Origin of the sequence: Gimesia sp. (assembly GCF_048260065.1) — a bacterium.
Classification (GTDB): Bacteria; Planctomycetota; Planctomycetia; order Planctomycetales; family Planctomycetaceae; genus Gimesia.
Map to the genome: position 1 here is coordinate 115344 of NZ_JBLXHC010000017.1, position 42957 is coordinate 158300.

The following is a 42957-nucleotide window of genomic DNA, read 5'->3' on the forward strand; positions in this document are numbered from 1 at the left end:
ACGCAGTTATCAGCCCCCGGACCTTAAGAAGTATCAGGCTGACAAAGCAGATCTGGAAAAACTGACTCGCAGCCAGTCCCTGTATGTTCCCTGTTATTCACACATCTATTATCACGGCGGATCGCCGCTTTTGCTCGAAACGACTTTGAGCATTCGTAACATCAATCGTGATCAACCGGTCTTCATTACATCGATCGAATATTTTGATACCGACGGAAAACTGGTGAAATCCTACCTCGAGCAGCCCATCAGGCTTACTCCCTTCCAGACCATCGAATTCCTGGTGGAAGAGAAGGATAGTACCGGTGGATCCGGGGCTAACTTCCTGGTTAACTGGACTGCAGATGAGGGGGTGAATCAACCACTGATTGAAACAGTGATGATTGGTGCTTCCGGACCGCGTGCGATTGCCTTCACTAGAAATGCAACTGCGATTTCACCAGTTGATAATTGATTATTTCACCTGAATCTGTTTCCATTGAAGCTGAATTGACCGCGTTGATTCTGTTTCAGAGAGACATGGGTCATGTTGAAAAAACGAACTCATCGTATTAAATGAGAAAGACTGAGAGAAACATCATGTTACGACTGATTTTGCTCCTGTTCATTGCAGTACCGTTAAACCTGGTGAACAGGGAAGCTCGTGCCAAGTCACCAAATGTCATTGTGATTATGGCGGATGACCTGGGGTATGGTGATGTTACCTGTTATGGTGCTACTGCGCTTTCGACGCCTCACATCGATCGACTGGCGCAAGAGGGGCTGCGGTTTACCAGCGGCTATTGCTCTGCTTCGACCTGCACTCCGACACGCTATTCTTTTTTGACGGGCACTTATGCTTTTCGTGGGAAACGTACCGGGATCGCGCCTCCCAATGCACCTGCGATTATTCAACCGGGAACCGAAACGATAGCGTCCATCCTCAAACGTGCGGGTTATGCCACCGCTGTGATTGGTAAATGGCATCTGGGGCTGGGAGACGAATCGGGACCGGACTGGAATGGTCAGTTGAAACCGGGGCCTCTGGAAATCGGTTTTGATACCTGCTTTCTACTGCCAACGACGAATGATCGGGTGCCTCAGGTTTATGTCAAAGATCATCGAGTGCTCAACCTGGATCCTGCTGACCCCTTATGGGTCGGGAACAAAAAACCGAACCCCGATCATCCTACCGGACTGACACATCGAGAGACACTGAAGATGGACTGGTCGCATGGGCATAACTCGACCATTCACAACGGCATCAGTCGCATTGGTTTTTATACTGGCGGCCACGCTGCCCGGTTTCGGGACGAAGATCTGGCTGACAAGTGGGTCGAGAAATCAGTCGAATTTATCGAACAGAACAAAGACCATCCGTTCTTTCTGTTTTTTGCCTCGCACGACATTCACGTGCCACGTATGCCTCATGAACGATTTCAGGGAAAGACCAGTCTTGGATTCCGCGGCGATTCCATCATCCAGCTTGACTGGTGTGTAGGGGAATTAATGAAAACACTGGATCGATTGAAACTGGCGGAAAACACGCTGATTGTCTTCTGTTCCGACAATGGTCCGGTTCTCGACGATGGATACAAAGACGGAGCGATCGAAAAGATCGGCTCTCATCGTGCCGCGGGAACTTTTTCAGGAGGCAAATACAGTGTCTATGAAGGAGGAACCCGGACTCCGTTCATTACGCGCTGGAAAAACCGCATCAAGCCAGGCGTGAGTCAGGAACTGGTCTGTACGATTGATTTGCCGGCGAGTCTGGCTGCGTTAACAGACCAGGAACTGCCGGCAGGGAGTTGTCGGGACAGTTTCAATCTTCTGGGGGCTCTCCTGGGAAAGACGGACTCCCGGGGGCGCGCTGAACTCGTGCAGCAGAATAATGGTAATAACGGAACCTATGCGATCCGCGCTGGAAACTGGAAGTTGCACCGATATGACAAGAAGACCGCGAGAAATGTGGTGGTGGAACAGGAACTGGAGAACACGATCGTGCCTCGGTTCCAACTGTTCGATCTGGAAAAGGATCCTGCAGAAAAGACAGATGTTGCCGCTAAATTTCCAGAAGTGACTGAGCGACTGCAACGTCGTCTGGACGAGATCATAAAACAGGGGGGGAGTCGTCCTGGAATCCAGCCTGTGGATCAGAAGCACTGATAAAAATCATTGATCTTGAAGTAAGTCTGATTGCTTAAGGATTAGAATACATGAATTTCGTAAAACCAACGATCCGATTTTATGTACTTCTTATGACCTTCCTGGTTCCTGTTCTGGCATTGCCCTCAGCGGCAATCAGCGAGACGAAGTCTGCCCAACAGAAAGTTTCCGAACCCATTTTTTTGTAGGATGGAACTCCCCCTCAGTTTCAGAAAGAAGCTCCTGCGGAGACGACTAATGAAAGAGGGGCGATTTCGAATGTGACCAAACCTGCGATCAGTCTATTTCTACCGCCGGAAGGGACTGGTACGGGAATGGCCCTCATCGTTTGCGCAGGAGGGGGGTATGGATCGCTGGACTGGAAAACGCATGTGATCTATGCCGCGGATGTCTTTAATCCCATGGGGGTCGCTGTGATCGGGCTCAAGTATCGCACCCGGCCTCCTTTTCGCGGTTCGAATGAGCAGATTCAGGCGTTGACGCTGCTGGATGCCAAACGTGCCGTTCGGCTGGTGAGGCATCGCGCGAAACAATGGGGTCTGGATCCACATCAAATCGGGATCGCCGGCTATTCGGCGGGAGGAAATCTGGCAATGAACCTGGCTGCGAATTTTGACAGTGGTGATCCCAAATCAGCCGACCCGGTTGAACGTGAAAGCAGTCGCCCCGATTTTGCAATTGGCCTGGCGACCTGGCATTGGCGTCAGAAGAAATCGCCGTTTACCTTTCGCAAAGACAGCCCACCTGTATTTCTGGTACATGCAACGAACGACGGGATCAAAGGGGGCGCACCGATTGAACTTCCCAAAGAAATCACTGCTGATCTGCAGAAACTGGGAGTGCCGGTGAAAATGGCAATATTTGAGCAAGGGGCACATGGAGTGGGCAATCTGATACCGCAACGCGTCAAACGGGGATTTCCTCCCGCGAAATGGCCTGAATTATTCTTAGACTGGTATCAGAGTCTGAACTGAACCCGCATCGTTATGGGATGGCTTCAGGTATCATCTATTTCTCGGTAGCAGGAAGCTTATTTGAACAGAGGTTGCTTCATCTGAGAATTCAGTTCGTTCCAGCGCGTTTGCAGTTCGATTCGCTTTTCCGTCTGCTCTGTAGCGAGATCTTTCGTTTCACTCTGATCATTGGCGAGATTGTACAGCTCCCAGACTGGTTTCTCGCGCGTACCCCGCATCTGGACGATCTTCCAGTCACCACTGCGCAGTGCCGCTCGGCGTCCCTGACGCCAGAAAAACTCCGTTTCTGGTAACTCTGTGTACTGTTTCAACAGAAAGGGGATTAAATTGCGGCCATCCAGTTTTGGAGCGCGAGGTGCGCCAGCAAGTGCTGCGAAAGTAGGGAACAGATCCAGACTGCTGACTGGGACATCGATGATCTGTTTTGGCGCGAGTGTGCCTGTCCAGCGCATTAGAAAGGGGACGCGTAAGCCCCCTTCGTACATGCTTCCCTTTTCACCGCGCAGCGGGAGATTACTGGATGTCAGCTCGCGAGTGGGACCACCATTATCACTGAAGAAGACGATGAGTGTTTTCTCATCCAGCCCGGACTCATGTATCTGGTTGAGAATCTTGCCTACGCTTTGATCCATGGAAGAGAGCATCGATGCAAATATGCGTCGATGGATGTCTTCGATTTCAGAGAACTGCTGCATGTCTTCCTTTTTCCCCTGCAGCGGGCTATGGACGGCATTGTAGGCCAGATACAGGAAAAAAGGTTTATCTTGGTGACGGTTGATAAAACTGATGGCTTCACGAGTGAAAGCGTCGGTCAGATATTCTGTTTCATCCACAGGCTGTCCGCCTCGAATGATAGGGTTATTGGCGTCATAGTCTGGTTCGTCGTATCCCATGTGGGTCGAATAAATCAGGTTCTCACTGAGCCAGCGTCCTTTCTCAGCTCCGGGAAGCGCTTTACGGCGCAGCATGGTTGTCACTCCCGGATAAGGAGGAGGGACAAAGTAATGACCTTCATGCATAAACCCAAAAAATTCGTCAAAGCCATGTCGGTACGGATGATAGTCGGCTGTACCTCCGAGATGCCATTTCCCGATCAGTCCCGTAGTATAGCCCTGATCGTGAAGTCGTTCTGCGATGGTCTGTTCTTCTGGGGGGAGACCCGTTCCCGGATCTTCATTGCGGGCACCGATGGGGTTGAACTCATAGCCAAATCGAGTGGGGATTCTTCCTGTTAAAAATCCCGCGCGTGACGGGCTGCAGTTCGGAGCAGTTACATAGGCCTGTGTGAAACGAATTCCGTTACTGGCGAGGGAATCGATATGAGGAGTCGGAATCTGTGGGTTTCCCTGGCAGCCCAGTTCGCCATAACCGAGGTCATCAGCCAGCAACACGATGATATTGGGCTGTTCGGCTGCCGGCACTAAGTTGTTCAATGAAAATATCAGTCCGAGGGAGAGGGCGAGCAGGGAGAGTGTTTTCATCGTTGTTCCAGCGCTGATTGAACAATATATATGAGTAGGTATGTTGTGAAAGAGAAGCAGAGCTTCCGATGTTCGATTGTAATATGGCAAAAGAATATTTCCCATCAAATTTAATTGATTCGACAGGAACCAATTCTGGTGAAGAGGGGCGTTCCTGTCTGGGACTGGAGTGGTGTGGCAGGAGAGCCTATACTGGATTGAATTCAGCACAACTCTGTGATCACAATTAGAAACGAACGAAGTCTATACTGGAACTGAAATATGCCGTTACTGGGAGCGCATCAGTCAATCGCTGGTGGATACTATAAAGCCGTTGATATTGCAGCCGAGTTTGAGATGGACTGTGTCCAGATCTTTACCAAGAATAACAATCAATGGCGTGCCAAGCCGCTGACTGACAAGGACGTCAAGCTGTTTCGCGAACACCTGGAATCCACGGGAGTCGGGCGCCCTTGTTCTCATATGAGCTATCTGATCAATCTGGCCAGTCCGAAAGAGGAGCTGTGGAATAAATCGATCGATGCCGTTGTGGTAGAACTGCAGCGTGCCGAAGCGCTGGGACTGGAAGGTGCAGTGATGCATCCAGGCAGTTTCGTGACTTCCAGTGAGGAAGAGGGCCTCGATCGAATCGTGGCGGCCATTGATCGGATTCATCAGGAGACGGAAGGATTTCAAACGCAAATCTGGCTGGAGACCACTGCCGGCCAGGGATCCAATCTGGGGTTTCGCTTTGAACAACTGGCTTACATGCTGAATCAGGTTCAGGAAGGGGAGCGACTGGGAATTTGTGTAGATACCTGTCATATCTTTGCTGCCGGATATCCGTTGATCAAGAAATCGGAATACAAGGCGACCATGTCCGAACTGGACGAGGTTATAGGCTTTGATCGTATCCGGGCCTTCCATTTGAATGACAGTAAGTGTGAGTTTGGAAGTCGCAAGGACCGTCACGAGAATATTGGTCGGGGCTGTCTGGGACTGGAGCCGTTCCGTCATCTGTTAAATGATCCCGTGTTTCAGGACCGTCCGATGTATCTGGAAACCCCTAAAGAGGAAGAGGATGGGGTGCCTCTGGATCAGATCAACATGCAGACGCTGCGTTCACTCTGTAAGCGCTGATTGATTTCTGAAAAGACTGATAAAATCCAAAATACCCTCTCATGCGATTAAAATCGCCCAGTCGATATAGGGTAACAGGCAATGAATCGAGAGCTGTTGCGCGCTCGATGAATCAGCTTGCTTGAACCTCAACTCCCCATTGAGGTTACTACCCGCGACCCACGCAGAAGATCGGTTCCCGTCCAGATCTCTGCAAGCAGATGACAGGATTTGTCGTTGTGAAGTTCGGTCTACTAAAACGAAATCTGCCAACAGTTTATTTATCTCTGGTACTGTTGAGCTGTATTACTGCAGGTTGTCTGAGCCAATCTGCTGAGATGATTTCACAGAAAAACGAGAAGCCAACCGGACCGCTGGTCGCATCGAAATCCAGCAGCAGCTTTAATTATTTTTCTCAAAAAGCTGATAAATCAAAAGAAGAAGCGCCGGCAAAGGTTAAAATCAGCGGTACTTTCCCGGTTGATGAATTACAAAACTCCTCCCGGATAGAACTCTCATCTCACACAACACCTGCATTACAAAAGCCACAGGTTGAACGGAAACCAGCTAAGCAGGAATTGCAGGCACCGGTTACCAAACCAGCCATCGGACTGACGGAAAGCTGGCGATCGAAATCTTTAATTGCGTCAGCGAAACGATATCCGACGCAAATTGCGAAAAAACTTGATCAGAACACAGAACGGATCAAGCAGGCATCCAGTTCGCTTTCACAGGAAATCTCTTCCGGCATTCAGCATATCGCGAATAATACACCTGTGAATTCAGCGGAGGGAGAGGACCAGGATACAACCAAAACACAGAAGTCAGACGATCAAGCGAATATTGAGAATTCACTTCAGAATCCTGAAGAAGTCGACCGTCTGCTGGCAGAGTCCAATCAGCAGAACGTAAGAGCAGAACTAACCGAATTAGCAAAAGATCTGCATCAGGATCTGGATCAGACTGCTCCTGTTTTTGAAGATGTAAATCTGGAAATGCGGAGATTGCAGATTAATTCGATTATGGATCGCGCCCGCCGAGAAGTGACTCTGAAAAACTATGAGTATGCAGAATTTCTGGCGGCACAGGCATTAGAGTCCAGCTATCGAGGGCATGTTGCCTTCGGTCTGGAGGAAGAATCACCTCAAATGCTGCTGGATAAAATCAGGAAGGAGGTCAGCACACTCCCTCCGAAAGAGGTCCAACGTGTTCAGCATGCAGAACCGGATGCCAAATCCAATAGTGGTCAGTCGGTTCCCAATTTTCAGTTTACGCCCTCGCGTGTCCATCCTTTGAAACGCCGGGCTGTTGAGCAACCTGAAATCCGTGAAGTTCAACCGAAAGTCAAAGCGGGAGGCAGTGATGAACTTCCTTTGATTGTGCCTCGAAATCTGGGAACCCAGCCACAGAAGATTCAGATTCAACCTCGTCAATCTGTCATCAGGCAGAAAACACCTGAATCGGGCGGCATTTCCCTGGAACCACCCACTTTCGATTCTCAGCCGGAAGTCGAAACCCGAGTACCAGTCCCTGGGAAAATTGAGAAGAAAGTTACTGAAACCGCTCCCTCTGCACCTGCTTTGAAGCTGGAACTGGAAGAAGTTCCCGAGGAACAGCCTGCCAAAATCAGACTGAGTGGCCCTGAAGCGATGCCTGAAAAGCCAGTGGTCGAGGAGAAGAAATCTGCAGGGGCAGGTCCACAATTGATGCTCCCCAAGCTGCCATCCGTGCCTGGAGACTTAACTTCCCAAGCCAAGCCCGGACGCGATACCAGTGCCGCTCCTGTCACTTTTCGTTCGAAAATGAAAGGGGCTCCCCAGGAAGAGACACTTGAGAAACTCCCACAGCAAGTTTCCAATGCCGAGAAACCTCTGGCTCAGACCAGCCTGACATTAGAGGAGATCGAGTGGGATCTCGATGAACAAAAGCAGACGAGTCGTGCAGGGGGATGGTGGGGACTTCCCACTCTGCTGATGATTGCAGGAGGAGTGATCATTTTACTGCTGCTGTCGATCATTGCTGTCCTACTTAAACGCGGAGCAAAAACCAGCTGAGCTGCAGCAGCGCGTCTGGTTAATTTTCCGGCTTAGTGACAAATTCACCACCGCTGATGAACATTCCGTTCTCGCAGGGCGTACACCACATGATCTGCACGCGATATTCAAATTCGCGGGTTTCGCTGGCCAGCTTTACATTGACTTCACCGGGATTCAGCATCCCTTTGTGCAACAGCCCCAGTCCCTGACGGCTGATTTCCCGCGTCATTGCTGAAATGGTATTGCCGCGCGCGGTCTTGACTTCTGCTGGTACTGAGAGTTCCAGTCGATCGACATCACGAATATTGACGGCGTCATTCTTGCCAAAACTTTCCAGCACATGTTTCAAGTCGTCCATCGTGGGACGGCTCCAAGGGGTTTCTTCCATTGAATCTACTCCTGCTATGAAGTCAATTTTCAACTGTTGATTCGTATTCTGATTCGAATCTGATATTGAAATATAGACTACAAAAATAATTGAGGACTTTCTTAGTTTCAGATTACCGATGGAATTCGATTCGCAGTGGTCGCTGTTGAAAGGTGTGGGGATTCGTCCAGATCCGGTGGTTGTGATAGCTAAATTCTGACAGTTATAACGTCAGGCGAAACTGTTCAGAGATAGAAATGCTTACGCATTGTAATGATTATCCACCCTGTGAAGGTGCTAGTTGTAGCAGTCATTCCAAAGGCATCGGCTGATTCTGCTATAACGTCTGAGGATTAGAAATTCCGAATGACGCTGTATTCACTGGTGGTTCGATATCAAACTGGGATGGTCGCAGTAAGAAATAGTTCTCCTTCAGGCGTTTGCTTTTTGCGTTGCTTTCAGTGATGTAAGAGCGTGCGCTGACTATTGATTACTCTGACTTGAGTACTTGAACTGGCTCAAGCAAGAGAAAGCAGATTGATCTACCAAAACTTATGATGATCTCTTCCTTCTACAATAAGTACAGCAGGCAACTAATCTGGGGCGTCTTTTGCACGCTGCCGATTCTGACATTTCTGGCAGAGTTACTGCCTTCTAATAACGATATCGAAACCTGGTTGCCAAAAGATTCCGATGTACGAATCGTCTACGATCGATTTAAAGCAGAGTTCGGAGCGGAGGAAGTTGTACTCGTCGCCGTTCAGGGCGGGCTGGATCAACCTTCGCTTGTGGAAGCGACCGCCAGCCGGATCGAGTCTTTACCGACGGTCAGACAATGCTGGACTCCCCAGCGGCTTAAATCGATACTGCATGAGTTCAAAGTAGAGCCAGCAGAAGTCGACAATCGGCTGAACGGGCTGTTGATGAATTCCGAGAAGAATGTGGCAGGCGTACTGGTGCTGCTGTCTGACACGGGTATCAAAAACCGGGCCGGGACGGTACAGGGGATTCGTGAAAAGCTGGAATACAATCAGTTGACCGGCAACGAAGTTCAGCTGGCGGGAGCTCCCGTTGTGATTGCAGAACTGGACCGCCTGGGCAGCCAGAAAAACAACAAAAAGTTTTTTATTATCACGTTACTGATCAGCCTGGGACTGCTGTATTATTCTTTCCGGGAGTGGAAGAAAACACTGGCTACCCTGGGGCTGACGATCTGGGCCATCAATCTCACCACGGCCATGATTTATCTGGGTGGTGGAGAAATGAATTTCATCCTGGGGGCCCTGTCAGTGATGGTCATGGTCTTCACCCTGGCGATTTCAATCCATGTGCATCACTATGTTGCCAGCTGTATTGACGAGCCTGACCCGTTAGCGGCAGCATTGAAAATTGCATGGAAGCCTTGCGTACTGGCCACGCTGACGACAACCATCGGTCTGTTTTCCCTGACTGTCAGTGAGATCGGGCCTGTCATCCAGTTCGGGTATGCAGCCTCTGTTGGAACATTCGTGTCTCTGATTACCGGTCTGGGACTGACCCCCGCTGTCTTAACAATCTGGCCTATCGACCCGAAAACCGTTCATTCCGGGGAAAAACGCTGGGATTTTCAACGTTGTGCCAACTGGCTGATTGATCATTCCGGACGCGTTTCCATTGCCACGATCATCCTGGTGATGATTACGGGGGTGGGGCTGTTCAATCTGCGAACCAAAATTGATCCTCTCGATTTTCTTCCCACACAAGGACGAGTGATTCAGGATGTACGTGCGGTTCAAAACGATCTGACGGAACTCGATTCCATCGAAGCCATTGTGGACTTCGGTGACAAGGAAATTCCTTTCATCAAAAAAGTGGAACATATTCGCAAGCTGGAAGCAGTTATCAAGCAGCATCCCGCTGTGCGGCATACAATGTCTCTCGCCAGTTTCTTTCCCAAGCAGTTTCCTGAGAGCCCGTTCGAGACTGCCCGTCTGTTATCCCATGCACAGTCGGCTCACGGAGATAACGATTTTACTTCAGATGGAGAACGACTCTGGCGGATTTCCGCACGCATCAGCAGTGATGCCGATCTTCCGCAGGATCAGGTGTACGATGAGCTCACAGCCATGATCGATGATCCAAACGTGATTTTGACGGGAGTGGCTCCCCTGTTAAGACGGGCTCAGAACCAGATCTTTACCGGATTCTGGGAGAGCTTCTCGATGGCCTTTGTGATCATTACTGTGGTGATGATCGTTTCTCTCAGGTCCATCAAAGCTGGCCTGGTTGCGATGGTACCGAACCTGACTCCGATTTGTATTGTGTTCGGTATCCTGGGCTGGTATCAGATTCCCATCGATATCGGCATCATGATGACCGCCAGTATTGCACTGGGGATCGCCGTTGATGGCACATTCCACTTTCTCGTACGTTACCAGAGCCAGTATCGTCTGACACGGAATTCGGCTCAGGCGTCACGGAATTCTCTGCTGATGACGGGCGAACCGATCTTTACCGCAGCCGTCATTACCGGTGCGGGCATGCTGGCGCTGACGTTGAGCAATTTTGTCCCGACGGCACGATTCGGCTATATGATGACGTCGCTCCTGGTGGCAGCTTTGGTGGGGGACCTTGTATTACTTCCCTGTCTGCTGGCTTTGCGACCGGAAAAATCTGAGGATCAGCAGGGTACTGATCAGACAGACAGAGATCAGTCGTCTGAAGATCAGCAGCACGCTCCCCATTTCCTCAAACAGAAGCAGCGAGGAACACAAGATCAGTCTGGGAAAGCAGTTGCGTAATTCTTTTTCTGCTGCAGATGCAATTGCTGGGGTAATCTGATGGCTTTTCCTGACCCCTAGATTGATATATGAAGCCAGTTCATTATCATTGAGACTCCCCGACCCGTAGCGGGTCCGCTTCTGGAGACCAGCAGGTCCCTTCAACCTCGTTTTTCCTGAACCGATCAACGAATTCGTAAGCACAGAAGCATTGCAGACACCGGTTATTACAACACGACTTACTCTAACTTTCAGATCACAGCGGAATACAACATGGGATATCATCTGATTACAGGTGCTACAGGATTACTGGGAAGATATTTAATTCGAGATCTGGCTTCCGCAGGGGTTCCGCTGGCTGTACTGGTTCGTCCTACACGACGCATGACCGTCGATCAGCGTATTGATATGATCATGGCCTTCTGGGATGAACACCTGGGACGGGAACTGCCTCGCCCGATGGTACTGGAAGGAAATATCAATGAGGAAAACCTCGGATTGAGTGCCGAGCAGCTGGCATGGGCAACGGAGAATGTCGATCGCATTATTCATTCCGCTGCGAGCCTCTCCTTTTACAGTACCAGCCATGAAAGTGAACCCTGGCGTTCCAATGTTGGCGGGGTCAAGAAGGTTCTTGATTTCTGTAAGACCGCCAACATCAAAAAATTTGATCATGTCTCTACGGCATATGTCTGCGGTTTACGATCCGGCAGGATTATGGAAACGGACGTTGATGTGGGGCAGGAGTCCGGGAATGATTATGAGCGAAGCAAGCTCGAAGCAGAACTGATGGTGCGGAGCGCAGAGCATATTGAATCTCTGACTGTCTTCCGTCCAGCCATCATTATTGGTGATTCCAAGACCGGTTTTACCAATACGTTTCATGGTTTTTACGCCGCCCTGCAACTGGGGCATACATTAACCCAGATGCAGACTCCTGATGAAACCGGACGTTATTACGCGAAATCCCGTTTTACATTGAATGGAGATGAGTCCAAGAACCTGATTCCTGTGGACTGGGTCTCGGCAGTGATGTCATACATTATTACTCACCCTAAACATCACGAGAAGACATATCACCTGACGCCACTGCATCCGGTTCAGTCTCGACTCGTGCATGATGTTCTGGAGGCGACCTGTAATTTCTATGGCTCAGAGTTCGCCGGCGCGGGAGTCGAACTGGATGATCCTACCGAAGCAGAACGACTCTTCTACGATCATATCCGCGTTTATAATTCATACTGGCGGGATGATCCTGTTTTTGACAGTACGAATACTCAGACTGCGGCTCCGCATCTGCCTTGTCCGCACATTGATCGCGAACTGTTAACGCGTCTGTCGCAGGCAGCCATCGATATGAACTTCAGCTGGAACGACCGAACGCCGCACCGCTTTGAGGTCAGGTAGCCCAGGGGTTATTCATACGCGGTTTCGGTTTGGGCTCAGGTTCCGGAGTTTGAGTTTCTTCCGGTTGAACTGCTTCCGCCTGAGCTGGTGGAGGCAGTGGTTCATCTTTACGCTGAACCACTTTATCCAGGATGCCGTTCACGAACTGTGAGGAGTGTGCGCTGCCAAATTCGCGTGCCAGCTCTACTGCTTCATCGATGACGACTGCAGGCGGTGTGTCTGTATGCAGCAGCTCATAAGTACCCAGTCTCAGAATATTGCGGTCGGTGACCGCCATGCGTTTGAGTGTCCAGTTTTCGGCAACTCTGACGATATGCTGATCCAGTTGCTGTTTAAATTCCATCACTCCGGAAAAGAGTTCCCAGGCAAAAGTGCGGGCTGTTTTATTACGCCCATGCTCCTCGATCATTTCGCGAATCTGATTAATGGAAATATCCGGATTCAGATCGACCTGATAGAGCATTTGAACAACTAAAGTACGTGCCTGTTTTCGCAGAGACATGGGGTTATCGCTAGTATAGAAAGAGGATGTAATAAAAGTCATGTCGTCGGAGACGACATTGCGGCGTCTGCAGTGATTGTCTTACGCCTGATTCTGGTCAATCGATTGTAAAAGATTAACCATTTCGATGGCAGCCAGGGCGGCTTCTCCGCCTTTGTTGCCAACTTTTCCGCCAGCACGATCCATCGCCTGTTCCATTGTTTCACATGTCAGGACACCAAACAGGACGGGCACGCCACTTTCCTGGCTGCTCCGCATAATACCGGCTGCGACCTGATGATTAATATAATCATGGTGCATCGTACTTCCCTGAATCACAGCGCCCAGGCAGCAGACCGCCTGATATTTACCACTTTTGGCCAGTCGATCTGCAACGAGAGGCAGTTCGAATGATCCGGGAACCCAGAGCACTGTGATATTTTCCTCGGAACCACCATGACGACGAAACGTCTCCAGGGCGCCTTCCAGCAGTCTGCGTGTAATCAGTTCATTCCAGCGGGAAACGACAATCGCGAAACTCGCATCACGAACCAGTAAATCGCCTTCAATCAGTGTGTGCTTCATCGAGGTGGTAACTTATCAATCTTCAAAAATGGCAATGTTTAATCACAACAGGGGGTCAGCATTTTAAACGGGAAAGCGGATGATTCCCTGTTTCAATTCTGACTGAGATAACGTCGTTTCGAATATTAACCGAGATGGATCTGCCGTCAGGAGATCAACCCAGATTCATACTCAATAAAAATTCTTCATTTGTCTTGGAACGTCGCATGCGGTTGGTAAGCAGTTCCATTGCATCGACCGGATTCATGTCGTTCAGCACGCGTCTGAGAATCCAGACTCTGCGTAGTTCTTCCTCATCCATCAGCAGTTCTTCGCGGCGTGTTCCCGATTTATTAACATCAATGGCAGGCCAGATTCGTTTTTCAACCATTCTGCGGTCCAGGTGTAATTCCGTGTTACCAGTTCCTTTGAACTCTTCAAAGATGACTTCGTCCATGCGGCTGCCTGTATCTACCAGAGCGGTAGCAACAATGGTCAGGCTGCCCCCTTCTTCCACATTACGGGCTGCACCGAAAAATCGTTTGGGATGCTGTAATGCATTGGCATCGACACCACCAGAGAGAATTTTTCCGGAGTGAGGCACTTCGGTATTCCAGGCACGGGCAAGACGGGTGATGGAGTCGAGGAAGATTACAACATCTTCACCATATTCCACCATGCGTTTGGCTTTTTCAATCACCATTTCCGAGACCTGGATGTGGCGGCTCGGCGGTTCGTCAAAAGTACTGCTGACGACTTCACAGCGGTCACCGCCGACCTGTCGTTCCATGTCGGTAACTTCTTCAGGTCGCTCGTCAATCAGAAGAATGAAGACATAGGCATCGGGATGACTGGCGAGTACACACTTTGCCATTTCCTGCAGCATCACGGTTTTACCGGCACGGGGAGGCGATACAATCAATCCACGTTGTCCCATCCCCACAGGGGCAATCAGATCGACGATTCTCGTACTCAGATTACCGGCTGGTGAGGAGAGGCGGAGGCGTTCCTTCGGATGCAGCGGCGTCAGATCGTCGAAGAAGACCTTGGTGGTCAGGATCTCGGGGTCACAACCATTGACGGCCTCTACACGCAGCAGGGCGAAGTAGCGTTCATTTTCTTTCGGAGGACGAATCTGTCCGGCGACGATGGCTCCCGTCCGCAGGCCGAAACGGCGAATCTGGCTGGGGGAAACATAAATATCGTCAGGGCAGGGCAGGTAGTGATAATCGGGGCTGCGCAGGAAGCCGAAACCGTCCGGCAGGATTTCCAGCGTCCCCTCTCCGAACATCAGACCGTTTACTTTCGTACGCTCTTTCAGAATCTTGAAGATCAGATCCTGTTTTTTGAGTCCCGTATATTCAGTGAGGTTTTCATCCTTGGCCAGCTGCATCAGATCTTTCATCGTCAGCTTCTGCAGGTCGGCAATATGAATTTCACTCTGCTTGATTTTTTCGTACCGTTCATCAGCGGCTCTGGTGATGGCCGATTCGCGCTGGTTGCGGGTCACGGGTTTTTCCCGTTTGGAGTTCTGATCTAACTCGCTGATATCTTTTGAAGCCACAGTTCCGTCATTTTCAGATGTCTGAAGTTTAATGGATTTGGCCATAGTGAATGCTTTCCGAATTACAAAATTTAGTGAGATGAAGTCGTGTGGAGTTTATGGAGTCAATTTAGAAGTGTTGAACGCGAAGATAAATTAACCTCTGGAAAGGTTCTCTGACTGAATCAGCATCAGCGGGTTAACTTTGAATTCATCAAAGAAGAGCTTCTTATTTTAAAAAGTATCACTGACTTAAGATGCAGATGAGACACCCTGAGTTCGTCAAATAGTCTGTTAATTTGTGTTTTTTTGTATCCGAATTGAATCGATGAACTTCGAAAGTTCCAGGCCTGCTGATTCCAGGTCCTGATCATTCTGGATCACACCATCTGCCAGTTTACGTTTTTCTGAGAGAGGCAGTTGATGTTTCTCCCGTTTCGTTAATTCTGTTTCTGACCAACCCCGGTTTTGAGTCACCCGTTTCTGGCGTTGCTCGAAGGGACAGTCTATATACACGATTTGATCGCATAACTCTTTCCATCCCGCTTCAACAATCACAGCGGCATCTACCAGAATGGCATCGACCTGGTTGAGAGACCGGGCTGATTCAATTTCCTGTTCCAGCCTGCGATGGATTACCGGGTGCACGATGGATTCGAGTTGTTTTAATGATGTCTGTTGTAGTTTTGATTCTCCAAAAACAAGCCTGGCCAGTTCAGATCGATCCACGTTTCCCTGATCATTGAACACGGCAGATCCAAACTGCTCTCGAATTTTTTCCTGAATCTCGGCAAAATCAAGTACCTCATGTCCGATTCGGTCTGCATCAATGATGATTACAGGTCGAAACGATTTGACTTTGTTGGCAACCGCACTTTTGCCTGATCCGATCCCTCCAATCAGGGCTATCGTGGGAATGAATGTATGACGAGACACAAGATGATTGTGACAACTTGCAATGGTGGAAAATGGTTTGTTTACACATTCCTTCGCAACAGAAACTTACCACACAGGAGGTTTTTGATTGCTGAATCCTTAGCAACAAGCAGATGAGACACATAGGCGTGCATTAATATCGTTACCGATGGCGTACAGGTTGTCAACAAAAAAAAGGAAAGATCGCTATTTTACGCTTAAATTTTATATTTGGTGCCAGACAGGTCTCAAATATCCCGTCAGGACTCCCTGATTCAGCGTGTGCCCCAGTCGATTCTGGACGCAAATTCCTTACTTTTTACTTGTGTGGAATTTCCAGAGTGCTCTGTTCCAGCCAGTTGAGCCCACTTGAGATATCCACAATCAGGGGAACATCGAGGTCCATGGCGGATTCCATCTCTTCTCGAACAATCAATCCCAGAGAGTCCAGACCGGTCAGCGGAACTTCGAACACCAGTTCGTCATGAATCTGCATGAGCAGTCGTCCTGGATGCTCCTCCTGTTTGAGTCGCTCGCTGAGATTCAACATGGCCTGCTTAATCAGATCGGCTGCAGACCCTTGAATAACAGTATTGATGGCGGTTCTTTCCGGCATGTTGAGCTGTTTCTGCACACCACCCCGCACTCCCTGGATCTCTCGTTTTCTGCCACAGATTGTGGTGACAAAGTTCTGTTTCGCACAATCTTCGAGGATCTGATCCAGGAATTCCCGGACCCCCTGATACCGGGCAAAATAGTCTTCGATGAAGCCGGCTGCTTCCGATTGAGGAATGCCGATCGCTTCTGACAGTCCAAACGGGCTCTGGCCATAAATGACGCCGAAGTTGACCGCTTTGGCCGTGCGACGCATGTTGCTGTCAACCTGATCGTGGGGAACCTGAAAGATATCCGAGGCGACGGCGGTGTGAATGTCAGCACCTTCGCGGAACGCCTGACTCAGTGCGACATCTTGACTCAGATGGGCCAGGACTCTGAGTTCGATCTGTGAGTAATCGGCACAGAGCAGCCTCCAGCTTTCATCCTGGGGGATAAATGCTTTGCGAATCTGCCGTCCTTCTTCCGTTCTGATCGGGATGTTCTGCAGATTGGGGTCACTCGAACTGAGTCGACCTGTCGCAGCAACGACCTGGTTAAAGCTGGCGTGAATCCGTCCTGTTTCCGGATTGACCAGATCGGGCAATGCATCCAGGTAGGTGCTCTTCAGTTTGGAGAGATGTCGATGTTCTGTGATCTTGGCGGGCAGGGGGTGCAGCGGGGCCAGTTTTTCCAGTACGCTCTGATCCGTGCTGGGACCTGTTTTGGTTTTTTTGAATACGGGTAAATCCAGTTCATCGAATAACACTGTGCGGAGCTGCAGGGGAGAAGCGATGTTAAATTCATGCCCGGCCATCTCGTGGATTTCATTGATCAGGGTCGTTAACCGTTTTTCAAGTTGCTGGCTCTGCTGCTTGAGTTCTGTGGTATCAACTTTGATTCCCGTAAATTCCATTTCGGCGAGGATGGAAATGAGAGGCCGTTCGAGATCCCAGTAGAGCTCCCATAATCCAGCGTGTTTGAGTTCCTCCTGCAGGATCCGCGAGAGCTGCCAGGCGATTTCTGCATCTTCGACCGCGTATTCCGCGACCTTATCAACGTCGACTTCAAACATTTTCTTCTGTTGTTTACCGGAGCCGATCAGATCGGAGATGGGAATCATCGTATGCTGCAGATACCGCTCTGCCAGTTTGTCGAGGCTGTGACCCCGTTCGCCGGCACTGATCAGATAACTGGCAACCATGGGGTCAATGCTGACTCCCTGCAGGAACACACCCACGCGCATCAGGACGACCATATCGTATTTGATATTCTGATTGGTAATCAGGATTTCCGGGTCTTCCAGAATCGGTTTCAGATGTTCGAGGACATATTGTGGATCCAGGGCAGACTGGCCTGAAGGACCTTCGACGGGAATATAGAATCCGCGGTGTTTTTCCCAGCTGATGGCCCAGCCTACAATTTCCGCTTCTGCCGGCTTCAGGCCTGTGGTCTCCAGATCAACGCAGAATTCATCCTGTTCCTTAAGGAGCGCCAGGAACGTTTCGAAGGCTGACTTCGTGTCAATGGTTTCGCGAACCCGTTCTACCGGTTCGGCGGGTTCCTCTGTGGTCAGGACTTCCTTCATTTCCTCAGCGAAGCGGCGAAATCCAAATTCGACAAACAGCTGATGTAAACGTTCGCGATCGGGGTGTGTCAGTTTTGAGGCTTCCCAGTCGATGTCGAGGTCCAGTGACTGATTTAAAGTCACCAGCTCGCGCGACATGCGGGCCTGATCGGCGAATTCTTTCAGATTTTGCTGTAATTTGGGCCCTTTGGCTTTGTCTGCATTGGCCAGAACCTCTTCCAGAGTTCCGAACTGTTCAATCAGGGTCTGGGCCTTTTTGGGGCCAACCAGGGGAACCCCGGGAATGTTATCCACGCTGTCACCGACCAGCGATTGAAAATCAATGACCTGATCAGGTCGGATGCCCCAGTCAGCCTGGACTGCTTCTGCGTCCATAAACTGATTTTTGCGGATATTGTACAGCCGAACGGCATCGTTGATCAGTTGTCGGGCGTCTTTATCATTGGTGACGATGGTCGTTTCGATCCCTTTTTCTTTTGCCAGCCGGGCAATGGTCGCAAATACGTCGTCTGCTTCCCAGCCGGGGCATTCGATGACGGGGACCTGAAAGCCTTTCACCACGTCCATGATATGGGGGATTTGCGGCACGAGATCTTCGGGCATTGCCGTGCGATTGGCCTTATATTCCGGATAAAGATCGTTTCGCGTGCCCGGTCCGCTGGAGTCCATGGCGAAGATCAGATAGTCAGGAGAGTGTGTTTTAATAATGTTCAGGATATCACGGGTGATGCCGAATATGGCATTAGTGGGTTGTCCCGTCGGACCGGTCATAGCCGGTACAGCATGAAAAACCTGAAATACCAGAGAAAACGTATCAATGATGTAAAGTGTTTCTTTCATAAAGATTTAGCTTTACCTGAAATTTTAAAATGAGATAGCCGAAACTGGAAACATGCAGATGTTGCATCTAAGGTAAAAAGCGGTCTGTGAAATGTAAAACGCCGTGGAACTGCTTTCCGTCTCATTATTGGGGAGTGTGCTTCCGATGGCCATCAACAGACCGTCTGAAGTCGAAACTCAATCAAATCTTTTTATCCTGTTGCCGGAGAACTCCGGGGTACTGTTTTTATGTGTAGTTTATTGCAGATTTCAGACCAGAGCAGAGTGAGGAGAACCAATTGTCAGCTAACTACATAGAATCAGAATGCTGCTTGACACTGGTTTTTCTGCATTTAGAATAAAGTAAAGCAGGATGCTGGTCTTTCGAGTTTTCAGAATCGAAGTTTCGAGGCTCACTGAGATTCCTCAGAGTTGATGCGAAATGATCGCTGGAAACAATACTACACCTCATATTTGACCCGTCCGCGTGCGGAACCGCACCTGACTGTCACTTGAAAATCCTTAAGGTTTAAAAACATGGCTGCCAGTAAACCAACTGCTGTTCACTTTTCACTGATCTTTTTTGTGATGACCACCCTGATGGGGTCTGTGGCTGCATATCTGTTTTATTCCGATCTGGCAGAAGCGAATGCCAAACTGGACCAGGCCCAGAAAGATTCCCAGCGTGACGGTGTCGCCGTTCGAAAGCTGGATGAAGAAATTCAGGCACTGAAAAAACTGATCGGTAACGAACAGGAAGACATTGGGTTGGATAACAAGACTCCCAATACAGTGATCGGTGCCACCGAACTGGATATCAAAACACACGCTGATGTTCTGGCCGAGTCCACAATCAAGAATACGTTGATCAAGCTCTCTGCACAGTTGAATCAGACGAAAACGGAACTGGCCGCAGAGCAGAAAGCAAAAAATGAACTGGAAACAGCCTTTCAGCAGTTGAAAGGCAATATGGATACAAAGATTGACGAGCATCGCAAAGCTCGTGAAGGTTCTGAAAAAGACCTGGCTGATACCCAGAAAGTCAAAGAAGAGGAAGTTGAAGCGAAAGATCAGCAGATTGCCGCCCTGCAGAAAGAAAATGAGGAAATTCTGATCGAGCTGGATCAGTTGCGTGAAACCAACGCTAAGACGATCAAGGATCTGGAAGATAAAAGCAATACTTATGCCAGCCTGATCGATACTCTCCGCAGCCGTCTGGATCAGGTTCAGAAGTTCAGCTTTGAACAGCCCGATGGTGTGGTTCGTACTGTTGATAACAGTACCGGGGTGGTCTGGATCAATCTGGGAGAAGCAGACCGCCTGCCTAAACGGATGACTTTCAGCGTCTACCGGAAAGCACATCAGGGAATTGGTCGAGGCGAAGAAGATATTATTGGTGCCATCGAAGTCACCAAAATTCTGGGACCTCATCTGTCTGAAGCCCGCATTGTAGGCGATGATATTTATCAGCCTATCAGCCCTGGCGATCCAATTTATACTCCACTGTGGAGCGTAGGACGTCCTGAATCGTTTGCTATTTCAGGAATCATTGATCTGGATGGCGACGGTAAATCGGATATGGACCTGCTGCGACGTGTGATTGAGAATGCCAATGCCAAAATTGATAATCAGGTTACTGAGAATGGAGAACGTATTGGTGACGGTTTAACCGTGCATACGAAGTTCCTGGTTATTGGTGAATCGCCTGATGTCGAAGCGGCAAAGACAGACGAACAACGCGATAAGATGCAGGAACTGCTGGCCAAGATGAAAGAGATTCGTGAAGAAGCCCGTCTGAAAGCCGTCCGTGTGATCGGAATCAACGACTTCCTGAGCTACATCGGTTACAAGCCTCAGCGACGTCTGTTTGTACCTGGTTCCGGAGTAAAATCTCCCATTAAACAGGGGGCAAAAGTAACTGGCGTGAATGACGTTTCTTCAGGAACCGTCTCCCAGGTTTTCACTCGCAGCAAGCGTCTGAAACAGCAGACTTCTTCCGGTCAGACATCCAAAGCCTTTGGAAACAGCAAATAAACCCTGTCTGATTCAGGTCGGAAATAAAATAAAAACCGCGGTTGCTGTCTGGCAACCGCGGTTTATTTTGTTTACAGCTGTTCTACTCTTTTTCAGACAGCAGTCCGATTAAGCTTTCTGCTGTCTCGGTTTTCCCTTTGCTTTGAAACGCTTCCGTTTCGGGACACCGGATTCCGTCTGATCCAGTCGGGAGATACGCAACTGTTGTCCGGAGACCCAGACATTTTTCAATGCCCGGAAGATATTGCGAGGCATGCCTTCCGGAAGGTCAACGGTGCTGTAATCATCGAAGATATCGATGCGACCGATGTACTGACTGTCCAGGTTTGCTTCGTTCGCGATGGCACCTACAATGTTCCCCGGTTTGACACCGTGACTGCGGCCCACTTGAACGCGGAAGCGTTCCATGCCTTCCTCGGGCGCTTCGCTGGTTGCCCTTTCGCGTTTGGGAGCAAATGCTTTCTCTTTGAATTCTTTATCCTTCGAGAAACGTCGTTCAGACTGGAACTGAGGTTTTCCGGAACTGTCCCGCTGTCGTTGAGGGGCTTCCCGATGTGAGTTTTCTCGCTGAGGTGTCTCTTTCAGGAACAGAGGACGTTTTCCCTGGAACATACAGGCCAGGGCAGCAGCGATATCGATCTCGGAACGCTCTGATTCGGCTTTGAACTCAGTCAGCAGTTTCTGGAACTGTTCAAAGTCGGGGTTATCCATGGCTTTGGTAACCGACTCTTTGAAACGTTCAGTACGTCGCTTGTTAATCTGATTGATGGAAGGCAGTTCCATCCGTTCAATTTTGAGCTTGATCGCCCGTTCGATGCCTGAGAGGGAACGAGTCTCGCGGGGAGAAACGAACATGATCGCTTCGCCTGTTCGGCCTGCACGTCCGGTTCGTCCGATACGGTGCACGTAGGCTTCAGAATCGCCAGGCAGATCGTAGTTGATCACATGGCTGATCCGATCGACGTCCAGTCCGCGGGCGGCAACGTCCGTCGCGATGACGATGTTGACGTGGCCAGCTTTTAACCGTCCAACGGTACGTTCGCGTTGTTTCTGTGGGATATCACCATTCAGAGGGGCAGCGAGAAACCCGCGTGCTTCCAGTTTTTCTGCAAGTTCGGTTGTGATGCTTTTGGTACGAACGAAAATGATCACACCGTCGGTGTCTTCCGCTTCCAGGATCCGGGTCAGGGCATCCAGTTTATGATGTCCCTTAGCCAACCAGTACCGCTGTCGAATGGTGTCTGCGGTCCGGGTTTTTACTTTGACAGTGATTTCTTCTGGCGATTTCAGGTAATTACCGGCAATTCTTCGAATCGCTTCAGGCATTGTCGCGGAAAAGAGCGCTGTCTGATGGTTGTCGGGAGTCTGCTCCAGAATCCATTCGACATCGTCAATAAAGCCCATCCGCAGCATTTCGTCGGCTTCATCCAGAACCAGGCAACGCAGGTTATCGAGTTTCAAAGTACCACGACGCATGTGGTCCATGACACGACCAGGTGTACCCACCACGACATGAACGCCTCGCTTTAAAGGCTGTAACTGTCCTTTGAAATCGGCACCACCATAGATAGGCAGAACCTGTAACCCATTGAGCTGTGAACCGTATTCTTTGAACGATTCCCCTACCTGAATGGCCAGTTCCCGGGTAGGAGCCAGGACCAGAACCTGGGGGGCATTGAGTTCCAGATCGATTTTCGAAAGTAAAGGCAGGGCAAATGCGGCTGTTTTACCGGTTCCTGTCTGTGCCTGTCCCACCAGGTCCTTGCCTTCCAGCAGATGGGGAATCGTCTGTGCCTGAATCGGTGTGGGAGTATCGTATCCAAGTTCAACCAGCGCATCCAGGACGGGCTGGCAGAGTGCTAAATCCGTAAATTTTGCCTGCGAAGAGACATCCGTTAACATACATCAACCTTTCGACGAACCCTCAGCCGGGAATGGCTGTACGTACTCGTCGTGTAATAGAGAAAAATGGGTCGTGCAACTATTTAGAAACAGGTGAGAGTCGGTCATACCCGACTCAGGGTTCATTTTCAGGGGCTATGCCTGAAAAGAGTTCTCCTTGAAGCTCTGCTTCGTATCACCCTGATGCTACTGTTTGAGAGCGGAAACCATACAAGGTTCGGCAAATGTAGCATTTACAACACGATAAAGATCAGCAAACAGCTGGTACTTTAATAAGAGATTCTGGAGATCAGCCATAAAGTGGTCAGGTCGTTTCTTACATTTACCTGACATTCAGGGCCACTCAACGCGGGGAATTATATCACTGGCTGATTTTAATTGCACGCCCGGAATCGTGAAAAACGCAGAATATCTGGTTTCATGGTCAGTTCTCAGGAAAAGCGGACAAAACAGCGTACGGCACTTAAGTCCCCTGCCTGTTTTACTCTACAATACCTGAAATTGAGATCATCAGCCCTTTTTCAGCGGAGTTGTGTTATGGATTCACTCGATGAGCCTGCGGAAAACAGGAATCAAGCAGAAGTACCCGATGAACAGTCACTGCTCTGGCTGGAGGAGATTGAGGGGGACCAGGCCCTCGACTGGGTCAGGGAGCAGAATAAGTCGACTTTGCAGGCGCTGACCAGTGATCCACGCTTTGAAGAATATCAAAGTGAAGCCTTGAAGATTCTGACCGCCTCCGATCGGATTACCTACGGAACGCTGCGTGGTGAGTTCGTGTATAACTTCTGGCGCGATGAACAGCACATTCGTGGTATCTGGCGACGCATGACTCTGAAACAGTTCAGGCAACAATCGCGGGAGTGGGAGGTTCTGTTGGATGTCGACCGGCTGGCGGAGACAGAAAAAGAGAACTGGATCTATAAAGGAGTCGACAGTCTCGGCCCTGCACACGAACGTTGCATCATCGAACTGGCACCCGGGGGGACTGATACCGCCGTGTATCGTGAATTCGATATTCCCTCACGTTCCTTTGTGAAGGATGGTTTCAACGTACCGCTGGCCAAAACCAATCTCTGCTGGGAGAACCGCGACCAGCTTCTGATCGCAACGGACTGGGGGGCAGGGAGTCTGAATACTTCCGGGTATGCGCGGATTCTCAAACGCTGGAAGCGGGGAACGCCGCTCTCCGCAGCGGAAACTCTGCTGGAAACGGATGTCGAAGAGACCTTTATCTATCCGATTGATCTGGAACATGCCGGTCAGCGCGTCTGTTTTGTGATGCGGGGGCATGACTTTTATCATTTCAGTTTTTACCTGGTGAATTCTGCCGGAACATTAAGTCAGTTGCCTCTACCACAGAAATGCAGTCTGTCAGGATTGTTTGCAGGACAGTTACTGGTCGAGTTGAAGGAAGCATGGCGGGGGTTTGCAGCGGGCGCGCTGATCAGTTTCTCGCTGGCAGAATTTCAGAAGTCGGGTGAAATCGGTGAAGTGCTGACGGTCTATGATCCCGGGGAGAGTGGCACGATTTCACAGGTGCGATGTGCGAAAGAAGCCGTGTATCTGACGGGAATCGAACATGTTGCCAGTCAGATTCGCGAGTTACGCCTGCAGGATCACCAGTGGCAGGGACGACTGCTTCCCTGGGGGACAAACGACGTGATCTCGATCAGCTCATCAGACAGTGGCAGCAACGACCTGCTGTTAGCCCGCGACGGTTTCCTGCAGCCAAGCAGCCTCTATTACGTTAATTTTCCCGAAGGCATCGATGAGCAGTTGCAATCGACCCCCGCACGATTTGATACCAGCGGACTGACCGTTGAGAAACATTTTGCGATCAGTGCGGATAAAACTGATGTCCCGTATTTCATTGTCTACCGGAAAGGAATGAAACTGGATCATACTGCGCCAGTCCTGCAGTATGGCTATGGCGGGTTCGAAATCTCGATTTTGCCTCATTACAACCCGATCATGGGCAAACTCTGGCTGGAAAAGGGGGGCGTGTATGTGCTCGCCAATATCCGCGGAGGAGGTGAGTATGGTCCACGCTGGCACGATTCCGCTCTGCAGGAGCATCGCCAGCGGGCATACGACGACTTTTTTGCAGTTGCGGAGGCGGTGCAGAGTAAAGGCTTCAGTTCTCCGAAACATTATGGTGCCATGGGACGCAGTAATGGCGGGCTGCTGATGGGGGTCGCTTTCACACAGCGTCCTGAGCTGTTTAACGCGATCGTGTGTGGCGTGCCTCTGCTGGATATGAAACGTTTTAACAAACTGCTGGCTGGTGCCAGCTGGATGGCTGAATATGGAAATCCAGATCTCCCCGAGCAATGGGAGTTCATCAGCCGGTATTCTCCTTTCCACAATTTGAAAGCCGAGCAGGCTTACCCCAAGGTCTATTTCTTCACCTCGACCAAAGATGATCGCGTTCATCCCGGGCATGCACGGAAAATGGCTGCCCGGATGGCTCAACTGGGGCACGAGTTTTTCTACTATGAAAATATCGAAGGAGGCCACAAAGGGAACGCCAATCAGAAACAGGAAGCGATGCTCAGTGCACTGGAATATCTCTATCTGATGCGACAGCTCGCCTGAGCCTGAATTGACACGAAAGGTCTGATCTGTTCCGATAGAGAACGATTTCAAAGCCGCTTGCCCTGAAATGACCCACCCGGTTTATTTACCCGCCGAGAGGATAATTGCTATGAGATACCGCCTGCCCTGTTGCTGGATGATGCTTTGTAATCTGGTCTTTCTTCATTTCTGTTTGTCAGCGACTGCTGCTGAAAAGCCAGCCAGGCGGCCGAACATTTTATTGATCACAGCGGATAACCTGGGATATGGCGACCTGGGTTGTTACGGGAACCCGGTCATGAAAACTCCCGTACTGGATCAACTGGCGTCAGAAGGAGTCCGGTTAACCGATTTTTATACTGCCTCTCCCACATGTACCGTATCACGGGCCACGCTGCTGACAGGCCGCTATCCTCAGCGTATCGGTTTGAATCATCAGTTGAGTGCGGATGAGAACTATGGTGATGGTCTGCGGAAAAGTGAGAAACTGATTCCTCAATATTTGAAACCTCTGGGGTATCGCACGGCCTGTTTTGGTAAGTGGAACGTCGGTTTTTCGCCGGGAAGTCGACCGACGGAGCGGGGCTTTGACGAGTTTTTCGGGTTTGCTGCGGGGAATATCGACTATTACCATCACTATTATGCCGGCCGACATGATTTATGGCGTGGCTTGAAAGAAGTTTTTGTCGAAGGCTATTCGACCGATCTGTTTGCAGATGCCGCCTGTCAGTACATTGCTGCTGAGAGCGAGCAGCCGTTTTTTATCTATCTGCCTTTCAACGCGCCTCATTTCCCCAGTCCGCGTAACAAGCAGCCTGGTCAGGGAAATGAATGGCAGGCACCCGCTCGCGCATTTGAACAATATGGGTATGATCCCCAAACGCAAAACCCGCAGGAGCGGTATCGCGCGGTCGTGACGGCACTCGATTCGGCCATTGGACGTGTCTTAAAGCAGCTGGATACGAGTGGTCTCCGGGAGAATACCATTGTGATCTGGTATTCTGACAATGGCGCTTTCATGCTGAAGGACCGGGGACTCGAAGTCGCCAGTAACAAACCCTTGCGCGATGGCGGTGTCACTTTGTGGGAAGGGGGGATTCGGGTTCCGGCGATCATCCGCTACCCCGGACATCTAAAAGCGGGGACTGTGAGTCAGAGCCAGTTCATCAGCCTGGATATTCTGCCGACCCTGATTACTCTCGCGGGAGGCAAACTTCCTGCAGGAAGTGTACTGGACGGACAGGACATGCTACCCGCTTTGACAGGAGCGACTGAGACGGAGCCGCGTACCCTCTTTTTTCAATATCGAAATTACAGTGCCGTCCGCAGAGGGAAATATAAACTGGTTCGCGTCAAACCCAGGCAGCCTTTTATGCTGTTTGATCTGGAACAGGACCTGTCAGAAACCACGAATCTGGCAGAGCAAAATCCGAAGAAGGTGACTGAGCTCCAGCAGGCATATGCGGACTGGGAGCGCGAAGTCGCTGAGAAATAAGAGCAGCCAAGCGGATTGAAAAACAGATGTGGAGCCACCGATTACATCAGGGGTGGCTCTTCTCCGTTTTCAAGCTCATGATTGAGTGATTCTTCGAAAAGCAGCTGGCGTTCTGAAAAACCTTCATCCAGGGTATGCCAGTAGTTCACATCGTCTTCGCCGGACTTCCAGCAGAGATAGACTTCTTTACCATCACGGAGGGCGGGGAAGTTGACAACACCCAAAGCAGGGTCTTCCAGCTCAACACCCAGTTCACGCAGTTCGGTGATGTAGGTTTCCAGCTGTTCGGTATCGTTTTCGATATCGATTTCCGCCTGCAGAAGTTCTTCGCTGTAGACGGAGTCTTCATCTCGCGCAGAAGCGCCTGGGAGCCGCTTGATTTCGTTGATGCGCTCACGACGATCGTTCAGGTTCTGATACAACTCGACGATGTCTCTGACGATTACCTGAACGAGTGGAAGACGAAGGTTGGCCTCTTCAGGTGTGAAAATCAGCTTTCTTTGTGCTTCAGCATTCATGATGAGACCTTATTTCTTCTAAACAGCCTTCAATTCAGTCAGGTGGCGGCGTCACTTGACTGCTGATGACTGTATCTGGTTTGTCGTAAGTTTTGGGGAATTATAAGAGGATGTTCAGATTCGGCAAGTCAACGTCTCTTAAAGACGTTCTGAAATCTGATTTCTCCCCTTTAATTTGAATTGTTTGTTTCCACAATAATCTTACTGGTAAACTTGATGAGATGTTTGAGTTTTTCGGATACTTTTCCCTCATCAATCAATCGAGCGACTTTTTGAACAGCTTGCTCCAGATTTGTTGCTTGTTCCGCTGCCAATAAGGCAGCAGATGCATTTGCAACAACAATATCACGAGCAGGACCCTGTTCACCATTCAGGATCTCGAGAATGATTTGAGCACTTTGCTCTGAGGAGCTGACGACCAACTGACTTACGTCACATTCTGGTAATCCGAAATCTGCAGCCGTCCATTCATAATAACGCAAATCTGCGCCGGTTATTTCAAAAACTGCTGTTTTCCCCCAGAGACTAACCTCATCCAGTTCTCCGTTTCCGCAGACAACCAATGCATGTTTTCGACCTAATTTCAGCAGGGCTTGAGCTATTTTTTCAGCTGCCTGTACAGAATTCGCCCCCAGTAACTGGTATTCTGCCTTCGCCGGATTTGTTAAAGGTCCAAGGTAATTAAAGATGGTGCGAATCCCCAGTTCCCGCCTGACGGGAGCGACATATTTCATCGCGGAATGCAACAGAGGAGCGAAACAGAATCCGATGCCGGTTTCTTTCAGGCATTGCCCGATTTGTTCAGGTGTCAGCTCGAGTTTCACCCCCAGGGCCTGCAGAACATCGGAAGAACCACTGGAGCTGGAGACGCTGCGATTTCCATGCTTGGCAACCGGAATTCCTGCAGAAGCAGCAACGATGGCAACAGCTGTGCTGATATTGAAGGTATGCAACTGATCGCCGCCCGTGCCACAGGTATCCAGTAATCCCGTGCAGTCGGTCGGAATTGCCAGGGCCCGTTCCTGCATGGCCCGCGCCGCTCCCACCAGTTCTTCTGGTGTTTCCCCTTTCATACGGAGTGCTGTCAGCAATGCTGCAATCTGCACCTCACTGCATTCACCCTGCATGATGGATGAAACAGCTTCATAGGCAGCATCACTTTCCAGGTTCTCTCCCTCAAGGAGTCGATTCAGCATAGTGCTGAGTACGCTTGGCATCGGTGTATTTCCAGATTCTCAAAAGCGGTCAGTTCCAGTCACGACGCGGATTATAGCAAAACCTGCTGTAAGAATCAGCCTATGGCATGTTTGATTGCCAGAAGTAATTTTATTTCAGGTCAGCTTCCTGCTTGAATTCCCAACTGGAATCACGGGAAAAAATGCTGACTTACTTGTTGGTGCCTGAATAAAACTGGTACAATTTGAGCCCACAGACTTTCAGACACTCCAGTTGGTCTTCCAGTTCGCGGGGGATCAGATTTCGAAACAATATACCATCGGGAGACTCCCATGCAGCGAAGCCGTTTTCTTTACTGCCTGATGTTCCTGTCCATGACATTGACTTCAGTCAAAGCGGATGATGTGGAACAGCAGATCAAGCAAATCAAACAGGTTCAAAAGGAGGGTCAGGGGAATCAGACCGCTTCTCAAGCTGTCCGGCAGCTTTCGAAAGCGGATGCCTCTGCATTGATCCCGATTCTGAACAGTTTTGAAGGTGCCAACCCGCTGGCTGTGAACTGGCTGTGCGGCGCATTTGAAGCGGTGGCTGCGAATGCGATTCAGCAGAAACAGTTACCTGCCGACAAGCTGGAAGCATTCGTGCTGGATAAATCCAAAAATCCCCGGGCACGGCGCCTGGCTTATGAAACCCTGATCAAAGTCGATCCGGAAGCCACCGACCGGATTATTCCCGGGATGATCAACGATGCCAGCGTCACTCTGCGACGCGATGCGGTTCAGCGATTGATCGATGAAGCCAAAGCATCAGAGAAAGCCGGCAAGAAAGAGGAAGCAAAACAGATTTATCAGCAGGCCATGAGCGGAGCGACTGATGATGATCAGGTGAAATCCATCGTCAAACCGTTGCGGGCATTAGGCGAAAAGATCGATCTGCAGAAACACTTCGGATTTCTGTCAGACTGGCAGATTATTGGTCCTTTCGATAACACGGAGCGCAAAGGTTACGATACGGTTTATGCCCCGGAAGAGAAGCTGGATTTTTCCGCCGCCTTAGAGGGCAAAGAGGGGAAGGTCAACTGGAAGTCAGTTAATACCGAAGATGATTACGGTATCTTTGACATTGCCAAAGAGATTTCGCCTTACAAAGGGGCAGTCATGTACTGTGCTGCCGACTTTTACAGTCCGGGTGAACAATCTCTGGAAATTCGACTGGGCACGCCAAACGCCTGGAAAATCTGGGTGAACGGCAAACTGTTATTTGCCCGCAACGAATACCATCGCGGGATGGTGATGGATCAGTACAGTGTGCCGGTCACCTTTAAGCCGGGTAAGAATGTCATCCTGCTCAAGCTCTGCCAGAATGAACAGACAGAAAGCTGGGCGCAGCGTTATCAGTTCCAGTTACGGATTGCCCGTCCGTCCGGAACAGGAGTTCTTTCGGAAAAGCCGGAAGCCACCACACAACTGTCGCGCTGAATCTTCTCCCAACTGAATTCACCCCAAGGCGATTTCCTGAAAAGGATGAACTCATGAAAAAAGAATCAATCAAACTGTTGATACCGGTCCTGGCTGTCTGCCTGTGTTGTGGTGCAGACTGGCCTCAGTTTCGCGGGCCTTTAACCAATAATGTTTCCATCACAGATGCCCCCCCGGCGAAAGTGGACCAGGAGAGCATTGCCTGGACTGCCGACCTGGAAGGCAGAGGCGCTTCAGGACCGATTATTGTCGGCGATAAAGTATTTCTCACGAGTACGACCGGATTCAAACAGGATCAGTTGCATGTACTCTGTTTTGATCTGAAAACCGGTAAGCAGCTCTGGGATCGCCAGTTCTGGGCTACGGGACGGACGCAGTGTCATAACAAGATGTGCGTCGCCACTCCCACGCCGGCCAGTGACGGCCAGAGAGTGTTTGCGACATTTTCCAGTAACGATGTGGTCTGTCTGGACCTGGATGGAAATCTACTCTGGGTGCGCGGACTGTCACATGACTTTCCCAATGCCAGCAACAGTCTGGGGATGGCTTCTTCTCCGGTCATCGTGGGCGAAACACTGGTGGTGCCGGTTGAGAACGACGATGATTCTTTCACAACGGGACTGGATGTCGAAACGGGAATCGCACGCTGGAAAATCAAGCGGCCCCGCGTTGCCAACTGGACCTCGCCTGCAATTTTAAAAGCTTCCCCCGAGTCGGAACCGCTGGTTTTGTTACAGTCCAGTGAAGGAGTCGATGCGATTTACCCGAAAACAGGGGAAACCGTCTGGCAGTACGAAGAGGGGGCAGGACGTATTCCATCTACGACAGTGGGAGAGAATACACTCTTCGTGCCTTCCAAGGGATTAACTGCATTGACTCCGGGATCCAGCAGTGAGCCACCGAAGGTCTTATGGTCTGAGCAGAAACTGTCGCCCGGTACTGCCAGTCCGCTGGTGTATCAAAAAAAGGTATTTACAGTCAACAATGCCGGTGTGCTCACCTGTGCCAACCCACAGACAGGGGATGTGATCTGGCGACTGCGCCTGAAGGGGCCCTTCAGTGCTACGCCGATCGCAGCAGCAAATCATCTTTACCTGATTAACGAAAAAGGATTGTTACAGGTAGTTCAGATTGGTGAAGAGCAGGGGGAAGTGACAGGAGAAGTCGATCTCAAAGAAACGATCCTGGCAACGCCGGCCATTTCTGATAATTCACTGTTTCTCCGCAGTGATCAGCATCTCTGGAAAATCTCTTCCAAGTAAGTCGCTTGTTCTATTGTTGAGAAACAGACTGAATAAAGGAAACACGGGTGTCACAACTGCTGGCTGTTGGACTGGGCGGCTTTATCGGAGCGATTGCACGTTACAGCATTACGGAATTCATGTCGCGAAAATATCCAGGGTTCCCGGCGGGGACCCTGGTCGTTAATGCCACCGGCTGTCTGCTGATCGGCATTCTCATGGCGCTGGTAACACACAGGCAGCTTCACCCTTCCGAACGGGTTCATGAGCATATCAGTCTGTTTTTAATAACAGGGCTCCTGGGATCACTCACCACTTTTTCCACATTCGGACACGAAACGGTCAGCCTGCTCAGGAATTCTGAGTTACATCATGCCTTTCTGAATATCTCAGGCAATCTGATCGTCGGTTTCTTTGCCGTCTGGGTGGGGTGGACTTCTGTAGTGTTCTGGCTGCAGAAATAGTGAAAACAGGGGGTATCCGACAGATATCAGTGCTTCTTCCAGCGGGATTGAGCTGGTATTTGGCCTTCAATCCGATCTGGAATTGCCCATGATCAACTTTTTAAATGTTAAGATTTTCTGATTATAACGATTAAGGTGAACTTCAAGCTCAGCCGATATTAACCCTAACGGGGGGAATTCTGCCTGACCTGATTCAGGCAGGCAGAATCTTTATTTCCCTTGTTTTTCAGGTTTTAGCGGAGTTCGCTGCGATATGTCTTACTGGCTTCGACCTCTGCGTTTTCTGGCAGGTGCCTTCAGTGGCGCCTCATCGCCCCGTCAACTGGCTCTGGGTTTCAGTATGGGGATGATTGTCGGCCTGGTTCCCAAAGATAATCTGACATCAGTATTACTGCTGTTTCTGCTGGCCAGTCTCAAAATCAACCTCAGCTCTGCTTCGCTGGCCACTCTGTTGTTCTCGTGGCTGACTTTACTGCTCGATCCATTGAGTCATCTGATTGGTCGCAGTGTGCTGCTGGCTGCTCCGCTACAGGGATTCTGGCGCTGGTTGTACGAAATGCCTCTGGCTCCCTGGACTGATTTCAATAATACAATTGTCATGGGCAGCCTGATTCTGGGGCTGTTACTGTTCTACCCCGTCTATCGCCTCACACGCCCGCTGTTTGAGAAATACACTCCTCTGGTCGCAGAGAAGCTCAAGAAGTATTGGATTGTGCAGGTCCTCTGGGGGACTGAAGTCAGTGTTGTGGCGGGGGATGTCGCATGAAATGGAATTATCTGCTCCCACGTCTGGCACTGGCAGCGATCATCTGGTGTTTTTTTGCTTTTGCCTTTGATCCACTGGTCCGTTCGGCCCTGGTGACAGTCGGCAGCTCGCTGACCGGAACGACAATTGAGGTTTTGGATCTGCAGACCGGTTTCTTTCCACCTTCAATTGAGACTGGACCCGGATGTATCGTCAGCCCCCGGGATGATAAAAGTTATCTCGCCTGTTTTGATCAGATGCAGTTGAAATTCTCCGGCAAGCCGCTTCTGTATCGTAAGCTGATCGTGGAAAACGCGTCTGTCTCCGGAGTGGAAATGTATGTTCCCCGGGATTTGACAGATGAATCAACGGTACGGACATCCGACCCGGAGAGAGTTGAATCCAGTATCAAATTCGGCAGATTTCGTCGCCTTTCAAGCCAGCTTGGTAAATCGGGTCTGGACATTTTAAAGACGACTGCTGCAGAACAACTCGATCCCAATCGCCTGGAAACCATGCGGGTTTCTAAAGCCATCCAGTCGGAATGGAAGCAGCGTTTTCAGACCTATGAGACGCGTCTCAAGCAGGTGAAACAGGAAGTGGATTCGGTTGAAAACTCGGTGAAAACAGCCGAGGGCAAGACGCTGGATAAAATCAAGACTTATGCCCAGTCAGCAGAACGCGTGGATCAACTGGTCAATCAAGGCAAGCAGATCCGTAATGAATTGAATTCGCTTCCTCAAATTGCCCAGCAGGACTATCAGCGGATTGAACGCGCCAAAGAACAGGATCTGGCGAACCTTAATCAGCTGATGGAATCTGTTTCACCGGATCCCCAGAAAATTCTGCATAGTCTGGTAGGAGAAGAATTGTCTCAGCAGATCGAACAGGTTTTCGGCTGGACGAATTTCATGTTTCAGACCGTACACGCGATGAAGGATGAACAGGAGCCGGAACGCATTCAGGGGGAATGGATCGATTTTCGCAGCGATGTGAACGATCCTGATGTGCTGTTTAAAGACATTCGGTTTTCGGGATTTGCCCGCAAGGATCAGGAACGCATCCCTTTTCTGGCGGTCATCAAAGACCTCTCTTCCACACCGAAGCAATATCAACACCCGATCCGAATTCAGGCACAGGTCGATGGGGATGCGCAGGTTAAGTTCGCAGGTGAATTAAAATTTTATGAAGCTGAACCGGCGCACGAATTTGTCGTGCATTTTAAATTGCCGCAGCAGAAAAAAATCAGGATTGAAAATTCAGACCGGATTTCACTGGCACTGGTCGCAGATCAGACAGAGTGCCGGTCTCACCTGACCTTTCGTCAGCAGGACTTTCAGTGCCAGATCGAGTTCAGCCAGACACCGGTCCGGTTTGAATTTGACAGCACTCGCCCCGAAGCACAATCCATTACCAGACTGTTACAGCAATCGTTGTCTTCGATCGATTCCATTTCTGCGACTCTGCATGGTTCCGGATCGTATGACAGACCGGAGTGGCGGATTGAATCCGGTTTGGGAGAGCAGGTGGCCCGTGGACTGACAGTGGCATTCCAGGCAGAACTTGCCCGGGGAAAAGAGAAGCTGGCTGCAGAAATTCAACAGCTGGCGAGTCAGGAACGCGAAAAGCTGATTCAGGAACTGAATCGCGATTATTCCGCACTTCTGGCAGATCTGGAGGCGGAAGAATCCAAAGTGCAGTCTGTGATTCAAAAAGTATCCGGCCGACCCCTGGGACTTCGCAGTTTACTCCGTTAATCACCAGTAAACTGCTGGCAGGAATCAAGATCCTGAAAATGACATTTTGTCCCAGCAATGATTCTTGCTGGAAATTCCCCTTGATTTCTCTTTAATTCTGATATGATTAATAACAGGGAACGGAGTGCGTTGCAGGATGCTGTTATTCTTCTTTATTCGCCTTTTCTGGCTGCATACCTCCTGTCCACTACCTGAACTTCATTTCTTTTTTCGGTCAGAAGAATCTGATGATAGGAACTGTTAAGATGAAAGCGGTCATTCTTGGCCGAGTTCTCTGATAAATACTTGACTTCAGGATTTTTCATTACAAAACTCAGTAATTAAAGCTACATTCAAACATACGTATTTCAGACTGTGTCCAGTTTTACTGTAGCGTCTCCAGGTCCATTTGGACCGAGTATATTAGATTGTGAGACGCTATGGTTAAATGTGACGCGCTCTAGAGGGTCGCCTGCGTGTATTTGAGTTGTCGATCGTAATTGTTTCAACGGGGAGCCGTTTATGACCATCGTGGCAGTGAATGCTCATGCACCTATCTCTTCAGGAGAAATCCCCACGACAGACCCTCGGCGTGCAACGGATGTCGAACAGAAACAGCAGCAGATCATTGCGATTCTGGAAGAGCTGGAACTGGATGCCATCCTGCTGCAGTCTCCCGAAAATATCGCCTGGTTTACAACGGGCGCAGATTTAACGCGTGCCGGTTCGAATGAGAGCTGTGCCGCTGTTTTTATTACCCAGGATGCGCGACTGGTTGCCAGCAGTAATGTGGACGCCAATCAGATTTTTGACCGTGCGATTCCCGGGCTGGGATTCCAGATTAAAACCCGTCCGTGGTATGAACCATTGTCACAGCTGATTCGGGACTTGTGCAAAGGTCGCAAGGTTGCCAGTGATACGGGGGTTGAATCGACGTTGAATCTCTCTGAACGACTCAAGTCGTTACGGATTCCATTCAGTGAGCTCGAAGGCGAACGAATGCGGGAGCTGGGGAAACTGGTTTCCCACGCTGTCGAAGCAACCGCGCGTCGTGTTGAGCGAGGACAGACGGAACAGGAAATTGCCGGCTGTCTGTCGCATCGCTTGTTAAAGCATGGCGTCACTCCTAAACGTCTGCAGGTCATGGTGGACGGGCAGAGCATCCGCTACCGTCACTGGGGGTACGGCGAGGATCGGCTGGAACGGTATTGTGTGATTTCCGCCGTTGGATCCCAGAACGGACTACACGCGGCTGCCACGCGAACGGTTTCCCTGGGCAAGCCTCCTTCCAGCTTTATCAAGTCCCATCATCTGGCCCTGCTGATGCAGGCGACCGGGATGTATTTTTCCAAACCAGGCTGGGCATTTTTTGATACCTGGAACCGGGTGAAACGCATCTATGAAAAATACGAATGCCCCGATGAATGGCAGCATTCCGATCAGGCAGACATCATTGGTTATTCACCAGCAGAGACTTCGATTCTCCTGAACAGTGAGTTCACACTGCAGCCGGGGATGGCTGCCTTCTGGCATCCTTCTGTAGGACCTGCCATGACCGGGGATACGATTCTGATTGAAGAAGATCAGACCATCATGATTACCCCGATGGAACAATGGCCGACTGCCAAAATCATGGTGAAAGAGCATCAGCTTACCTTGCCGGACATCCTGATTCTGCCTGATGAAGCATAAAGTGGCTCGAGAAAAATTCGAGCCAGGATGCAGAAAACCGGAATGAATCGCCGCTTCAATTGAGTTCACACTTGTCAAACCGTGGAATTCAAATCAAGATTAACGGCAGGCAGGTCTGATTGCTTCCGGAATCTTCGGGATTAGATTCGACCTGGTCAGATCGAGTGACTTTCTTGTGTTGTGATGCTCATGAATATTGCGGATTCCTCAGGAAAACCAGGTTCCTCTTCAGAGAGCCCCCTGCTTGATGTCTTTCCGGAACCACTGGAGGTTTCCGAGGATGTTTCGCGCGTTCGCCGGCGTCGAACCACACGGTTATTCAAAGTCGCGTGGCTGGGGATTTCGGTCCGCCTGTGTGTGATCGTCATGGAACTCGTAGGGCTCTGGTTCCTCGGCCATTCAGTTCTGCTCGTTGATGCTCTGGCCAGTGGTGCTGATGTATTGACTTCCCTGGGGATTCTGTTTGCCATCCGGCTGGCCGAACAGCCTCCTGATGACGACCATCCGTTTGGACACGGCCGCTTTGAACCACTGGCAGGTTTTCAATTAGGGATCCTGATTCTGATCGTGGGAGCAGCCACATTCGGATACCAGTTGTTTGCCGCCATCAGTCATGCGCATTCTGAGGTCATTGGCTGGGTGAGTTGGACGATCCCTCTGTTTGCAGCGGTTTTACTGGAAGGTACCTGTCGAGTCGTGTTCCGCATGGCAAAACAGGAGCAGAGCTCGGCCATGATTGCGGAAGCCTATCACTACCGGGTTGATGCGATCACGAGTTTTGTGGCTGCCTTCGGTTTGCTGGTCGCCAGCCAGTTACCCGGCTACGGGCATCTGATCGATCATATTACAGCCATGATTCTCTCTGTGATCATGGTTTATCTGGGATGGGTAGCAGCCCGGGAGAACCTGCATGAACTGACCGATAAAGTGCCCCACCAGAAATATTTTGATCAGGTAAAAGCTTCGGCGATGAAAGTAGAGGGAGTACTGGATGTCGAGAAAGTTCGCATTCAGACTGCAGGACCTGATGCCCACGTCAACATTGATATTGAGGTGAATCCCAACGAAACGGTTGATCAGGCCCATTTGACCGCACAACAGGTCAGATATCAGATCCAGCTCGACTGGCCGACGGTTCGTGAAGTCGTGGTCCATGTCGAACCTTACTACGAGGCAGACCACTAGAACGCATCACATTTAACCATCGCGTCTGTCAGTCTATTCTACTCGGTCCAAATGGACCTGGAGACGCTATAAGTAAAACTAGCCACAGTCTAGAAGCGGATGATGACATCGCCGCCCAGCAGGACCTGGTAATCCGACTGGAAGGTGCGATAAGGCTTTATAGTATTTCCGAAGAAGTTCGCCTGTGTGTTTGACCAGTCGAAACGCAGTTCGGGACGAACCGTGACACAGGGGTGAGGACGCCAGTTCGCTCCCAAGGTCAGTTCATAGTAATTGCCACCCGTGGCTAAAGGTTCTGGAAGCTGCAGCACGCGTGAGAAATTCTGATCGCGGAAAAGTTCGAATCGGGTTCCGACGGCAAAGGTATCAGTTACATCGTAGTACAGGTATTGATTGAACGAATACCATTTGGCGGGAACTACCTGGAGCTGGTTATTGATGGTTCCGTTGTCCTGAATTCCGAAATCACTCTGGAAGACGTAAGTCAGTTTGTCGGTGAATTCATGCGACAACACAAAACTGATCAGCGTACGGTTGGCTGTGTTGCTGGCACCATTGTCCTGATCTCCGGAAGTCAGAGTCAGATTGATACTGGTATCTTTGCAGGCACTGGTCCAGCCGATTCCAGCCAGCAGTTCCGCATCATCATTGGGGTCTTCCCAGGCATCCCAGCCGCGGGCAACACCGGCGAGGAGTTGCAGTTGTTCTGTCACCTGGAAGGTTGTCAAAATACCGGTATGAGTAAATGGCTCACCATACTGCATCGTATAGGAGTGAGAATAGAAGAAGTTATCTGGTGCCGTTACTTTTTCGTATCCGATCGGAGTATAGAAGTGTCCTGCTTTAATGCTGACCCCTTCCAGCCAGGGCACATAGACTTCGGCATAAAGTTGTGGCATTGCCAGACCGTACATGGCATAAGTGTTGCCACCACTGGTACGGGGACCATTTCCACTGTTCCAGTGTGGTGATCCATCGGATTCGGTTTCGAGTCCCAGTGCAGTAGTGTAGAAATAATCGGTACCGTACAGCAGGTCAGCCCGGAAACCCCAGTCCAATTCATCACCGCCATAATTCACCTGGCGTTCCATGAACAGGTACAGCTGATTCATCTGGTATTCGTTAGAGCGGTCATTAAATGTGACAGGCAGGTTGAAATTATTGGTTGGTTTCTGGAAGTTACCCGTAAATCCCTGATCAATCCACCCGCCTACCTGGATGCGGTTTGATCTCATCGACGGGTAAACCGGCGAATGACTCATCAGGAACTGATCGAGAAAATTGCAGCACTGACATTCCGGCAGGCACATCTCATTCACGCAGTTCGCGGTTCCCGGGTCGGTCGAATCACAGCTTTGCGTGTCTGGCATGGAGAGTGAAACTGGCTGATATACGCGATCCGCTTCAGTCTGGAGATCAGACACTGAATCTGCCGTTTCAACCTCATACTGCTGGCTAAAACCGGTTGCCGGCACACTGATCGCCAAGGCAGTTATAATCCATTGTGTGATTTTTTTGATTCGCATCTTATTCCAACTCGTGCGATAGACTGGCGATTATGTAAACATATGGCTATGTGTATGTTTTGTTTGTCCGTTTGTGATCCACGATTCAAGCAGCCATCTGAGGAAAAAAGATGGTTTACTTCAACTTGGGGCATTCACTCTTCCCAAACAGGAAGTTTCGTCACTCAGATCAGCCTGCAGCTATAAGTTACCGGAACTAAAGTTCCTCTATCAGTTTCGGTTTTCTGGTGGCGTGATCGGACCCTAATTCTTTGATAACTTATGTCTTTGCGCTGATTTTATGGTTTAAACGCTACTCTCACCGTTTAATTACCCATTTTATGAATTGAGCATTTTAAATGCTTGAATGAACACTAAATACAGTGTACTTTTGGTGGGGGAGAGATATTCGCATGGAGCAGGACAAGAAACCGGATGGGCTTCTGAAGCCGGGTTGCTTTAAAGCAACCCGGCATTTCTGTTTCATAAGTTGAACATAGATGTTGATTTGAGACATCAGACCAACCTAACCCTGCTACTGAACAGAATGCGATTTTCTGCCCTGACCTTTATGACAGTCCTACAATCCGAACCAGGATACCTAAACATCGCAGATTGCCATTTTATTAATTGCAATTAGTAGATTCATAGGCAAAGATATTCCATTAAGTGCATTAATATCTGCGATCTTGAGCCAAAGTCTCGTATTCAAAAAAAGAAAAACCTTTTAATGAACGGACAGTTGACTGTTAGGTTTAATGCATGCAATCGTCAAAGTATGTGTCTATTTTGACAGTAAAAATCCCTCACTGATCATTCCGGTTTTTAACAGACCAATACCAGAAACTGATACGAGTAAAAATTCTATGAAGAGCCTGAAAAGACTGTTTGGCCGTAAATCTACTCGCAAATTCATTCGCCGACTGCCATTTCGGATCTCACGTCCGATCGGGTACGCAAGCCATGTCGAGCGGCTTGAGGATCGAACATTGCTTGCCAGCAATATTCTGGCTTCTCTGGAAAGTTCTGTGAATCAGCCAAACGATACGACGGAATTACTCCTGAATATCGGCCCAGGCAGCTCGCCGACGCTTGGTTTTGAAGTGCATGCAACACCAGGTTCTGCCTTCAATCCCGCTGCAATTCAGCTTATTAATACCAGCACGAATGCCGTGGTTCCGTTGAATCTGGCTGAAAACGACCATGCCGGTACAAGTAATTCGTTGACACTGGCCACTCTGGCACCTGGTGAATACTCACTGCTGGTACACGGCCAGACTTCTGCCACCGGCGGGTTCATCGTGGATGTATTTCTCCCCGGTGACTCGGATGGCAGCGGAACTGTGAGTGATACGGAATACAACTACGCTCTGGCGGCGTCTTATCAGAATCTCTTCGGCTTCAACAGTTTTACGAGCCAGTTCTATATTCAGTCGATGGGACTCAATCCAAACACCAACTTCTACTCACCTGAGTACGATAGTGATATGGATGGAGATGTCGACAACAATGACCTGCAGATGATGAACTCCAACCGGAATATTGCGCCCATCCAGCTGCAACTGATCGGTGACCAGGATGCGCCGGCGGTGATCGCCGGTCTGGAAGTCGATTCCGGGGTCTCCAATTCGGATGGCATCACCAACGAGCTGAAGATCGTGGGAACAGTGACCGATGAGAGTCTGATCACGCAATTCAAAGTCTCTCTTAATGGGGGAAGTTATGTAGATATCTTTGGGTTGATTTCTGGCGGTGCGAGTGGGGGAACATTTACCCTCGATCGTACTTTTCTGAATAGCCTGGATAGTATGAATGGTGGATCAGGTCTGGAAGGGGGTGTCCACACGCTGTATTTCCTGACTGTGGACGAGCATACTAATGTCAGTGCTGTCAGTGCTTTTACTGTTTCATTTGTGCTGGATGAAACTGACCCGACTGTTGGCGCCCCGATTCTTGATCAGACGACACATGAAGATTTTTCTGTTGATCTTCCCACGGCTCAAGATATAGACCTGGGACCGCTGAGCAACTACTTCAACCAGAATGGAGGGACTCCGCTCAGCTATCAGGTGGTCAGTATGACCGAAGCGATTGTTGAAGTAGATTTCTCTACGGGAAATCTGATTCTGAAATCGGTAGCGGATGCGTACGGAACAACGGAAATCCAAATTCAGGCTGTTGACGTTGCCGGTAATCTATCGGGCACTAGTACATTTTCGGTCACAATCACTCAGGTCAACGACGCCCCGGTTGCCGTAGACGATGACCTTGACGCATATGAAAATATTGTCATAGGTTATTCCGCACCGGAATTACTGCTCAATGATAGCGATGTGGAAAATGATACTCTGACTGTGACAGAGGTCAATGGTTCCGCAGGGAATGTGGGGAGCTATATTACCATCGGAGCCGGCGGAAAAGTGAAGGTCGAATCAGATGGTTCAATTTCTTTTGATCCTTCCGGAGCCTATGAATCTCTGGCAGCCGATGAGACTGCGACTGAAACTTTGACTTACACTATCAGTGATGGAAACGGCGGCATTGATACCGCAACTGTGACATTCACAATCTATGGTATCAACGATGATCCTGTGGCCAACACTGACACTGATTCAACCGATGAAGATAATGTGACTGGAGGGAATGTACTTACGAATGATACTGACATTGATACGAGTGACATTCTGACCGTAACTGCAGTCAATGGGGTCGCACTTTCCGGACCCACAGGAAATGTCTTTTCACTCTCCTCCGGCGCCATTGTCACTATCAATGCTGATGGCACCTATCAGTACAATCCCAACGGTGCTTTTGAAGATCTGGCTGTAACCGAAACAATCTCTGATACCTTCACTTACACCATCAGCGATGGTAACGGTGGCACCGATACCGCAACTGTAACGATCACGATCGACGGTGTGAATGATGCTCCCGTGGCGGAAAATGACGTGTTTACTACAGATGAAGATACAGCAATCTTCAATGCCAATCTGTTTGCCGATACCGGAAACGGTGCTGATAGTGACGTCGATCAGAGTGACTCCTTTACTGTGACCGGAATCAAAGAGGGAATGACGACCGGAACCGTGGGCAGTGCATTCACGCTCGCCTCGGGAGCCACTGTACTGATTCGTGCAAATGGCACGTTCGACTATAATCCCAACGGCGCCTTCGAAGGCCTGGGCGTCAATGAATCCGATACGGACACCTTTACCTACACGATTGATGACGGTAACGGCGGCACCGATACGGCTACCGTCACGATTACCATTAATGGCGTGAACGATGCACCAGTTGCCCAGGATGATGAGTTGAGTACAGACGAGGATACCGTTTTAAATGGAAACCTCTTCGATGATAATAACCATGGTCAGGATTCTGATGCGGATGACAACGACAGTTTCACGATTGTTGAAGTGAACGGCCAGACCGCCGATGTCGGGCAAACGATCACACTGGGCACCGGAGCATTATTGACAGTCAACAGCGATGGGACTTTCAGCTATAACCCGAATGGGGCTTATGAAGAACTCGGTTTGAATTATCTGACAGGTGACAACTTTACTTATAAAATTCAAGATTCACAGGGCGCGACTGATACTGCCTTTGTATCCATTTCAATCGACGGTGTGAACGATGCTCCGACTGTCTCAGCAGTGGCTATTTCCGCTGTGGAAGATGGACCTACAGTTAATGGTTCTTTCGCCGGTGATGATATTGACCTGGATGACGATCCGGGAGATCTGACTTACAATATCACCGTACAGCCCGCAGAAGGAACTGTTCAAAATAATAACGACGGGACTTTTACATTTAATCCCGGGGCCGACTTCCAGGATCTGGCAGAAGGGGAAACCCGTCTGGCTACGTTTACCTATACCGCGACTGATTCGCATGGTGCCGTCAGCGGCACGCAGAGTGTCACCGTCACGGTAACAGGAGTGAATGATACTCCGACGACTGCAACTGACAGCCTTGCCGCGACCGAAGATGGGGGTACCGTGACAACCGGTGTGTTGGCCGACGATGTGGACAGCGACGATGACGCTGACTCGTTGAGCTACGCGATCACCAATCAGCCGATTGAAGGGATTGCGTCTGCGAACGGTGACGGTACCTTCACGTTCGATCCGGGGGACGATTTCCAGGATCTATCTGCTGGTGAAACCCGTGAAGTGTCATTTACTTATACTGCAACTGACAAACACGGATTATTCAACACGGGCACGGTCACTGTGACTGTCACCGGCGTGAACGATCCTCCCACGGCCGGTGATGACGAAATTGATGCGACCGAAGATGGTGCACCTGTCACCACCGGCGTTCTGGCAGACGATGTGGATAACGATAATAATGCCGGCACTCTGATCTATGCGATCACCAGCCAGCCGGGCGAAGGGAGCGCCTCTTCGAATGGTGACGGTACTTTCACGTTCAA

The 42957-nt window shown here is 49.9% G+C and carries 29 protein-coding genes (1 of these 29 cut by a window edge); 18 read left to right on the forward strand and 11 right to left on the reverse strand.

Annotated elements, in window-relative coordinates; translation table 11 throughout:
* From ACN0YN_RS25455 to ACN0YN_RS25465, 3 genes are all read left to right on the forward strand, one after another.
* Positions 1-454 carry the 3' portion of a DUF3124 domain-containing protein gene (locus ACN0YN_RS25455; RefSeq protein ID WP_417387846.1) on the forward strand. The gene continues 164 nt to the left of window position 1, outside the view, so 454 of the gene's 618 nt are visible here — the last part of the coding sequence; its start codon lies off the left edge, out of view; the stop codon is at positions 452-454.
* A gap of 125 nt (positions 455-579) precedes the next feature.
* Positions 580-2145 (forward strand): sulfatase family protein, encoded by a 1566-nt coding sequence (locus tag ACN0YN_RS25460; protein ID WP_417387847.1) that lies wholly within the window; start codon positions 580-582, stop codon positions 2143-2145.
* A 260-nt stretch (positions 2146-2405) separates the two neighbouring features.
* Positions 2406-3119 carry an alpha/beta hydrolase gene (locus ACN0YN_RS25465; protein WP_417387848.1) on the forward strand — a complete coding sequence of 238 codons (714 nt, stop codon included), beginning with the start codon at positions 2406-2408 and terminating at the stop codon, positions 3117-3119.
* 56 nt (positions 3120-3175) lie between these two features.
* On the opposite strand, the gene ACN0YN_RS25470 is transcribed toward ACN0YN_RS25465, so the two are convergent.
* Entirely contained in the window at positions 3176-4600 is a 1425-nt protein-coding gene (locus ACN0YN_RS25470; protein ID WP_417387849.1) for a sulfatase, read from the reverse strand.
* 261 nt (positions 4601-4861) lie between these two features.
* On the opposite strand from ACN0YN_RS25470, the gene ACN0YN_RS25475 reads away from it, so the two are divergent.
* Complete coding sequence (locus ACN0YN_RS25475) at positions 4862-5719, forward strand: deoxyribonuclease IV (RefSeq protein ID WP_417387850.1); 858 nt, start codon at positions 4862-4864, stop codon at positions 5717-5719.
* A 218-nt stretch (positions 5720-5937) separates the two neighbouring features.
* Complete coding sequence (locus tag ACN0YN_RS25480) at positions 5938-7752, forward strand: hypothetical protein (RefSeq protein WP_417387851.1); 1815 nt, start codon at positions 5938-5940, stop codon at positions 7750-7752.
* Between the two features lie 19 nt (positions 7753-7771).
* Here ACN0YN_RS25480 and ACN0YN_RS25485 read toward each other — a convergent pair whose 3' ends face one another.
* Entirely contained in the window at positions 7772-8122 is a 351-nt protein-coding gene (locus tag ACN0YN_RS25485; RefSeq protein WP_417387852.1) for a PilZ domain-containing protein, read from the reverse strand.
* A 533-nt stretch (positions 8123-8655) separates the two neighbouring features.
* Between ACN0YN_RS25485 and ACN0YN_RS25490 the strand changes: the two genes are divergently transcribed.
* Both ACN0YN_RS25490 and ACN0YN_RS25495 read left to right on the forward strand, forming a co-directional pair.
* Positions 8656-10881: an efflux RND transporter permease subunit gene (locus tag ACN0YN_RS25490; RefSeq protein WP_417387853.1), complete on the forward strand. Its 2226-nt coding sequence runs from the start codon at positions 8656-8658 to the stop codon at positions 10879-10881.
* Between the two features lie 252 nt (positions 10882-11133).
* Positions 11134-12267, forward strand: a complete 1134-nt coding sequence (locus ACN0YN_RS25495) for an SDR family oxidoreductase (protein WP_417387854.1) — start codon at positions 11134-11136, stop codon at positions 12265-12267.
* Here the strand turns inward: ACN0YN_RS25495 and nusB are convergent.
* The 5 genes from nusB to polA form a co-directional block, all read right to left on the reverse strand.
* Positions 12260-12769 (reverse strand): transcription antitermination factor NusB, encoded by a 510-nt coding sequence (nusB, locus tag ACN0YN_RS25500; protein WP_417387855.1) that lies wholly within the window; start codon positions 12767-12769, stop codon positions 12260-12262. The genes ACN0YN_RS25495 and nusB overlap by 8 nt on opposite strands.
* Positions 12770-12850: 81 nt before the next feature.
* Entirely contained in the window at positions 12851-13333 is a 483-nt protein-coding gene (ribE, locus tag ACN0YN_RS25505) for a 6,7-dimethyl-8-ribityllumazine synthase (RefSeq protein ID WP_154933933.1), read from the reverse strand.
* Positions 13334-13487: 154 nt separating this feature from the next.
* The gene (gene rho / locus ACN0YN_RS25510) at positions 13488-14921 is read right to left on the reverse strand and encodes a transcription termination factor Rho (protein WP_417387856.1); all 1434 of its coding nucleotides are present in this window, start codon (positions 14919-14921) and stop codon (positions 13488-13490) included.
* A 228-nt stretch (positions 14922-15149) separates the two neighbouring features.
* Positions 15150-15791 (reverse strand): dephospho-CoA kinase, encoded by a 642-nt coding sequence (gene coaE / locus ACN0YN_RS25515; protein WP_417387857.1) that lies wholly within the window; start codon positions 15789-15791, stop codon positions 15150-15152.
* A 298-nt stretch (positions 15792-16089) separates the two neighbouring features.
* A complete protein-coding gene (gene polA, locus ACN0YN_RS25520; RefSeq protein WP_417387858.1) occupies positions 16090-18792 on the reverse strand; it encodes a DNA polymerase I in 2703 nt (900 codons plus the stop codon).
* 516 nt (positions 18793-19308) lie between these two features.
* On the opposite strand from polA, the gene ACN0YN_RS25525 reads away from it, so the two are divergent.
* On the forward strand, positions 19309-20805 hold the full coding sequence (locus tag ACN0YN_RS25525) for a hypothetical protein (RefSeq protein WP_417387859.1): 1497 nt from the start codon (positions 19309-19311) through the stop codon (positions 20803-20805).
* Between the two features lie 108 nt (positions 20806-20913).
* Here the strand turns inward: ACN0YN_RS25525 and ACN0YN_RS25530 are convergent, their stop codons facing one another.
* Entirely contained in the window at positions 20914-22707 is a 1794-nt protein-coding gene (locus ACN0YN_RS25530; protein WP_417387860.1) for a DEAD/DEAH box helicase, read from the reverse strand.
* 537 nt (positions 22708-23244) lie between these two features.
* On the opposite strand from ACN0YN_RS25530, the gene ACN0YN_RS25535 reads away from it, so the two are divergent.
* Positions 23245-25305, forward strand: coding sequence for a prolyl oligopeptidase family serine peptidase (locus ACN0YN_RS25535; RefSeq protein ID WP_417387861.1), 2061 nt, complete (start codon positions 23245-23247; stop codon positions 25303-25305).
* Positions 25306-25414: 109 nt separating this feature from the next.
* Entirely contained in the window at positions 25415-26779 is a 1365-nt protein-coding gene (locus tag ACN0YN_RS25540) for a sulfatase (RefSeq protein WP_417387862.1), read from the forward strand.
* A 41-nt stretch (positions 26780-26820) separates the two neighbouring features.
* On the opposite strand, the gene ACN0YN_RS25545 is transcribed toward ACN0YN_RS25540, so the two are convergent.
* A complete protein-coding gene (locus tag ACN0YN_RS25545) occupies positions 26821-27297 on the reverse strand; it encodes a DUF2203 domain-containing protein (protein WP_417387863.1) in 477 nt (158 codons plus the stop codon).
* 170 nt (positions 27298-27467) lie between these two features.
* The gene (trpD, locus tag ACN0YN_RS25550) at positions 27468-28514 is read right to left on the reverse strand and encodes an anthranilate phosphoribosyltransferase (protein WP_417387864.1); all 1047 of its coding nucleotides are present in this window, start codon (positions 28512-28514) and stop codon (positions 27468-27470) included.
* A gap of 291 nt (positions 28515-28805) precedes the next feature.
* On the opposite strand from trpD, the gene ACN0YN_RS25555 reads away from it, so the two are divergent.
* The 7 genes from ACN0YN_RS25555 (at position 28806) to ACN0YN_RS25585 (ending at position 37014) form a co-directional block, all read left to right on the forward strand.
* Entirely contained in the window at positions 28806-29951 is a 1146-nt protein-coding gene (locus tag ACN0YN_RS25555; RefSeq protein ID WP_417387865.1) for a hypothetical protein, read from the forward strand.
* Between the two features lie 53 nt (positions 29952-30004).
* Entirely contained in the window at positions 30005-31213 is a 1209-nt protein-coding gene (locus ACN0YN_RS25560) for a PQQ-binding-like beta-propeller repeat protein (protein WP_417387866.1), read from the forward strand.
* A gap of 47 nt (positions 31214-31260) precedes the next feature.
* Complete coding sequence (crcB, locus tag ACN0YN_RS25565) at positions 31261-31656, forward strand: fluoride efflux transporter CrcB (RefSeq protein WP_417387867.1); 396 nt, start codon at positions 31261-31263, stop codon at positions 31654-31656.
* A gap of 253 nt (positions 31657-31909) precedes the next feature.
* The gene (locus ACN0YN_RS25570) at positions 31910-32422 is read left to right on the forward strand and encodes a TIGR03546 family protein (RefSeq protein WP_417387868.1); all 513 of its coding nucleotides are present in this window, start codon (positions 31910-31912) and stop codon (positions 32420-32422) included.
* Positions 32419-34158 carry a TIGR03545 family protein gene (locus tag ACN0YN_RS25575; protein WP_417387869.1) on the forward strand — a complete coding sequence of 580 codons (1740 nt, stop codon included), beginning with the start codon at positions 32419-32421 and terminating at the stop codon, positions 34156-34158. The genes ACN0YN_RS25570 and ACN0YN_RS25575 overlap by 4 nt, the downstream gene beginning before the upstream one ends.
* A gap of 501 nt (positions 34159-34659) precedes the next feature.
* Complete coding sequence (locus ACN0YN_RS25580; RefSeq protein ID WP_417387870.1) at positions 34660-35829, forward strand: M24 family metallopeptidase; 1170 nt, start codon at positions 34660-34662, stop codon at positions 35827-35829.
* Positions 35830-36018: 189 nt separating this feature from the next.
* Entirely contained in the window at positions 36019-37014 is a 996-nt protein-coding gene (locus ACN0YN_RS25585) for a cation diffusion facilitator family transporter (protein ID WP_417387871.1), read from the forward strand.
* Positions 37015-37103: 89 nt separating this feature from the next.
* Here the strand turns inward: ACN0YN_RS25585 and ACN0YN_RS25590 are convergent, their stop codons facing one another.
* Complete coding sequence (locus tag ACN0YN_RS25590; RefSeq protein WP_417387872.1) at positions 37104-38540, reverse strand: porin; 1437 nt, start codon at positions 38538-38540, stop codon at positions 37104-37106.
* An 845-nt stretch (positions 38541-39385) separates the two neighbouring features.
* On the opposite strand from ACN0YN_RS25590, the gene ACN0YN_RS25595 reads away from it, so the two are divergent.
* Positions 39386-42957: Ig-like domain-containing protein (locus ACN0YN_RS25595; RefSeq protein WP_417387873.1), on the forward strand; the 3572-nt coding region annotated here is incomplete at its 3' end.

Coding starts and splice junctions, on each gene's coding strand:
- rho (WP_417387856.1), bottom strand. CDS start 14,921: ATGGCCAAATCCATTAAACTTCAGACATCTGAAAATGACGGAACTGTG.
- ACN0YN_RS25485 (WP_417387852.1), bottom strand. CDS start 8,122: ATGGAAGAAACCCCTTGGAGCCGTCCCACGATGGACGACTTGAAACAT.
- ACN0YN_RS25560 (WP_417387866.1), top strand. CDS start 30,005: ATGAAAAAAGAATCAATCAAACTGTTGATACCGGTCCTGGCTGTCTGC.
- ACN0YN_RS25545 (WP_417387863.1), bottom strand. CDS start 27,297: ATGAATGCTGAAGCACAAAGAAAGCTGATTTTCACACCTGAAGAGGCC.
- ACN0YN_RS25460 (WP_417387847.1), top strand. CDS start 580: ATGTTACGACTGATTTTGCTCCTGTTCATTGCAGTACCGTTAAACCTG.
- ACN0YN_RS25535 (WP_417387861.1), top strand. CDS start 23,245: ATGGATTCACTCGATGAGCCTGCGGAAAACAGGAATCAAGCAGAAGTA.
- ACN0YN_RS25490 (WP_417387853.1), top strand. CDS start 8,656: ATGATGATCTCTTCCTTCTACAATAAGTACAGCAGGCAACTAATCTGG.
- ACN0YN_RS25530 (WP_417387860.1), bottom strand. CDS start 22,707: ATGTTAACGGATGTCTCTTCGCAGGCAAAATTTACGGATTTAGCACTC.
- ACN0YN_RS25475 (WP_417387850.1), top strand. CDS start 4,862: ATGCCGTTACTGGGAGCGCATCAGTCAATCGCTGGTGGATACTATAAA.
- ACN0YN_RS25470 (WP_417387849.1), bottom strand. CDS start 4,600: ATGAAAACACTCTCCCTGCTCGCCCTCTCCCTCGGACTGATATTTTCA.
- ACN0YN_RS25495 (WP_417387854.1), top strand. CDS start 11,134: ATGGGATATCATCTGATTACAGGTGCTACAGGATTACTGGGAAGATAT.
- ACN0YN_RS25525 (WP_417387859.1), top strand. CDS start 19,309: ATGGCTGCCAGTAAACCAACTGCTGTTCACTTTTCACTGATCTTTTTT.
- ACN0YN_RS25555 (WP_417387865.1), top strand. CDS start 28,806: ATGCAGCGAAGCCGTTTTCTTTACTGCCTGATGTTCCTGTCCATGACA.
- ACN0YN_RS25570 (WP_417387868.1), top strand. CDS start 31,910: ATGTCTTACTGGCTTCGACCTCTGCGTTTTCTGGCAGGTGCCTTCAGT.
- ACN0YN_RS25540 (WP_417387862.1), top strand. CDS start 25,415: ATGAGATACCGCCTGCCCTGTTGCTGGATGATGCTTTGTAATCTGGTC.
- ACN0YN_RS25575 (WP_417387869.1), top strand. CDS start 32,419: ATGAAATGGAATTATCTGCTCCCACGTCTGGCACTGGCAGCGATCATC.
- ACN0YN_RS25590 (WP_417387872.1), bottom strand. CDS start 38,540: ATGCGAATCAAAAAAATCACACAATGGATTATAACTGCCTTGGCGATC.
- nusB (WP_417387855.1), bottom strand. CDS start 12,769: ATGTCTCTGCGAAAACAGGCACGTACTTTAGTTGTTCAAATGCTCTAT.
- polA (WP_417387858.1), bottom strand. CDS start 18,792: ATGAAAGAAACACTTTACATCATTGATACGTTTTCTCTGGTATTTCAG.
- ACN0YN_RS25585 (WP_417387871.1), top strand. CDS start 36,019: ATGAATATTGCGGATTCCTCAGGAAAACCAGGTTCCTCTTCAGAGAGC.
- ACN0YN_RS25580 (WP_417387870.1), top strand. CDS start 34,660: ATGACCATCGTGGCAGTGAATGCTCATGCACCTATCTCTTCAGGAGAA.
- ribE (WP_154933933.1), bottom strand. CDS start 13,333: ATGAAGCACACACTGATTGAAGGCGATTTACTGGTTCGTGATGCGAGT.
- trpD (WP_417387864.1), bottom strand. CDS start 28,514: ATGCCAAGCGTACTCAGCACTATGCTGAATCGACTCCTTGAGGGAGAG.